55 protein-coding genes and 1 tRNA gene (1 of these 56 only partly in view) are annotated in these 57,078 nt (G+C 71.3%); 35 read left to right on the top strand and 21 right to left on the bottom strand.

All coding sequences use genetic code 11. The annotated features are described in order from the left end of the window. The 3 genes in view from FS532_RS08645 to FS532_RS08635 are tightly spaced (each overlapping or abutting the next) and all read left to right on the top strand, a layout consistent with a single transcriptional unit that may run on beyond the window. A protein-coding gene (locus FS532_RS08645; RefSeq protein ID WP_144752835.1) for an alpha-L-fucosidase crosses the window boundary here: on the top strand, positions 1-769 show its 3' portion. Its footprint begins 557 nt before the window's first position; 769 of the gene's 1,326 nt are visible here — the last part of the coding sequence; the start codon falls outside the window, past its left edge; its stop codon occupies positions 767-769. Beyond that, complete coding sequence (locus FS532_RS08640; protein ID WP_144752832.1) at positions 769-1,095, top strand: L-rhamnose mutarotase; 327 nt, start codon at positions 769-771, stop codon at positions 1,093-1,095. Before FS532_RS08645 ends, FS532_RS08640 begins: the two co-directional genes overlap by 1 nt. Then, a complete protein-coding gene (locus FS532_RS08635; RefSeq protein WP_144752829.1) occupies positions 1,092-2,054 on the top strand; it encodes an aldo/keto reductase in 963 nt (320 codons plus the stop codon). Before FS532_RS08640 ends, FS532_RS08635 begins: the two co-directional genes overlap by 4 nt. An 85-nt stretch (positions 2,055-2,139) precedes the next feature. On the opposite strand, the gene FS532_RS08630 is transcribed toward FS532_RS08635, so the two are convergent. From FS532_RS08630 to FS532_RS08605, 6 genes are all read right to left on the bottom strand, one after another. Beyond that, positions 2,140-2,418: a GlsB/YeaQ/YmgE family stress response membrane protein gene (locus FS532_RS08630; protein WP_079237190.1), complete on the bottom strand. Its 279-nt coding sequence runs from the start codon at positions 2,416-2,418 to the stop codon at positions 2,140-2,142. 90 nt (positions 2,419-2,508) lie between these two features. After that, positions 2,509-3,186, bottom strand: coding sequence for a FadR/GntR family transcriptional regulator (locus FS532_RS08625; protein ID WP_079237189.1), 678 nt, complete (start codon positions 3,184-3,186; stop codon positions 2,509-2,511). 147 nt (positions 3,187-3,333) lie between these two features. Further along, positions 3,334-4,104, bottom strand: a complete 771-nt coding sequence (locus tag FS532_RS08620) for an SDR family NAD(P)-dependent oxidoreductase (protein WP_144752826.1) — start codon at positions 4,102-4,104, stop codon at positions 3,334-3,336. Further along, entirely contained in the window at positions 4,104-4,964 is an 861-nt protein-coding gene (locus FS532_RS08615; RefSeq protein WP_144752823.1) for a fumarylacetoacetate hydrolase family protein, read from the bottom strand. Before FS532_RS08615 ends, FS532_RS08620 begins: the two co-directional genes overlap by 1 nt. 41 nt (positions 4,965-5,005) lie before the next feature. Continuing rightward, positions 5,006-5,833 carry an amidohydrolase family protein gene (locus FS532_RS08610; RefSeq protein WP_222121966.1) on the bottom strand — a complete coding sequence of 276 codons (828 nt, stop codon included), beginning with the start codon at positions 5,831-5,833 and terminating at the stop codon, positions 5,006-5,008. Between the two features lie 257 nt (positions 5,834-6,090). Next, positions 6,091-6,354 (bottom strand): glutaredoxin family protein, encoded by a 264-nt coding sequence (locus tag FS532_RS08605; protein ID WP_144752820.1) that lies wholly within the window; start codon positions 6,352-6,354, stop codon positions 6,091-6,093. Positions 6,355-6,403: 49 nt separating this feature from the next. Between FS532_RS08605 and FS532_RS08600 the strand changes: the two genes are divergently transcribed. From FS532_RS08600 to FS532_RS08590, 3 genes are read left to right on the top strand one after another with little or no spacing between them, the layout of a single operon-like run. Continuing rightward, on the top strand, positions 6,404-8,089 hold the full coding sequence (locus tag FS532_RS08600) for an adenosylhomocysteinase (RefSeq protein WP_186321970.1): 1,686 nt from the start codon (positions 6,404-6,406) through the stop codon (positions 8,087-8,089). Next, positions 8,086-9,495 carry an amidohydrolase family protein gene (locus tag FS532_RS08595; protein ID WP_260852622.1) on the top strand — a complete coding sequence of 470 codons (1,410 nt, stop codon included), beginning with the start codon at positions 8,086-8,088 and terminating at the stop codon, positions 9,493-9,495. Before FS532_RS08600 ends, FS532_RS08595 begins: the two co-directional genes overlap by 4 nt. Continuing rightward, positions 9,492-9,989, top strand: a complete 498-nt coding sequence (locus FS532_RS08590; protein WP_260852621.1) for a cupin domain-containing protein — start codon at positions 9,492-9,494, stop codon at positions 9,987-9,989. Before FS532_RS08595 ends, FS532_RS08590 begins: the two co-directional genes overlap by 4 nt. Before the next feature lie 50 nt (positions 9,990-10,039). On the opposite strand, the gene FS532_RS08585 is transcribed toward FS532_RS08590, so the two are convergent. Continuing rightward, on the bottom strand, positions 10,040-11,767 hold the full coding sequence (locus FS532_RS08585; RefSeq protein ID WP_186321969.1) for a glycosyl hydrolase family 28-related protein: 1,728 nt from the start codon (positions 11,765-11,767) through the stop codon (positions 10,040-10,042). A 300-nt stretch (positions 11,768-12,067) separates the two neighbouring features. Here FS532_RS08585 and FS532_RS08580 point away from each other — a divergent pair, with 300 nt between their 5' ends. The 3 genes from FS532_RS08580 to FS532_RS08570 are packed head-to-tail and all read left to right on the top strand — an operon-like array spanning position 12,068 to position 14,539. Beyond that, positions 12,068-12,889, top strand: coding sequence for an ABC transporter substrate-binding protein (locus FS532_RS08580; RefSeq protein WP_144752812.1), 822 nt, complete (start codon positions 12,068-12,070; stop codon positions 12,887-12,889). A gap of 4 nt (positions 12,890-12,893) precedes the next feature. Further along, complete coding sequence (locus FS532_RS08575) at positions 12,894-13,772, top strand: amino acid ABC transporter permease (RefSeq protein ID WP_144752808.1); 879 nt, start codon at positions 12,894-12,896, stop codon at positions 13,770-13,772. Continuing rightward, positions 13,769-14,539 carry an amino acid ABC transporter ATP-binding protein gene (locus tag FS532_RS08570; protein WP_144752806.1) on the top strand — a complete coding sequence of 257 codons (771 nt, stop codon included), beginning with the start codon at positions 13,769-13,771 and terminating at the stop codon, positions 14,537-14,539. Before FS532_RS08575 ends, FS532_RS08570 begins: the two co-directional genes overlap by 4 nt. A gap of 103 nt (positions 14,540-14,642) precedes the next feature. Here FS532_RS08570 and FS532_RS08565 read toward each other — a convergent pair whose 3' ends face one another. Beyond that, on the bottom strand, positions 14,643-16,085 hold the full coding sequence (locus tag FS532_RS08565) for a DHA2 family efflux MFS transporter permease subunit (protein ID WP_144752803.1): 1,443 nt from the start codon (positions 16,083-16,085) through the stop codon (positions 14,643-14,645). Positions 16,086-16,165: 80 nt separating this feature from the next. Between FS532_RS08565 and FS532_RS08560 the strand changes: the two genes are divergently transcribed. Next, positions 16,166-16,825: a TetR/AcrR family transcriptional regulator gene (locus tag FS532_RS08560; RefSeq protein WP_144752800.1), complete on the top strand. Its 660-nt coding sequence runs from the start codon at positions 16,166-16,168 to the stop codon at positions 16,823-16,825. On the opposite strand, the gene FS532_RS08555 is transcribed toward FS532_RS08560, so the two are convergent. After that, entirely contained in the window at positions 16,822-17,787 is a 966-nt protein-coding gene (locus FS532_RS08555; RefSeq protein ID WP_144752797.1) for an NAD(P)H-quinone oxidoreductase, read from the bottom strand. The two genes, FS532_RS08560 and FS532_RS08555, sit on opposite strands and share 4 nt — an antisense overlap. Before the next feature lie 146 nt (positions 17,788-17,933). Between FS532_RS08555 and FS532_RS08550 the strand changes: the two genes are divergently transcribed. After that, positions 17,934-18,386 (top strand): hypothetical protein, encoded by a 453-nt coding sequence (locus FS532_RS08550; RefSeq protein ID WP_144752794.1) that lies wholly within the window; start codon positions 17,934-17,936, stop codon positions 18,384-18,386. Between the two features lie 75 nt (positions 18,387-18,461). On the opposite strand, the gene FS532_RS08545 is transcribed toward FS532_RS08550, so the two are convergent. From FS532_RS08545 to FS532_RS08530, 4 genes are all read right to left on the bottom strand, one after another. Next, a complete protein-coding gene (locus FS532_RS08545; RefSeq protein ID WP_144752790.1) occupies positions 18,462-19,340 on the bottom strand; it encodes an aldo/keto reductase in 879 nt (292 codons plus the stop codon). Positions 19,341-19,408: 68 nt separating this feature from the next. Next, positions 19,409-20,656: an FAD-dependent oxidoreductase gene (locus tag FS532_RS08540; RefSeq protein WP_144752788.1), complete on the bottom strand. Its 1,248-nt coding sequence runs from the start codon at positions 20,654-20,656 to the stop codon at positions 19,409-19,411. A gap of 237 nt (positions 20,657-20,893) precedes the next feature. Beyond that, complete coding sequence (locus tag FS532_RS08535; protein WP_144752785.1) at positions 20,894-21,364, bottom strand: DUF6264 family protein; 471 nt, start codon at positions 21,362-21,364, stop codon at positions 20,894-20,896. 10 nt (positions 21,365-21,374) lie between these two features. After that, positions 21,375-22,265, bottom strand: a complete 891-nt coding sequence (locus FS532_RS08530; protein WP_260852620.1) for an HpcH/HpaI aldolase/citrate lyase family protein — start codon at positions 22,263-22,265, stop codon at positions 21,375-21,377. A 250-nt stretch (positions 22,266-22,515) separates the two neighbouring features. Here FS532_RS08530 and FS532_RS08525 point away from each other — a divergent pair, with 250 nt between their 5' ends. Further along, positions 22,516-26,241 carry an AAA family ATPase gene (locus FS532_RS08525; protein ID WP_440130711.1) on the top strand — a complete coding sequence of 1,242 codons (3,726 nt, stop codon included), beginning with the start codon at positions 22,516-22,518 and terminating at the stop codon, positions 26,239-26,241. Positions 26,242-26,547: 306 nt separating this feature from the next. Beyond that, on the top strand, positions 26,548-27,141 hold the full coding sequence (locus FS532_RS08515) for a CDP-alcohol phosphatidyltransferase family protein (RefSeq protein ID WP_144752776.1): 594 nt from the start codon (positions 26,548-26,550) through the stop codon (positions 27,139-27,141). A 125-nt stretch (positions 27,142-27,266) separates the two neighbouring features. Here FS532_RS08515 and mscL read toward each other — a convergent pair whose 3' ends face one another. From mscL to FS532_RS08500, 3 genes are read right to left on the bottom strand one after another with little or no spacing between them, the layout of a single operon-like run. After that, a complete protein-coding gene (gene mscL, locus FS532_RS08510) occupies positions 27,267-27,764 on the bottom strand; it encodes a large conductance mechanosensitive channel protein MscL (RefSeq protein WP_144752773.1) in 498 nt (165 codons plus the stop codon). 57 nt (positions 27,765-27,821) lie between these two features. Beyond that, positions 27,822-28,115, bottom strand: coding sequence for an FmdB family zinc ribbon protein (locus tag FS532_RS08505; RefSeq protein WP_144752770.1), 294 nt, complete (start codon positions 28,113-28,115; stop codon positions 27,822-27,824). 1 nt (position 28,116) lies between these two features. After that, positions 28,117-28,701, bottom strand: a complete 585-nt coding sequence (locus tag FS532_RS08500; RefSeq protein WP_079237169.1) for a 5-formyltetrahydrofolate cyclo-ligase — start codon at positions 28,699-28,701, stop codon at positions 28,117-28,119. Between the two features lie 115 nt (positions 28,702-28,816). On the opposite strand from FS532_RS08500, the gene galU reads away from it, so the two are divergent. From galU to FS532_RS08480, 4 genes are all read left to right on the top strand, one after another. Beyond that, complete coding sequence (gene galU / locus FS532_RS08495; RefSeq protein WP_144752767.1) at positions 28,817-29,707, top strand: UTP--glucose-1-phosphate uridylyltransferase GalU; 891 nt, start codon at positions 28,817-28,819, stop codon at positions 29,705-29,707. 69 nt (positions 29,708-29,776) lie between these two features. Then, complete coding sequence (locus FS532_RS08490; RefSeq protein ID WP_144752764.1) at positions 29,777-30,436, top strand: GNAT family N-acetyltransferase; 660 nt, start codon at positions 29,777-29,779, stop codon at positions 30,434-30,436. A gap of 134 nt (positions 30,437-30,570) precedes the next feature. Beyond that, positions 30,571-31,662: a hypothetical protein gene (locus tag FS532_RS08485; protein ID WP_144752761.1), complete on the top strand. Its 1,092-nt coding sequence runs from the start codon at positions 30,571-30,573 to the stop codon at positions 31,660-31,662. 52 nt (positions 31,663-31,714) lie between these two features. Then, a tRNA-Ala gene (locus tag FS532_RS08480) sits at positions 31,715-31,787 on the top strand. A 59-nt stretch (positions 31,788-31,846) separates the two neighbouring features. On the opposite strand, the gene FS532_RS08475 is transcribed toward FS532_RS08480, so the two are convergent. Beyond that, complete coding sequence (locus FS532_RS08475; protein WP_144752758.1) at positions 31,847-32,230, bottom strand: cytochrome c biogenesis protein ResB; 384 nt, start codon at positions 32,228-32,230, stop codon at positions 31,847-31,849. A 71-nt stretch (positions 32,231-32,301) separates the two neighbouring features. Between FS532_RS08475 and FS532_RS08470 the strand changes: the two genes are divergently transcribed. Continuing rightward, a complete protein-coding gene (locus FS532_RS08470; protein WP_186321968.1) occupies positions 32,302-33,342 on the top strand; it encodes an amidase domain-containing protein in 1,041 nt (346 codons plus the stop codon). A 27-nt stretch (positions 33,343-33,369) separates the two neighbouring features. Here the strand turns inward: FS532_RS08470 and FS532_RS08465 are convergent, their stop codons facing one another. Beyond that, positions 33,370-34,569, bottom strand: coding sequence for a hypothetical protein (locus tag FS532_RS08465; protein WP_260852619.1), 1,200 nt, complete (start codon positions 34,567-34,569; stop codon positions 33,370-33,372). A gap of 126 nt (positions 34,570-34,695) precedes the next feature. Here FS532_RS08465 and FS532_RS08460 point away from each other — a divergent pair, with 126 nt between their 5' ends. Further along, positions 34,696-35,544 (top strand): alpha/beta fold hydrolase, encoded by an 849-nt coding sequence (locus tag FS532_RS08460; RefSeq protein ID WP_144752755.1) that lies wholly within the window; start codon positions 34,696-34,698, stop codon positions 35,542-35,544. Between the two features lie 106 nt (positions 35,545-35,650). Here FS532_RS08460 and FS532_RS08455 read toward each other — a convergent pair whose 3' ends face one another. Together FS532_RS08455 and FS532_RS08450 are read right to left on the bottom strand one after the other, a co-directional pair. After that, positions 35,651-37,522 carry a glycoside hydrolase family 2 protein gene (locus FS532_RS08455; RefSeq protein ID WP_144752753.1) on the bottom strand — a complete coding sequence of 624 codons (1,872 nt, stop codon included), beginning with the start codon at positions 37,520-37,522 and terminating at the stop codon, positions 35,651-35,653. Positions 37,523-37,606: 84 nt separating this feature from the next. Then, positions 37,607-38,062 (bottom strand): MaoC/PaaZ C-terminal domain-containing protein, encoded by a 456-nt coding sequence (locus FS532_RS08450; RefSeq protein ID WP_144752750.1) that lies wholly within the window; start codon positions 38,060-38,062, stop codon positions 37,607-37,609. Positions 38,063-38,161: 99 nt separating this feature from the next. Between FS532_RS08450 and FS532_RS08445 the strand changes: the two genes are divergently transcribed. Next, the gene (locus FS532_RS08445) at positions 38,162-39,430 is read left to right on the top strand and encodes a phosphotransferase (RefSeq protein WP_144752747.1); all 1,269 of its coding nucleotides are present in this window, start codon (positions 38,162-38,164) and stop codon (positions 39,428-39,430) included. A 122-nt stretch (positions 39,431-39,552) separates the two neighbouring features. Here the strand turns inward: FS532_RS08445 and FS532_RS08440 are convergent, their stop codons facing one another. Further along, positions 39,553-39,900, bottom strand: coding sequence for a DUF1844 domain-containing protein (locus FS532_RS08440; RefSeq protein WP_144752744.1), 348 nt, complete (start codon positions 39,898-39,900; stop codon positions 39,553-39,555). Between the two features lie 264 nt (positions 39,901-40,164). Here FS532_RS08440 and infC point away from each other — a divergent pair, with 264 nt between their 5' ends. The 15 genes from infC (at position 40,165) to tyrS (ending at position 56,493) form a co-directional block, all read left to right on the top strand. Then, the gene (gene infC / locus FS532_RS08435; RefSeq protein WP_144752741.1) at positions 40,165-40,827 is read left to right on the top strand and encodes a translation initiation factor IF-3; all 663 of its coding nucleotides are present in this window, start codon (positions 40,165-40,167) and stop codon (positions 40,825-40,827) included. Between the two features lie 61 nt (positions 40,828-40,888). Further along, entirely contained in the window at positions 40,889-41,083 is a 195-nt protein-coding gene (gene rpmI / locus FS532_RS08430) for a 50S ribosomal protein L35 (protein ID WP_022903519.1), read from the top strand. Positions 41,084-41,110: 27 nt separating this feature from the next. Continuing rightward, complete coding sequence (rplT, locus tag FS532_RS08425) at positions 41,111-41,494, top strand: 50S ribosomal protein L20 (RefSeq protein WP_022908516.1); 384 nt, start codon at positions 41,111-41,113, stop codon at positions 41,492-41,494. Between the two features lie 66 nt (positions 41,495-41,560). Further along, on the top strand, positions 41,561-42,406 hold the full coding sequence (locus FS532_RS08420; RefSeq protein ID WP_144752738.1) for a TrmH family RNA methyltransferase: 846 nt from the start codon (positions 41,561-41,563) through the stop codon (positions 42,404-42,406). 70 nt (positions 42,407-42,476) lie between these two features. Beyond that, positions 42,477-43,517: a phenylalanine--tRNA ligase subunit alpha gene (gene pheS, locus FS532_RS08415; RefSeq protein ID WP_144752736.1), complete on the top strand. Its 1,041-nt coding sequence runs from the start codon at positions 42,477-42,479 to the stop codon at positions 43,515-43,517. Continuing rightward, positions 43,517-46,009: a phenylalanine--tRNA ligase subunit beta gene (gene pheT, locus FS532_RS08410; protein WP_144752733.1), complete on the top strand. Its 2,493-nt coding sequence runs from the start codon at positions 43,517-43,519 to the stop codon at positions 46,007-46,009. The genes pheS and pheT overlap by 1 nt, the downstream gene beginning before the upstream one ends. 77 nt (positions 46,010-46,086) lie before the next feature. After that, positions 46,087-47,184: an N-acetyl-gamma-glutamyl-phosphate reductase gene (locus FS532_RS08405; RefSeq protein WP_144752730.1), complete on the top strand. Its 1,098-nt coding sequence runs from the start codon at positions 46,087-46,089 to the stop codon at positions 47,182-47,184. Then, complete coding sequence (gene argJ, locus FS532_RS08400) at positions 47,181-48,380, top strand: bifunctional glutamate N-acetyltransferase/amino-acid acetyltransferase ArgJ (RefSeq protein WP_144752727.1); 1,200 nt, start codon at positions 47,181-47,183, stop codon at positions 48,378-48,380. Before FS532_RS08405 ends, argJ begins: the two co-directional genes overlap by 4 nt. Next, positions 48,380-49,417: an acetylglutamate kinase gene (gene argB / locus FS532_RS08395; protein ID WP_144752724.1), complete on the top strand. Its 1,038-nt coding sequence runs from the start codon at positions 48,380-48,382 to the stop codon at positions 49,415-49,417. The genes argJ and argB overlap by 1 nt, the downstream gene beginning before the upstream one ends. Beyond that, positions 49,414-50,682, top strand: a complete 1,269-nt coding sequence (locus tag FS532_RS08390) for an acetylornithine transaminase (RefSeq protein WP_260852618.1) — start codon at positions 49,414-49,416, stop codon at positions 50,680-50,682. The genes argB and FS532_RS08390 overlap by 4 nt, the downstream gene beginning before the upstream one ends. Then, positions 50,679-51,644 (top strand): ornithine carbamoyltransferase, encoded by a 966-nt coding sequence (argF, locus tag FS532_RS08385; RefSeq protein WP_144752721.1) that lies wholly within the window; start codon positions 50,679-50,681, stop codon positions 51,642-51,644. The genes FS532_RS08390 and argF overlap by 4 nt, the downstream gene beginning before the upstream one ends. 15 nt (positions 51,645-51,659) lie before the next feature. Continuing rightward, positions 51,660-52,856 carry an argininosuccinate synthase gene (locus FS532_RS08380; protein WP_144752718.1) on the top strand — a complete coding sequence of 399 codons (1,197 nt, stop codon included), beginning with the start codon at positions 51,660-51,662 and terminating at the stop codon, positions 52,854-52,856. A gap of 71 nt (positions 52,857-52,927) precedes the next feature. Further along, complete coding sequence (gene argH, locus FS532_RS08375; protein WP_144752715.1) at positions 52,928-54,379, top strand: argininosuccinate lyase; 1,452 nt, start codon at positions 52,928-52,930, stop codon at positions 54,377-54,379. Next, the gene (locus FS532_RS08370) at positions 54,376-55,071 is read left to right on the top strand and encodes a DNA-3-methyladenine glycosylase (RefSeq protein ID WP_144752712.1); all 696 of its coding nucleotides are present in this window, start codon (positions 54,376-54,378) and stop codon (positions 55,069-55,071) included. The genes argH and FS532_RS08370 overlap by 4 nt, the downstream gene beginning before the upstream one ends. 108 nt (positions 55,072-55,179) lie before the next feature. Further along, complete coding sequence (gene tyrS, locus FS532_RS08365; protein ID WP_144752709.1) at positions 55,180-56,493, top strand: tyrosine--tRNA ligase; 1,314 nt, start codon at positions 55,180-55,182, stop codon at positions 56,491-56,493. Positions 56,494-57,078 lie beyond the last annotated feature (585 nt).

The following is a 57,078-nucleotide window of genomic DNA, read 5'->3' as shown; positions in this document are numbered from 1 at the left end:
CGACTACGGGCGGATCGACTACCTGTTCTACGACTTCTCGTACCGCGACAACGACCACGAGGACATCTGGGGCGGCAAGGGCCGCGACGACTGGGGGTCCTCGGAGCTGCTCGAGCTGACCAGACGGCTCCAGCCCGGCATCATCGTCAACGACCGGCTCGACCTGCCCGGCGACATCGTCACACCCGAGCAGTACCAGCCCGACAAGCCGATGGAGGTCGACGGCGTCCAGGTGCCGTGGGAGGCCTGCCAGACCCTGAACGGCTCGTGGGGCTACGACCGCGACAACCTGAACGTCAAGAGCACGGACCTGCTCGTCCGGATGCTCGTCGACGGGGTGTCGAACAACGGGAACATGCTCCTCAACGTCGGGCCGACCGGTCGCGGCGAGTTCGACGAGGTCGCTCGGACGGCGCTCGCCGGGATCGGCGACTGGATGCGTCGGCATGACCGGTCCGTCTACGGCGCCGGGCCGTCGACGTTCACCGCGCCGGCCGGCACCGTCTACACGCAGAACGGCAACCGGCTGTACCTGCACCTGTTCACGTGGCCGTTCGAGCACGTGCACCTGGCCGACCTCGCCGGCCGGGTGGAGTACGCGCAGCTGCTGAACGACGCGTCCGAGATCCACTACCGGGAGATCCCGCCGGGGACCCGCGCGCAGAACACCGGGCTCGGCGGGCAGCCCGCCGGGACGCTGACGCTCACGCTGCCGATCGTGCGGCCGGACGTCGCCGTGCCCGTCGTCGAGCTGTTCCTGCGCGACTGATGCAGCGCATCCTCTCGAGGACCCGACTGCGCAGCGGGATGGAGGCGGAGTACGAACGCGTGCACGCCGCCATCCCGCCCGCGCTCGTCGAGCGACTCCGGGCTGCCGGGGTGTCGAACTGGAGCATCTGGCGCGACGGCCAGGACCTCGTCCACCTCATCGAGGTCGAGGACTACCGCGCGATGCGCCGCTCGTTGGCGGACGATCCGGTGAACGCCGCCTGGCAGGACGTCGTCAACCCGCTGCTCGAGGCCGACGACGACTACTCGGGGAACGATGACGGCGTGCCGCTCGTCTGGACCCTGTCGGGGCAGGTCGACCGGTGAACGGCACGACGGTCGACCTCGACCGCGGGCCGTTCTGGTTCGGCGGCGCGGGCATCGGGAACCTGCTGCGGCCGGTGTCCGACGACGACGCGCGGGCCACGGTCGACGCCGCCTGGGACGCCGGTGTCCGCGGGTACGACACCGCACCGCACTACGGCCTCGGACTGTCCGAGCGCCGGCTCGGGGCGGCGCTCGCCGGACGGCCCCGATCGGACTACATCGTGTCGAGCAAGGTCGGGCGCCTGCTCGTCCCCGGTCGTGGCGACGGCGACGACCTGGAACCGGGCGGCTTCGCGGTGCCGAACGACCTCGTCCGACAGTGGGACCCGTCCCCTTCGGGCGTCCGGAGGTCCCTCGACGAGTCGCTCGGTCGGCTCGGACTCGACCACGTCGACATCGCGTACCTGCACGATCCGGACGTGTACTCGCTGCCGGACGGTCTGACCCAGGCGCTGCCCACCCTCGCCGAGCTGCGGGACGAGGGCGTGGTCCGTGCGGTCGGCGTCGGGTCGAACTCGGTGGAGGCCCTCGACGCCGCGGTGTCGACCGGCCTGTGCGACGTCGTGATGCTCGCGGGCCGGTACACGTTGCTCGAACAACCGGCGGCGGCCCTCGTCGCACGGTGCGAGGAGCTCGGCGTCGCGGTGGTGGCGGTCGGCGTCTACAACTCCGGGTTGCTCGGGGTCGACCGGCCCGGAGCCGGGGCGACGTACGACTACGCGACCGCGCCCGGGTCCCTCGTTGAGCGGGCGAACGCGATCGCCGACGTCTGCGAACGGCACGGCGTCACCCTGCCCGAGGCGGCGCTGGCGTTCCCGCGCCGAGCCGCTGCCGTCCGGGCGATCGCCCTCGGTGCCCAGTCCGCCGACCAGGTGCGCTCAAACGTGGCGCGCGCCGCGGCCGTCGTGCCCGAGGCGCTGTGGGACGACCTGCGCGCGGCGGGCCTGCTCGGCGGCTGACGGCACTGCGCCCCCGTACGAACATCGCGCCCCGTCTCAACGGGGCGCGATGTTCGTACGGGGGCGCGGCGGGACGCCGGACGCGTCAGTTCGTGCGCGCCGAACGACCCGCGAAGCGCGTGTAGACGAACAGCACGATGATCGCGCCGATGATCGACCCGATGATCCCCGCTGGCTGGAAGAAGCCGTCCATCGGGTCGTGCTGGAAGATCAGGAAGCCGAGGAAGCCCCCGACGAACGACCCGATGATCCCGAGCAGGATGGTCATGGGGATCGAGATGTGCTGCTTGCCGGGGATGACCAGTCGCGCGATGGCGCCGGCGATGAGTCCGATGATGATCAAGCTGATGATGAGACCGAGCACGGTTTCCTCCTCGTGGGTGCGGTTGCCGCGGCATGGTTGCCGGAGTCAGGGCCGACGTCCGACCCAACACGCCCCTGCCTGGGTGCGTCCTCAGTCGAGGGAACGGCGGAGCCAGCGCTCGACGCCCTCGACGTGCGAAACCACCAGCGCCTGCACGAGCTGCGGGTCCCGGCGGCGGATGGCGTCCACGATCGCCGCGTGCTCGTCGAGGGTGCGCTGCACGGAGCCGTTCTGCGTCAGGCCGCGCCACACCCGCACCCGCACGGTCTTGCTCGACAGCGCGTCGAGCAGCCCGGAGAGGTACTGGTTCCCGCCGATGCCGGCGATCGTGGAGTGGAACAGGAGGTCGTGGGCGACGAGGTCCTCGACGCCGGTGTCCTCGCCGACGGAGTGCATCAGGGTCGCCAGGTCGTCGATCTGCTGCTCCGACGCACGGGCGGTCGCGAGGACGGCGGACGCGGGCTCCAGGATGCGGCGGACCTCGAGCAGGTCGACGAGAGAGCGGTCGTGGTGCATGTCGACGACGAACGACACCGCCTCGAGCAGCACCGACGGCTCGAGCGAGGTGACGTAGGTGCCGTCACCGCGCCGGACGTCGAGCACGCGGATGAGTTCGAGGGCCTTCACCGCTTCGCGCAGGCTGTTCCGTGACAGCCCCAGTGACTCGCTGAGCTCCTTCTCCGGCGGCAGGCGCTGCCCGGGCTGGAGTTCGCCGCTCACGATCATCTGCTGGATGCGCGCGATCGCGTCGTCCGTCAGCGAAGCCACGTCACCACCTCCTGGGACCCGACCACGAGCGGACGGGACACGCTGACGATACCGGCACCGTGCCTCTCCCCACCGGCACGGCCGGTCCGCCGCTGGCGCGTCGGCCCGGAACCGGCGGCGTGGGCCCAGGCCGTCCGATCGGGACCATCAGGCGGGCCGGAGCCGCAGCGCCTGCATCCCGCCGTCGACCGCCAGGTCGACCCCGGTCGTCGACCGGGCGAGGGGACTCGTCAGGTACGCGACCGCCTCGGCGACCTCCTCGGCCGCGACGAGTCGGCCGTGCGGTTGGCGTGCCTCCAGGGCAGCGCGTTCCGCTGCCGGGTCGCCCGCGGTCGAGAGCAGTCGCGCGACCCACGGGGTGTCCGCGGTGCCGGGGTTGACGGCGTTGACGCGGACGCCCTCGCGGAGGTGGTCCGCGGCCATCGCCCGGGTGAGCGCCGCGATGGCGCCCTTCGTCGCGGAGTAGAGCGCGCGCTGGGGGAGTCCGGCGGTGGCCGCGATCGAGCAGGTGTTCACGATGCTGGCGTTGCCCGAGGCCCGCAGGTGCGGCAGTGCGGCGCGGGAGAGCCGCACGGTGCCGAGCACGTTGACCTCGTACACGCGGCGCCACTCGTCGTCGGGGTTGTCCTCGACCGTGCCCTGGGCGCCGATGCCGGCGTTGTTCACCAGGACGTCGAGGCCGCCGAGGTGCTCCACCGCGGCGTCGACGGCGGTGCGCACGGAGTCGTCGTCGCTCACGTCGCACGGGACCGAGAACACACCGGCCGCCGAGGCCTGCAGGTCGAGCACGGCGACCGTCGCCCCGCGCTCCTGCAGCGCCTGGACGATCGCGGCTCCGATGCCCGAGGCGCCGCCCGTCACGATCGCCCGGACGCCGTCGTGGCTCCGCCCGCCGACGGAGCTGCGCACCTCGGCCATCACGCCGCCCCGATCGTCTGACGCTGCGAACCGAGCCCGTCCACCGTCAGCTCGACCACGTCGCCGGGCTGCAGGTACGGTGCACCGCTCCCGAGCGCGACGCCCGCGGGGGTGCCGGTGCTGATCACGTCGCCGGGGTACAGGACCATGAACTGGGACAGGTACCGGACGATCTCGGCGGGCCGGAAGATCATGTCCGCGGTGGTGCCGTCCTGACGCACCTCGCCGTTGACGCTCAGACGGAGCGCGATGGCCGCGGGGTCGACCTCGTCGGGGGTGACCAGCCAGGGCCCGAGCGGGTTGAACGTCTCGCAGGACTTCCCCTTGTCCCAGGTGCCGCCGCGTTCGAGCTGGAACTCCCGCTCGGACACGTCGTGGGCGATGGCGTACCCGGCGATGTGCGTCGCGGCCTCCTCGGCGGAGCCGCAGTACCGAGCCGTGGTGCCGATGACGATCGCGAGCTCGATCTCCCAGTCGGTCTTCGTGCTGCCGCGGGGGACGAGCACGTCGTCGTCGGGACCGATCACCGTCATCGGGTCCTTCATGAACACGATCGGCTCGGTGGGGATCTCGGCGCCGGTCTCGGCCGCGTGGTCGCGGTAGTTCAGGCCGATGCACACGACCTTGCCGGGGCGGGCGACGGGAGCGCCGCGTCGCAGTGCGTCGGCGTCCGCGCGGGGCAGCACCGGGAGGTCGCCGGCCGCCCGGGCGTGACGGACGAGTTCGACCGGGCCCGGGTCGGACGCCAGGAACGGCCCGCTGATGTCGCTCGTGATGCTGCGGAGGTCGAGGACCTCGTCGTCGGTGTCGATGGCCACGGGGATCTCGTTCCCGGCGGGGCCCAGTCGTGCGAACCGCATCGTTCCTCACTCTCCTGCTGCGACGGTGCAGCAAAAACATCCTATGTCTGGCTCGATGCTCCAGCAAGGTACACGCGCTCGGCCGTGCCACGGAACACGGCGTCGCGCTCCGCTGGCGTCAGGCCGGAGAGTGCTTCCTGGGTGGTGCGCAGAACGTCCACGTAGTCGGTCGCGAGGGTCGACACCGGCCAGTCGGAGCCGAACATCGAACGATCCGGCCCGAAGGTCTCGACGGCTTCACGGGCGTACCGGGCGACGGGCTGGTGCTGCCAGTCCGGACCCGCTTCGGTGAGCAACCCGGACACCTTGCAGACGACGTTCGGCCTCGCCGCGAGGTCGCGCATCCGTTCCCGCCACCCGAGATCACCGTGCTCGATCGTCGGCTTCCCCGCGTGGTCGAGCACGAACGACGCCTCCGGTACGGCGTCGACCAGGGCGAGTGCAGCAGCGTGTTCCCGTGCCCGGATGAGCAGGTCGAAGACGATTCCAGCCGTGGCCAGTGCCCGCGCTCCGCGGACGACGTCGGGGCGCGCGAGCCACTCGGGATCGGGTTCGTCCTGCGCCTGGTGCCGGATCCCGACCAGGCGCGGGTGGGCGATGGTGGCCAAGCGGTCCGCGACGTCGGGCGCCGTCAGGTCGACCCAGCCGACGACGCCGGCGACCGGTGCGGGCTGCGCGAGGAGCCACGCTGTCTCGCCGGGATCGTGGACGGCCTGCACGACGATCGTCCGCGTGACGTCGGTGCCCTGCGTCGCGGTGCGGAGGTCGTCCACGTCGAACCGCCGGCGGATCGGGGCGACGGAGTCGTCCATCCACGGGTACGGCCGGTCGGCGGGGTCCCAGAGGTGGTGGTGAGCATCGATGATCACGCGGCCATCATGCCCGATTCATCCGATGTCCGCGCGGATGTGGGTGCGCAGACCCACCACGAACTGGAGGCGCGGTGCACGTCGGGCGCGCACCGCGCCTCCAGACTTGGTCGCGTTCTGACCCATCACGCGCACCCTGGAAAGCGGAATCGCACGTAGGAGGCCAGAAGTTCCTGCCTCCTACGCGCGATTCGACCTCCTACGCGCGGGTCGACTTCCTACGCGCGGATCGGCGCGATTCGGGCGCGCGCACCGCGTCAGACGACGCCGGCGGCCTCGAGCTCCGAGCGCAGCTCGGCGTCGGACGGCTCCACGAAGTGCTTGCCGTTCGGCAGCACCACCACGGGGATGTTCTTGCGGCCGCTGATCTCCTCGGCACGTCCGGCGGCCGACAGGTCCGCCTCGACGTCCACGTACTCGTAGTCGACCCCGAGGGTGTCGAGCAGCGCCTTGGAACGGCGGCAGTCGCGGCACCAGTCCGCACCGAACATCGTGACCTTGTCGAAGGATGCATCGCTCATGTCCAGAGACTACGTCCGGAGGCCCTCCGGCATTCCATACGATTGGACCATGCCGCCAGGACCCGACCCCGACACCCTCGCCTGGGCGTCCGCGGCGGTCCGACGGTTCGCGGCCGCGACGAACATGCTCGTCGCCGCACGCCGCTTCCGGATCGTCGGCGGCGACCCCCGCGACACCGCTGCGCTGCACGGCCTGCTCACCGGGCTGGGTGCCCGTGCCGCCGCCGAGCACGAACCCGTCGACCAGCTGTGGTGCCTCGGCACGCCCGACGAGTCGACGCAGGTCATCGAGCGCGAGGCCGACCGTCCCCGCGGCGCCACCCTCGTCGTGGTCGACGCCGGTCGGCACCTGCCCGCCGTCGACGAGGATGCCTTCGGACCCGTCACGAGCGCCCGCCCGGGGGTCCTCGGCGTCCCGGCGCTGTCCGACGACGTGTTCCTCGTCTCCACGGGTCGCGACCCCGAGGACGATCCGGCCGCCGAGGCCCGCCTGCGCTGGGCACGCCGCTCGATGCCGGTCTCCCGCGCCGTCGCCGCCGAGCTCCGGGACGGCGGGCTCCTCCGCGGCACCCGGATCGGCGTCGCGATGTTCCTCGAACCGAAGACGGCCGTGCTGAGCCTGCTCCTCCGGGACGCCGGTGCCGAGGTCGTCGTCTACGCCCACGCCGACGAGACCGACGACGCCGTCGCCGACGTCCTGCGGCAGGCCGGACTGACCGTGCACGCGAGCAGTACCGCGACGACCGCGGAGCAGAAGACGCTCGCCCTCGCGATGCTCGACACCCGACCGCACATCCTGCTCGACGACGGCTCACACCTGATCCGGCTCGCCCACCAGGAGCGCCCGGACCTGCTGCCGACGATGCTCGGAGCCGCGGAGGAGACGACGAGCGGCCTCCGCCCGCTGCGCGTGATGGCGTCCCGGGGCGCGCTCGGCATCCCCGTGGTCGCCGTGAACGACGCCCGCACGAAGACGTTCTTCGACAACCGGTACGGCACCGGGCAGTCGACGGTGTTCGCGGTGCTCGATCTGATCGACGGGCTCGCCTCCGCCACGCACCGGGTTCGGCCGGGAGGCACGGCGGTCGTCGCCGGGTACGGGCACGTCGGCGAGGGGGTCGCGCTGGTGCTCGCCGCGCTCGGGATCCGGGTGACGGTCGCCGAGACGGACCCCGTCCGCGCCCTGCAGGCGCTCTTCGCCGGACACGCCGTCGCGCCGCTCGCCGACGCCGTGCGCGAGGCCGATCTCGTGATGAGCGCGACGGGGGTACCGGACACCATCGACCTCAGGACGCTGCGGGCCTGCGCGGACGGCGCGGTCGTCGCCGTCGCCGGCGGGGTCGACCAGGAGGTCGCGGTCCACGACGCGCTCGCCGACGGTGCCGCCCGGACGACGATCGGCCGGAAGGTCGAACGCCTCACGTGGGCGGACGGACACCACGTGCTCCTGCTCGACGACGGCGGCTGCATCAACATCACCGCTGCCGAGGGCAACCCCGTCGAGATCATGGATCTGTCCTTCGCCGCGCAGCTCGGTGCCGTGCGGATGCTTCTGGAACGCGGCGACGAACTCGACCGCGCCGTCGTGCCGATCGACCCCGCGGTGGACGACGCGACCGCCCGCGCGGCGCTCGCCGCGTTCGGGAGCCGACCCGTGCCTCCCGTCCATCTCGCCGAGCACCCGGCGGACCGCGAGCCGGACGTCCGCACCCGCCGTTTCGGAGACCCAGCATGACCGCCGCGCACCCCGTCACCGTGCATTCCGCGCGCATCGTGGTCCCGATGACGGCGCCGCCGATCGCGGACGGCGCCGTGGCGGTGCAGGACGGCCGCATCCTGCACGTCGGCGACCGCTCGTGGGTCGTCGACCAGCTCGCCGTGTCCGGCACGCCGTTCACCGAGCGACGGTGGCGAGGTGCCCTGCTCCCCGGACTCGTGAACGCGCACTCACACCTGCAGTACACCGGCATGGCCAGTGTCGGCCGGCGCCAGTACGCAGGTTTCGAGGACTGGGCTGCTGCGTTCAACGAGGACTACGCCGAACCGCACGATTGGCGGGCCGAAGCTGCCGCCGGTGCCGAGGCCTCGATCCTCGCCGGTGTGACGAGCATCGCGGACATCGTCACCGACATCGAGGCGGCGACGGTCCTCGAGGACTCCGGTCTCGGCGGCATCGCCTACTGGGAGGTGATGGACTGGGAGAACGAGGCCTGGCAGACCCACGGCCGCGATCAAGTGCTCGCCGAGCTCGAACGGGTCCCGACCACACCCGGCGCCGGACTCTCCCCCCACGCGCCGTACTCGCTCGACGTCGCGCCCCTGCTCGAGCTGCCCGACATCGTCCGGCAGCGCGGCCTCCGGCTGCACCTGCACCTCGGCGAGGCCGCGTTCGAGGGGGAGCGCATCGCCCTCGGGCCGGTCCCCGGGCTGGACGGCGTCGACGGCTTCGGACACGGCACGGACTGGCACCTGGCGAACGTCCCCTCGTTCCGGGCCATGCGCGCGCTCGGGTTCGGCGCGAGCGCGACGGCCTTCGTCGACCGGCTCGGCGTGCTCGGCCCCGACTGCCACATCGCCCACGGCGTGTACATGACCGCCGCCGATCGGGCACTGCTCCGGGCGCGCGGGACCGCCGTGGCGCTCTGCCCCCGCTCGAACGCCGTGATCGGACTCGACCCGCCGCCCGTCGCCGACTACCTGCGCGAGGGCAGCCCCATCGCGATCGGCACCGACTCGCTGTCGTCCTCGCCGTCCCTCGACCTGATGGCCGACGTCACCGCGCTGCACCGGATCGCCCGCGCACAGGGCTACGGCCACCGCGACCTGCACGAGCGGCTCCTCGCGGCGGCGACCCTCGGCGGCGCGCACGCCATGGGGCTCGCGGTCGGGCCGGACCGGATCGGGCACCTCGCCGTCGGGGCCCGTGCGGACCTCGCCGTGTTCGACGTCGACGCCCGCACCGTGCCCGACGCGATGGCCGAGCTCGTCGAGGGCGGGGCCGGCCGAGCGGTCGCGACCGTCATCCGCGGGGTGGTCCGGGCGACCGCCGGCACCTCGCGCAACCAGGACGTCCCGCGTGACGTCGACGACGCCCATTGCGTCGACGACGTCGCCCGTGGCGTCGACCAGGAGGAATCATGACCGACACCGCACCCCGACCCGGCATGGCCGCCCGACGCACCGTGGACGGCGAGCTCATCGAGTGGCTCGACGTCCCCAAGCGCGCCGTCGCCCTCGGTATGGAGCCGCACCCCGAGGGCGGCTGGTACGTCCGGACGTGGACCTCGCCCGCCACGGTGTCGACGCCCGCGGGGGACCGGCCCGCAGCGACCCTCATCCACTTCCTGCTGCCCCCGGGCGAGGCGTCCGCGTGGCACCGGGTGACGAGCGACGAGATCTGGATGTGGCACGGGCCGGACACGGTCGAACTGCAGCTCGGCGGGGCCGGTGACCAGCCGGAGCCTGGTGCGACGATCACCCTCGGGCCGGATGCGGGGCGCGACCGGGTGAACGACGCGCAGGCGTTCGTCCGGGGTGGTGTCTGGCAGCGGACGCTCCCGGGTGACGGCGAGGTGCTGCTGAGCTGCCTCGTCTCGCCGGGGTTCTCGTTCGAGGACTTCACCCTCGCCGACTGAGCGAGTGCGGCTGCGTCGGCCGAGCGACAGCGCGCGTCAGGTCCGCCGCGTCAGGACGCGGCGGCGCCGATGCCGAGCCCGATGACGTGGTAGCCGAAGACGTAGGTCCCCGCGGCGGCCACGGGCACCTTCTGCGTCGCGTACACCCGGAAGAACCGTCCGGAGCGGTCGATGTCCACCCACAGGCCGATCGCGGCGGCCCGGGCGTTGGACGGCGTCACGGTCACGACGGGCGTCCCGGTGTACGCCCGCTTGAACGTCACCGTGGCGAGCAGCGTGCCGGGGTTCCGCACGCTCGCGGCGCCGAACGACACGTGGCCCGCGATGTCGGTGCCGTTCGTGGCGTACGCCCACGCGGTCGAACTGCCCGTGACGGTCGTCGTCTTCGGAGAACCCGTCGCCGTCGTGTCCGGGGTTGCCCGGTCCTGGTAGGCGATGATCTGGCGGTCGAACCGGACCTGCTCGCCGAACGCCGCCATCTGTGCCGTGGTGACAGCGGTCACCGCCTGGGCGAACCGGGTGCGCCGGTCGACGACTGCGGGGCTGGGCGTCCCGATGCTGCGGACCGTGCACGAGGCGTCGAGGACCGCCGCCGCACCGAAGGTCGACTCCACGGTGACTGCGGGCACCCGGAGTTGGTCGAACTTCGTCGCGACGGCCACGAACTCGCGACCGTGCGTGAGCCGGACGAGGGTGCTCTGCGGCGTCGCGAACCCGTCCGGGGTCCCGCGCTGGCTGATCTCCCCACCGAGGAACTGGACGCCGCCCTCGTTGCCACCCGGGTCGGTCGTGATCACCGTGCCGTCGGACCTCTGGCGCGGCCCGGTCAGCCGGTAGTCGAACTCGACCAGCGGCGATGCCAGGCCGAGCACGAACGCCGCCACGAAGGTCACCTGTCGCGCGTTCCCGATCTGCAGGAGTGCTGCGCTGTTGAACCGCGCTCGTCCGTCGTCGTCCGTCGACTCGAGGTGCAGACCGACGAAGGTCAGGTTCGACGCCCAGTGCCGCACGGGGTCCGAACCCCACGCGATCGCGAGGGCGGTGTTCGCCGAGTGCTGGATCGTGAACTGGTCGAACACGACGAAGTTGGTCGGGGCCCCGTCGTCGCCGGAGTCCATGACGACGGCTGCGACGGTCGCGGTGCCGCATCGGTCGACGAAGACCTCCGACCAGCGGGCGTTGTTGAGTCGCCTGATCTCGATACCGGGGCCGACGAAGCGTTGCACCCGGACCGACTCGAGCCGGGACTCGAAGCCGCCGACCACGGCGACGCCCGTCCGGCTGGAGCCCGTCGCGACGTCGTTCACACCGAGTCGGAACCCGTCCACCGTGACGTGCTCGAGCGTGGCACCCGTCCCGGACAACGTGACGAGGGGTTCCTCGCGCACATCGAACGGGACGATCTCGACGCCGTCGTACCGGCGCCCCGGGTCGCCGGGACGGATCGGGAACTGGCTCGCGGCTGCTCCGATGCCGATGACGCGAACCTGTGCCCGGATCGTCAGCGCACGGACGGCGTACCGACCCGGCGCCATCACGACGGCTCCGTGCGCGGCGTACGCGGTGTCGATCGCCCGCTGGATCGCGTCGGTGTCGTCGGTCTTCCCGTCGCCGAGCGCTCCGGTGGACCGGACGTCGATCCAAGGGAGCGTCTGGTCGGCGGCCGCCGCCGGCTCCGCACGCAAGGACCCGCCGGCGATCCCGACGATCCCCGCGACGGCGCTCCCGGCGAGGAACCCCCGTCGGCTCCGCGCGGCCTGGTCCGTTCTGCTGTCCATGGTGTCCTCCCTGGGGATCGCGCACGGTGGGGGCGTTCCCAGCGCCCCGCACCGTGCGTTGATCGGCAAGGTGCTGCGGCGTCGATCATGCCCGGACAATGCAGCAGGAAATGCATTCCGCGCCTTTCGTGAGCGGATTGAAATTGAATTGCGGGCGATTGTTGTTTGGGTATTTCCTGTGCAGGAATGCGTCATTCCTGCACGTCACATGGCCTGAGCGCGGCGCCCGGAGTCGCGTTGGTATCCCACCGCGAAGTACACTTCGTCCTGCCCCCCCACCCCTCGCACGAAGGCCCGACCGTGACCCGTTCCCTCCGCCTCACCATCGCCGTGGCCACCGCCGCGGTCGCCGCACTCGCGCTGTCCGCCTGCTCTGCCGGCGGTAGCAGCAACGGCGACGGCACCGTCACCGACGGCAAGCTCACGATCGCGACCGGACAGCCCGCGTACTCCCCGTGGGTCGAGGACAACAAGCCGCAGTCCGGCAAGGGCTTCGAGTCCGCCGTGGCCTACGCGGTCGCGAAGGAGATGGGCTACAGCAAGTCCGACGTGGTCTGGAAGCGCAGCACCTTCGACAGCGCGATCGCCCCGGGCCCGAAGGACTGGGACCTCAACGTCCAGCAGTTCTCCATCGACGCCAAGCGCAAGAAGGCCGTCGACATGTCGAGCGCGTACTACACGACGACGCAGGCCGTCGTGACGACCGAGAAGTCGAAGGCCGTCGACCACACCACGATCGACGAGCTGAAGAAGGACGCCATCGGGGTCGCCACCGGTTCGACGTCGATCGCCAGCGTGAAGAGCGTGCTCGGGGTCACCCCGCAGGTCTTCAACTCGAACGACGACGCCGTGCTGGCGCTCAAGTCCGGCCAGATCGACGCGATCGTCACCGACCTGCCGACGGCGTTCTACATGGCGGCCGCGCAGCTCGACGACGGCACGGTGTCGGCGCAGTTCCCGGCGGACGGCAAGGGCGACCAGTTCGGGTTCGTGCTGCCGAAGGACTCGGAGCTGACGAGCAAGGTCGACAAGGCCCTCGCCGCGCTCGACGAGGACGGCACCCTCGAGGACCTGCAGACCAAGTGGCTCTCCTCGGAGACCAACACCCCCGTCCTGAAGTAGTCGCGTGACCGTCCCAGCCGGCGCCGGCACCCCGGTGGTCGCTCCCGCGCCGAGCCAGATCGAGCTGGAGCGCCGTCTCTACCGACGGCAGCGCGGACGTCGCTCGATCGTGGTGTCGATCGCGTCGACGGTGGTCGTCATCGCGGTCGTGTACTTCGGCGTCGTGAACACGCCCGGGTGGGCTGCGGTCCAGCAGTCGTTCTTCGACCCGCAGACGGCGATCGACTCGTTCCCGTCGATCCTCGCGGGCCTGTGGCTCAACGTCCGGATCCTGTTCTTCAGCGCGATCGGTGTCGCCGTGTTCGGCACCCTGCTGGCCGTGGTGCGGGGCCTCCGGAGCCCGGTGTTCTTCCCGCTGCGGATGCTCGCCACCGGGTACACCGACCTGTTCCGCGGCCTGCCGCTCATCATCGTGCTGTACCTGGTGGGCTACGGGATCCCCGGCCTCGGGGTATTCCCGCGCCTGCCCGCCGAGGTCTGGGGCACGATCGCCATCGTGCTGACGTACTCGTCGTACATCGCGGAGGTGCTCCGCGCCGGCATGGAGGCCGTGCACCCCTCCCAGCGCCTCGCAGCCCGGTCGCTCGGGTTGTCGCACGCGAAGACGCTCCGGCTGGTGGTGCTGCCGCAGGCGATCCGCAAGGTCACCCCGGCGCTCATGAACGACTTCGTGTCGATGCAGAAGGACGTCGGCCTGGTGTCGATCCTCGGTGCCGTCGACGCGGTCCGGTCCGCGCAGATCGCGCAGGCGGAGACCTACAACTTCACGCCGTACTTCGTCGCCGGCCTGCTGTTCGTGGTCATCAGCCTGCCGCTGATCCGCGTCACCGACGCGATCGCGCGTCGACAGCAGCGGCGCGAGCAGATCGGGGGTGCCGTATGAGCGGCCTGGAGGCACGGATCACGCCCGACGCGTCGGCCGCGGTCCTCGAGTTGCGCGGCCTTCGCAAGGCCTTCGGCGAGCACGAGGTCCTGCGCGGGATCGACCTGACGGTGCACCGCCACGAGGTCATCTGCGTCATCGGCGCGTCCGGCTCGGGGAAGTCGACGCTGCTCAAGACGGTGAACCTGCTCGAGGGCATCGACGACGGCGAGATCCTGCTGCAGGGGACGGACATCGCCGACCCGCGGATCGACGTCGATGCCACCCGTGCCCGGATCGGCGTCGTCTTCCAGCAGTTCAACCTGTTCCCGCACCTGAGCGTCCTCGACAACGTGACGCTCGCCTCGCGGCAGGTGCACGGCGTCGGGCGGGCCGAAGCCGAGGCAACGGCCCGTCGCCTGCTCGAGCGGATCGGCCTCGCGGGCTTCGCGGGGGCGTACCCGGACCGGCTCTCCGGCGGGCAGCAGCAGCGCGTCGCCATCGTGCGGGCGATCGCGTCCGACCCCGAGCTGCTGCTCCTCGACGAGGTCACGAGTGCGCTCGACCCGCAGCTCGTCGGCGAGGTGCTCGACCTCGTCACCGAGCTGAAGCGGCAGGGTTCGACGATCCTGATGACCACGCACGAGATGCACTTCGCGCGGAACGTGGCCGACCGGATCGTGTTCCTGCACCAGGGCGAGGTGGTCGAGCAGGGCGCCCCGGCGGAGGTCCTCGACGCCCCGAGTCACCCGGCCCTGGTCGAGTTCCTCTCCCGCGTCCACGCCTGACGCCTTCCGACAGCCGAGCATCGCGCCCCCGTGCGGACATCGCGCCCCGGTGTACGGGGGCGCGATGTTCGCAGCGGGGCGCGACGTCGAACCGGCCGACGGTCTACGCGACCGGGGCCGGCGAGGCGGCGGCGAGCTGCGCCTCCAGGCCGTCGTCGGTGACCGTCTCGGGGACGTGCGCCGACCGACCCGCGGGCAGGAACGCCGCGACGATCGCACTGACCGCGACCACGGCCGCCCCGACCATCACGGCGGGCTGTGCCGCGTCGACGTAGCCGGTCGGCGTGAGCTGACCGCCGTTCCCCGTGAAGACGGCCGTCAGGACGGCGATTCCGAGCGCGACCCCGATCTCCCGGAGCGTGGAGTTCGCACCGGACGCCTTCGCGTGGTCGTGCTGCGGCATCCGGGCGAGCACCGCGGTCGAGATCGGACCGAACACCGCGCCCATCCCGACGCCGGCGAGCAGGAAGCCCGGCAGCAGTGTGGGGAACGTGACGTCCGCGGCCATCGTGCCGGCGATCCAGAACAGTCCGGCGGACAGGAACACCATGCCGCCGGTGATGAGCACACGGGTGCCGACCCGGGGCGCGATGATCCCGGCGAGCGGGGCGATGACCATCGGTGCGAGGGTCCAGGGCATCGTCCAGACGCCGGCCTCGAGCGGGGTGCGCCCCTGCACGACCTGCAGGAACTGGATGAGGATGAACACCGCGCCGAACGCGCCGAACGAGAACGTCATCGCGACGATGTTCGCGAGGGCGAAGCTCCGGTCGCGGAAGAACCGCAGGGGCAGCAGCGGCGCGGTGGTGCGGGCCTGCCAGAGCACGAACGCGACCAGCAGAACACCGCCGCCGATCAGCCCGGTGAGCACCTCGCCACTCGTCCAGCCGGCATCGTTGCCGCGGACGACCCCGAAGACGACGCCGAGCACCCCGAGGCCGGCGAGCAGCACGCCCACGACGTCGGCGCGGACACGGGCGCCGCGGGTGTTCGGCAGTGCGAACAGTGCGAGCGGGACGGCGACGATGCCGACCGGGACGTTGAGCCAGAAGATCGCCTCCCAGCTCCAGCCCTCGACGACGGCGCCGCCGATGAGCGGGCCGAGCGCGACGCCGAGGCCGGAGATGCCGCCCCAGACGCCGATGCCGACGGTTCGGAGCCGGTCCGGCACGCTGCCGACGAGCAGGGTGAGGGACAGCGGCATGATCGCGGCGGCGCCGGCGCCCTCGATCGCACGCCAGACGATGAGCGAGGTCGGGTCGGTGCTCATCGCGGCGAACGCGGAGGAGACGGTGAAGACGGTGATGCCGGCGACGAAGAGGTGACGGCGGCCGAGCCGGTCACCGAGACCGACGGCGAGCAGCATGAGCGCCGCGAACGCGAGCGTGTAGGCGTTCGTGATCCACTGCAGCTCCTCGACCGAGGCGCCGAGGTCGGCGTGCACGGCGGGCAGAGCGCTGGTGACGACGAGGTTGTCGAGCGTTGCCATGAACATCGGGAGGGACGCGGCGGCGATGGCCAGCCAGACGGGGATGCGTCGTTCCATGGTGGGGATCCGTTCCGTTTGGTAATCGGATGATTACTTACGAAGGGCGACTGTAGTAATCGACTGATAACCTGTCAACCATGACTCCCTCGGCATCTGCTCCGGCGACGGCCGTCCGCATGCCCGCTGCGCAGCGTCGCGCGATGATCCTGGAGGCAGCACGCGGACTCTTCGGCAGTCAGGGCTACAACGGCACGACGACCGATCAGATCGCGGCGGCCGCCGGCATCAGCCAGCCGTACGTGGTGCGGATGTTCGGCTCGAAGGAGGCCCTCTTCCTCGAGGTCTTCCGCGACACCCTCGACATCCTGCTCGACGCGTGGCGGGAGACCCTCGCGCACCTCGGGCCCGACGACACCGCGGCGCACGTGATCGGCGAGCAGTTCGTCGACCTCGCGGCGCAGCGGGGGCTGCACACCCTGCTGCTCCAGGGCTTCGTGTCCGGGGCCGAGCCGGCGATCGGTGCCGCGGCCCGGGCGGGGTTCCTCGAGATCTACCGGTTCCTCCGCGACGAGGCGGGGATCGCCGACGACCAGGTGCAGGGGTTCCTCGGCAGCGGCATGATCTTCGCGATCATGCTGGCGATCGACATGCCCGCCCGGTTCGACGACGACCCGGACGCCGCCGACCTGCTGCGGGCGACGTTCGGGGCGAAGTGCGGGCAGGTGCTGGACCTGGTCCGGGGCCAGCGGGCCGCGGGCACCGGTGTCACGGGAGCACCCGCGGGCGCGGGCGCCTAGGGCGTCAGCAGCACCTTCCCGATCACCTCGCCGTCCCGGACCCGGCGGTGCGCCTCGGCAGCCTCGGTGAGCGGCAGGACCGCGTCGACCACCGGGCGCACCCGACCGTCCGCGACGAACGGCCAGACGTTGTAGCGGACCGCCTCGACGATCGTGGCCTTCTCGTCGCGCGGCCGTGCGCGCAGCGTGGTGGCGCTGATCGTCGCCCGTTTCCGCATCATCGCGCCGAAGTCGAGCTCGCCCGTGCGTCCGCTGCCCGAGGCGATCACGGCGATGTGCCCGTTCGTCGCCAGGACCTCGAGGTTCCGGCCGAGGTACTCCGGGCCGACGACGTCGAGCACCACGTCGACCCCGCGGCCGTCGGTGAACTCGAGCGTCCGTGCGACGAAGTCCTCGGACCGGTGGTCGATCACGAGGTCGGCGCCGAGCTCCTCGGACGCACGGACCTTCCGCTCGCCGCCCGACGTCGCGATGACCGTCGCGCCGAGCGCCTTCGCCCACAGCACGGCGTGCGACCCCATCCCGCCGGTCCCGCCGTGCACCAGGAGGGTCTGCCCCGGTCGCAGTCCGGCGAGCATGCCGACGTTCGAGTACACCGTGCACGCGGCCTCGGGGAGCCCCGCCGCCTCGACCAAGTCGACGCCGTCCGGCACCGGTAGCACCTGCGTGGCTGGTGCGACGACGAGCGAGGCGTAGCCGCCGCCCGACAGCAGGGCGCAGACCCGGTCACCGACCGCGAAGCCCTCGACGCCGTCGCCGAGCGCGCGGACCGTGCCGGAGACCTCGAGCCCGAGGACCTCCGAGGCCCCCGGCGGCGGCGGGTAGTTGCCGGCGACCTGCTGGAGGTCCGCGTTGTTCACCCCCGCGGCAGCGACCTCGATGAGGACCTCGCCGGCGGCCGGTACCGGGTCGGGGAGGTCGGTGACGTCGAGGGAACCGTTGACCGGGAGGATGGCACGCATGCCCTGGACGCTACGCTGCCGGACCGTCCGGACGGCTGTGTCGGTCCGACGATCGGGCTGCCGGACCTGTGCGTTCCCCATGTACTCTCGATGCGGATCCGTGCCCTGACCGAGGGGCACGGTCAGACCCGGGGGGACCCATCACCATGACGAAGAAGCTCGTCTCGCTCGCCACGGCCGTCGTCGCCGTCGCACTCCTGGCCGGCTGCTCCACCGGCGGTTCCGGCTCCGGTGCCACCACCGCCGCGAAGGAGGACACGACCCAGTCCCAGTCCGCCGCGTGCAAGGCCTTCGAGTCGAAGGTCAAGTCCGCCGCCGAGGGGCTGCAGTCCGAGGTCGCGAAGCTCCAGTCCGACCCACAGGCCGCGGTCGCCAAGCTCAAGGAGTTCGACGCCTCGCTCTCCGACGGCGTCGACGCCGTCACGAACCCGACCGTGAAGCCCAAGGCCGAGGCGTTCCACACGGCCTACGCCGACATGCTCACGCAGATCGAGGCGATCGCGAAGGACCCGCAGTCGGCCGACATCTCGAAGTTCACCGACACGACCACGAAAGTCCAGGAAGCCGGCAACGACTTCCAGAAGGTCTGCACCTCCTGACGCGGACCGACCGACGAACGCACCCCGCGCCTCCGGCGGACGGCTCAGCCGACCCGGAGGCGCGGGGTGCGTCGTCTACGCGGCCGCCGGCTGGGACGCGTCCAGTCGGGCGACGTCCTCCGGACGCAGCTTCACGGTCGCGGCCGTCATGGAGTCGAGGATCGACTGGGGGCGCGATGCGCCCGGGATCGGGACGACGACGTCGCTCTTCTGCAGCTCCCACGCCAACGCGATCACCTGCGGGGTGACCCCGCGGTCCCGCGCGATGTACGCGAAGTCCTCGTAGGCGGTACCGAGTTCCGCGGCGTTCGCGATGCCGCCGAGGGGACTCCACGGCAGGAACGCGATGCCGAGCTCGTCGCAGAGCGTCAGTTCGGGCTCACTCGAGCGGAACTTCGGCGAGAACTGGTTCTGCACCGAGGCCAGACGGCCGTCGAGGACCTCGTTCGCCGTGCGGATCTGGTCGGGGTCGGCGTTCGAGATGCCCGCCATCCGGATGACGCCCTCGTCGAGCAGGTCCGCGAGGGCCCCGACGGAATCGGCGTACGGCACGGCGGGGTCCGGGCGGTGGAACTGGTACAGGCCGATCGTCTCGACGCCGAGGCGCTTCGCGGAGGCCTTCGCCGCCTGCTTCAGGTAGTCAGGGTGCCCGTTCTGCGCCCACGCACCCGCTTCGGGACGGAGGTGTCCGCCCTTCGTCGCGATGAGGACGTCGTCGGCGGGACCGTGGAACTCCCGGACGGCCCGTGCGATGAGCTCTTCGTTGTGTCCCACTTCGTCGTGGGCGGCCAGGTGGTACGCGTCGGCGGTGTCGATGAGCGTGACGCCGGCCTCGAGTGCGGCGTGGATCGTGGCGATCGCCTGCCGCTCGTCCGGTCGTCCCTCGATGGACATGGGCATGCCGCCCAGTCCGATGGCACTGACCGACACGTCTCCGATGACTCGTTGCTTCATGTCCCCAGCATGCGCCGGGACCGCCCTTGCCCGTCCAGGGTCAGCACGGTCCAGGCGCAGCGCCGTCGTCAGCGCCGCGCCCAGGCGGGGGCGTGCTCCGGCAGCGGGCCGAACGCGATGCCGCGGGCGTAGAGCCCGCGCACCGGGGGCACCCACCGCGCGAGCAGGACGGGCAGCTTCGGCGGACCCGACTGCAGCCCGCCCGCGAACGCCCGCTCGAACACCACCCGGTGCAGCACCGCCTGCGCGGTCTGGATCGCCACGGCGGGCGGCGTCCGACGGCGCTGCACCCGTGCGAGGGTGCGGTCGAGCGCCGCCCCGCGCAGCCCTCGCTGCAGCGCCGGAGCGAGCACGGAGGCGGTCGCGACGGCGTCCTGCACCGCGAGGTTGATGCCGACCCCGCCGGCCGGGGACATCGCGTGCGCAGCGTCCCCGATGCAGAGCAGTCCCGAACGCCACCACCGGGGCAGCCGGTCCATCCGGACGTCGAGCACGTGCACGTCGTCCATCGACGCGATCGTGTCCACGCGGCCCGCGAAGTCCGGTCGGAGTCGGGCGACCCGCGCGCGGAAGGCCCCGAGCCCCTCGGCTCGGAGCGCGGCGTCGGAACCCTTCGGCGCGAAGTACGCGACCTGGTGGTAGTCCGGTCGCGGGAAGCTCAGCAGGACGTCGGTGCCGGAGAACGCCGGGACGAGCGCGGTCGTGGCGTCGCCGGGCTCGCGGGGGAGCCGGAACCACCACGTGTCGAACGGCACCGGGAACGATCGGGGGCGCAGTCCCGCCGCGGTGCGCAGCACGGAGTCGCGGCCGTCGCAGGCGATGACGACGTCTGCGCGGAGTTCCTCGGTTTCGCCGTCCCCGCGGTACGGGCGGAGGTGGACACCGGTGACGACGCCGTTCTCCACGATGGTCCCGGTCGCCGCGAGGCCCATCGAGATGTCGAACGAGGGTTCCTGCCGGGCGGCGGTGACGAGCAGGTCGAGCAGGTCCCACTGGGGCACCATCGCGACGTGGTCGTACGGCGGCCGCAGGCGCGAGAAGTCGCCGAGCAGCAGCCGGGAGCCGTCCGGCATCGGCAGCGAGAAGTCGTCCAGCCGTGACTGCGGCAGGGCGGCGAACCGATCCCCGAGCCCGAGTTCGTCGAGCAGCCGGATGGTCGAGGCGTGCACCGTGTCCCCGCGGAAGTCCCGGTTGAAGTCGTCGTGCTTCTCGACGACCCGTACGGCGATGCCCGCCCGGGCCAGCAGCAGGCCGAGGACGACCCCGGCGGGGCCGCCACCGACCACCGCGACCGTCGTGCGCGAGACCGTCACCATGCCTTGGACGCTACCCCGGTGCGGACGGGAGGCACGGTGCGGGCCCGCCCCGCGCCTTCCGTCCGCCGTGCGGTCGCGTCCACCGCCGCGATGCGACAACGTCGATGTCGCACGACGACCACGATGTCGTCCCGCCGCGCGCGCAACTGTTGCGGACGCGGGCCAGCGACGACTCCGATGTCGTACGACGTCGGAGATGTCGTTCGGAGTCGGCGCGCCCCACGCCGAACCCGCGCGTCAGGCGGTGGTGCCGACCGAGCTCGAGGCCGTGCCGGAGTCGGCCGCCCCCGCGAAGACGACGCCGCCCCACGTGATGACCGCAATCGCGAGCACGAAGCCCACCGCGGCGATCCACCACGACGACCGCCGACGGATCCAGGCACCGATCGCGAGGACCACCGTGGCGACCCCGATCACGAACGCGCCGCCGACCGCGATCGCCGTGCCGCCGATGTACGACCCCGGTGAGCACCCCGCCGAGGCATCGCACGTCGCCGTCGCCGAGATCACCGCGATGATGCCGACGACCGCGGTGACGATCGTCATCACGGCACCGAACGCCAGCAGCAGCACGGTCGAGATCCGGTCGGCGAGCTTGGCAGGCGGGAACAGCGTCGTGCCACCGCGCTCCCACGCCGCGCGCTGCGGGTCGCCGGAACCGGGGGGAGTGGACTGCGGCGGACCGCCGGGGACGTTCGACCAGGTCATGGGTGCAGTCCTACCGTGCCTCGACGCCGAACGCCTGTGCGAGGCGCTGGATCTTCTGCGCGCGACCGAGTCGCGGCAGGTCGGAACCGTCGCGGATGACCTTCCCGCGGGCCTCGAAGTCGTCGAGGAAGTCCTGTGCCCAGGCGACGTCGGTCGGCGTGGGGGAGATCACCTCGTTGATGACCGGCAGCTGCTCGGTGTCGAGGCACAACTTGCCGGTGAGGCCGAGCGACACCGCGACCTGCGACTGCTCGCGGAGGATCGGGTGCGACGAACCGACCGTCGGGCCGTCGATCGGGCCGGGCAGGTCGCCCACGCGGGACGCGACGACGAGCTTGGACCGCGGGTACGCCATCGCGAGCGTGTCCGCGCTCGTGCCGGTGTCTCGGCGGTAGTCGCCGGAACCGAAGGCCAGCCGGAACGCGCCCTGGGCCTTCGCGATCGACACCGACTCCTCGATGCCGACCGCCGACTCGACGAGGGCGATCACGGGGGTCTGTCCGCCGAGGCGGTGCCAGGTGTCGGTGACCTGCGCGGGCGACTCGGTCTTCGCGAGCATCACGCCCTGCAGCCCGGGCAGGCCACGGAGCTCCTCGACGTCGTCCGCCCAGAAGTCGGTCGTGACGTCGTTGATCCGCACCCAGGCCTCGCCGCCGCCGGCCAACCAGGACGCCACGGTGTTCCGCGCGCCGGGCTTCGCGGCCGGGTCAACAGCGTCCTCGATGTCGAGGATGATCTGGTCGGCCCGGGAGCGCTGGGCCTTCTCGAAGCGATCGGCGGCCGTCCCGGCGACGAGGAGCCACGAGCGCGAGATCTCCGCCGGGACCGATCGGCGCCGGTTCGGCACGGAGGTGGACTCCGGCGCGGGGGTGGACGGAGCAGTGCGGTCGTCGATGGCCATGCCCCGTTGGTACCACATCGGGTCCGCGGGGATCGCATCGTCGGTGCCCGGAAACCCCGAAACCTCGGTTCATTGCCAGAGTGCCAGCCCGCTTCCGCCTACAGTGTCGGATGTGTGGCGAGCGGACAGGGTGACCGACGGTGAGGACGACGTGAACGACGACGTCCCCGTCGAGGGCGCCGACGCGCCCGCAGACGGACAGCAGGACCAGCAGGGGGAGCAGGAGCAGCGGGGGCAGCAGGAAGAGGCCGTGGTGACGGACGAACCCGACCGCACCCTGCGTCCGGAGCTGCAGCTCACGAGTCCGCAGGCGATCAGCCTGGGTGATCCGCGCCTCCAGGCCGGCAACGCCGCGGAACCGGTCTGGGACGTCTGGCGCAAGCAGCTGACCGGTGTCGGCGGGACGAGTCCGCTCACCCACTTCGCCGACCACCCGCGCGCGCGCATCGAACTCTCGACGACGCACCCGGGCGGCCTGGCCCAGTTCATCACCGGCAAGACGACGCTCCTGTCGAGCCTGATCCGCGACGAGGTGGCGCTCCGCGCCGCCCGGATCGCCGCCGGACACGTCGAGGCGAAGGGCACCGAGCTCGCCACGGTGCGCGGCATCGACGCCGTGAAGCTCGGCATCGGCATGGCCGACTGGCAGCACGGCGACGAGCAGTTCCGCGGCCCGGTGCTCCTCCGACCGCTCGCGATCCGTCGCCACGGCCGCGACTTCGAGGTCCGCCTGCTCGGCGAACCCGTGCTGAACCCGGGCCTCGCCGACGCGCTGCACGAGCAGTTCGGCGTCATCCTCGACGCCCAGTCGTTCGTCGCCCTGGCGCAGCAGGACGGCTCGTTCACGCCGAACCCCGTGATCGACCGGCTCCGCGGCCTGACCGCGCACATCCCCGGCTTCTCGGTGCACGCACGACTCGTCGTGTCCACCTTCGCCGAGGTCGCGTCCGGCATGGTCGAGGACACCCACGAGCTCTCCCACCCGGTGCTGGACGCCCTCGCCGGGAACCCGAGCGCCAAGTGGCAGGTCGAGCAGTCGTACCACCCGGTCGAGCAGACCCCGTCGGACGAGCGCAGCCCGGAGACGGACACGCTCCTGCTCGACGCCGACGACGAGCAGGAGAACGTGATCGCGCAGATCACGGCCGGCAACTCGATCGTCGTGAAGACCCTCCCGGGAACGGGCGGCACGCAGACGATCGTGAACGCGCTCGGTGGCCTCGTCGCCGCGAACAAGCGCGTGCTCGTCGTGAGCCCGCGCCGTGCGACCCTCCGTGGCATCGCCGCCCGGTTCGCCGAGGTGCAGCTGCCCGGTGTCGCCGTGACCCCGTCGACGCTCCGGCGCGACGTCGTCCGCGCGATCGCCCGGAACGAGAAGGCCTCCCGTCCGAACCTGCGCGAGGTCGACGACGCCCTGGTCCGGCTCCGCAAGGTGCTCAAGGACTACCGCGGGTCGCTGAGCCGCGTCGACCCGGACTTCCGCGTCTCGGTGCTGGACTGCCTCGTCGAGCTCTCGCGGCTGTCCCTGCTGCCGGTCCCGCCGTCGACCACGGCGCGGCTGTCGAAGACGAGCGTGACGAGCATGGTCGAGGGGCGCTCCCGCGTCGCCGAGACGATGGTCAGCGCGGCGAACCTCGGCGAGTTCCGCTACGGCCCGGACGACTCGCCCTGGTACGGCGCGAAGTTCTCGTCGAGCGACGGTGCGCAGCGCGCCCACAAGATCGCCAAGGACCTCGACGCCGACGCCCTGCCGACGCTGCTCCGCCGCGCGCACGACCTCGTGGCGACGACGCACATGCGGCAGTTCACGACGATCAACGAGCTCGGCATCTACCTGCGCCTGCTCACCGAGATCCGGGACACGCTCGACCGCTTCCTGCCCGTCGTCTTCGACCGCTCGGTCTCCGAGCTCGTGGCCGCGACCGCCCCCCGCGGCGAGGGCGCACCGATGTCGAGCACCAACCGACGCCGCCTCAAGAAGCTGGCGCGGGAGTACGTCCGGCCGGGCGTGCACGTGTCCGACCTGCACGAGGCCCTCACCCGCGTGCAGCAGCAGCGCGTCCTGTGGCAGCGCTACGTCGCCGCCGGCGTGAACCCCGAGGTGCCCACCGGCATCGCGGACGTTCAGGTGCTGTTCTCGAACGTCGTGCAGGACCTCGCGCGCCTCGACGAGCCGTTGGGCCGCACCGCCCGTGAGACCCAGCTGGCGAACGTCCCGGTCGACGAGCTCGTGCCGACGATCGCGCGCCTGGCCGAGGAGTCCGACGTCCTGCACAACCTGCAGGAGCGGACCGAGCTCATGCAGACGCTGCGCGACCTCCAGCTCGAGCCGCTCATCACCGACCTGGCGAACCGGCACGTGCCGGACACGCACGTCCCCGCGGAGCTGGAACTCGCGTGGTGGCAGTCCGCCCTCGAGACGATGCTCGAGTCCGACCGGGCCCTGCTCGGTGCGAACACCGACATGCTCGACCGGGTCGAGGCCGACTTCCGCCTCGTCGACGACGCGCACGCGGCCGGCGTGTCCCAGGGTCTCGCGTGGCAGCTCGCCGAGAACTGGAAGGTCGGTCTCGTCGACTGGCCGGAGGAGTCCACCGCCCTCAAGACGCAGCTGAAGGAGGGCGCGATCACCTCGCGCCTCCTGCAGGACTCCGCACCGCACCTGTCGCGATCCATCGCCCCGGTCTGGCTGGCAAGCCCGTACGAGGTCGCCCAGATCGCCGACACGATGCCGTTCGACACCGTGATCCTCGTCGACGCCGGTGCCGTGACGATCGCCGAGACCGTCGGTGCCGTGCGTCGTGCCCGCCAGACCGTCGTGTTCGGCGATCCGGTGACGCAGACGCCGTCGCCGTTCCGGATCGCCGTCGACCCCGCGCACCGCGCCCTGCAGGTCGACGAGGAGACGCTCGACGCCTTCCACGCCGACTCCGCGCTCGCGAAGTTGTCGACCCTGCTGCCGACGCTCTCGCTCACGCGCTCGTACCGCGCCGGCGGCGAGGACCTCGCCGAACTCGTGAACCGTCGCTTCTACGGCGGCCGGATCGAGTCGCTCCCGTGGGCCGGGTCGTTCCTCGGACACGGCTCCATCGCGCTCGACTACGTCAGCGACGGCAAGGCCGTGCCGGACCCGGAGTCCGGTGCCGTCGAGAGCGTGGACGCCGAGGTGGACCGCGTTGTCCGGCTCGTCATGGACCACGCCCGCACCCGGCCGACCGAGTCGCTCATGGTCATCACCGCGTCGGCGAAGCACGCCGTCCGGGTCGGGCAAGCCGTGCTCACCGCGGCGCAGGGGCACAAGGACCTCACCGAGTTCGTCATCGGCGACCGGGCCGAACCGTTCATCGTCGCGACGCTCGAGCAGTCCGTCGCCCAGAGCCGCGACCGCGTCGTGTTCTCGATCGGCTACGGCCGGACGCCGCACGGTCGTGTCCTGCGTGACTTCGGTCCGCTCGGCAAGCCCGGCGGAGAGCGCCTGCTCGCCGTCGCGATGACGCGTGCGCGTCGCTCGATGGTGATCGTCACGTGCTTCCAGCCCTCCGACATCGAGGCCGAGCGGATGGGCCACGGCACCGTCGCGCTGGCCGAGATCCTCGCCGAGGTCCGTGCCCGCACGACCGCCGAGTACGTGCCGGACGACTCCGACCCGCTGCTCGTCGACCTGGCGCGCCGCCTCGAGATGCGCGGCATCCCGGTCGCCCTCGGGCACCGCGGGAAGCTCGGCCTGGTCGCCGCGCACGGCGGGGTCTGCGTGACGATCGAGACCGACGCCTCGCTCGTGAAGGGCTCGCTGCGTGAATCGCTGCGGCTCCGCCCCGAGGTGCTCCGCCGACTCGGCTGGCACTACGTGCGCGTGCACGCGTTCCAGCTGTTCTCGGACCCGGACCGCGTCGCGAACACGGTCGCGTCGGTGCTCGGCGTCGACCGCGGTGCCACGCAGGAGATCAGCATCCCGCCGATCCCGGCACGCCGATGACCCGGCGGGCACACCGGTCCGCGGGGCCGGTGACGCCCGAGACGGACCAGCTGGTGGGCACGTGGACGCGGGCCGACGACGCGTCGTCAGCCGCGCCTCCCGTCCGTCCCGCGGCCCCCGTCCGCGGCGAGTCGGACGACCGCCCTGGAGGCACGGGTCGCCGCCGCAGACGCGTCACCACCCAGCCGGTGCCGGGCTACGACCCCGCCGCGCCCGCCGAGCCGGCGCGGCACCGCGACGGTGAGAACGACGACCAGCTCCGGCGGGACGTCCCCCCACATTGGTGACCAGGTAGCATTTCCGGCGATGACTGACACCGTGCGGGAGCGCCCCGACTGGCAGACCTGGCCGAACCTGATCTCGCTGTTCCGGCTGCTGCTGATCCCGGTCTTCGTGTGGCTCGTCGTCGCTGGACACCCCGGGTGGGCGCTCGTCGCCCTCGTCGTCATCGGGGTGAGCGACTGGGCGGACGGCTTCATCGCCCGGAAGTTCGACCAGGGCTCGAAGCTCGGCAAGGCGATCGACCCCGTTGCCGACCGACTGGCGATCATCGCGATCGTGCTGTCACTCGTCCTCACCGGGCTGCTGCCGTGGTGGGTCGTCGCGGTCGTGGTGCTCGTCGACCTCGTGCTCGTCGTGCTCTCGAGCGTGCTGTTCCACGGCAACCCGGACCTCGACGTGACCTGGACGGGCAAGATCCGCTCGGCGCTGCTGTTCGTCGGGCTCCCGGTGCTGCTGTTCTCCGCGGTGCACACGGTCGACGAGAACGCCCCGTGGGTCCGCGTCGTCGCCCTGGTGTTCGTCTACCTCGGCACGGCCGGCCACGTGCTCGCCGGTGTCCAGTACGCGATGGCGATGTTCGCCAAGCGCCGTGCGGTCGGCGCTCCCGCCGCCCGCTGACGTTTCGCGCGCGATTGCGCCCCCGGTGCGCGCGATTGCGCCCCCGAACGAACATCGCGCCCCGCAGAGACGGGGCGCGATGTTCGTTGCGGGGCGCGATCGCCCCACCGTGGTTCGGAGTGCGCCTAGAGCTTGGTCGTGCCGCCGATGCCGGGACCCTCGGGAGCGGTCGACGGAGCCACGTGCGCGCCGGACCCCGTCGATGCGGGCACACCGTTCTGCGACCGGAGCAGGTCGCGGATCTCGAGCAGCACCTCGACGTCGGTCGGCGGGACGTCCTGCGGCGTCTGCTCCTCGTCGTTCTTGACCCGCTCGAACGCGACCTTCTTGAGGTGGTTCACGGGGAGGACCAGCGCGAAGTACACCACGGCCGCCACGATGACGAACTGGATCACCGCACCGACCACGGCGCCGAACTTGATCTCGGCATCGCCGTTGAGACCCGGGATCGTCCAGATCCACGTGTCGTCGAGGCTCGACGCGTTGAAGATCGCGCCGATGAGCGGGTTGATCACCGCGTTGACGATGGCGGTGACGATGGCGGTGAACGCAGCACCGATGACGACTGCGACGGCCAGGTCGATGACGTTGCCGCGGAGCAGGAACTCCTTGAAGCCCTTCACGCGGGCCTCCTTCCGGGTCGGGGAAACCCCAAACCTACCGAGGAGGACGCGTCACGGTCACGACGCTGCAGGCTTCGGCGTGGCTGCCTTCGTCTCGGTCTTGGCGGGCGTGGGCGTCGACGACGACCCGGACGAGTCCGACGATCCGGACGAGCCGCTCTCCGCCTTGGGGGTGGCCCGCGAGTCGGTGCGGTAGAAGCCGCCACCGTTGAACGTCACCCCGACCGGCGAGAAGACCTTGCGCAGCGCGCCCCCGCACGCCGGGCACTCGGTGAGCGTGGCGTCGGAGAACGACTGCTTGATGTCGAAGGCGTTGCCGCACTCGGTGCAGCGGTACGAGTAGGTGGGCACCCTAGCTCCGGAAGGTGATGATGCGCGACGGCGTGATGATGCCGTCGACGGGTTCGTCGTGGGGTTCGCGCGGGACCTCGTCGAGGTACTCCGCGTCGAAGATCACAGCATAGACGGGCGGGCGGTTCGCCATCGACCCGAGCGTCTTGTCGTAGTAGCCGCGGCCCCAACCCATCCGGACGCCGTCGTGCCCGACCGCCGCAGCGGGGGTGAGGATAGCGTCGACGTCGTTGATCGCCAGGGGGGAGAGCACCTCGCCGACGACCTCGGGCATGCCGGCCAGACCCTCGGTCTCCGAGGTCCCGTCGCCGACCGCCCAGTCGAGCAGTCCGTCCTCGCGGGTGATCGGCAGCAGGACGCGCACACCGCGTGAGTAGGCCCAGTTCAGGAACGGACGGACGTTCGGTTCCTCCGGCGCGGAGAGGTACAGCGCGATCGACTCGACCTGCCGTTCCTCGGCGAAGCGCTGGAGGGTCGCGGTGAGCGCCTCCGTGTCGGCGTCGCGTTCAGTCGTGGTCCGGGTGCGCCGCCGCTGCCGGAGGTCGGCTCGCAGGGCACGTTTCTCGTTCCCGAGATCGGCGATCATGCGCAGGAGTCTACCGAGGGTGTCCGTTGCGGCTTCCCGCCGCCGGTCGCGCGAAGCCGTGTCCTCCGTAGCGACGACATGCCCCGTCCAGGGGTCATCCGATACCTTCACAGGCATGGGCTTCCAGATTTCGAAAGCCGTGATCCCCGCCGCAGGCCTGGGCACGCGCTTCCTCCCCGCCACCAAGGCGATGCCGAAGGAGATGCTCCCCGTCGTCGACAAGCCGGCCATCCAGTACGTGGTGGAAGAGGCAGTCGGCGCGGGCCTCACCGACGTGCTCATGATCACGGGGCGCAACAAGAACGCGCTCGAGAACCACTTCGACCACGTGTCCGAGCTCGAGGAGACCCTCAAGAAGAAGGGCGACCACGAGAAGCTGCAGAAGGTGAACCAGTCCACGGACCTCGCCGACATGCACTACGTCCGTCAGGGTGACCCGCTCGGCCTCGGCCACGCGGTGCTCCGCGCCAAGATGCACGTCGGCCGCGAGCCGTTCGCCGTGCTCCTCGGTGACGACATCATCGACGCCCGCGACCCGCTGCTCCAGCGCATGATCGAGGTCCAGGGCGAGAAGAACGCCACGGTCGTCGCCCTGCTCGAGGTCCCCGAGTCGCAGACCCACCTCTACGGCATCGCGACCGTCGAGCCGACCGACACCGACGACGTCGTGAAGATCACGGGCCTCGTCGAGAAGCCCCCGCAGGGCGAGGCGCCCTCGAACCTGGCCATCATCGGCCGCTACGTCATCCGCCCCGAGGTCTTCGACGTCCTCGAGAAGCAGGAGCCGGGCAAGGGCGGCGAGATCCAGCTGACCGACGCGCTCATGAAGATGGCGAACGCCGAGGAGTGGACCGGCGGCGTGTACGGCGTCGTGTTCCGTGGACGCCGGTACGACACCGGTGACAAACTCGACTACATCAAGGCGATCGTCCAGCTCGCCTCGGACCGCGAGGACCTCGGCCCCGACCTCAAGTCGTGGCTCAAGGAGTTCAACGCGGGCGAATAGTCGACCCGTCGCCGAACGGGTCCGGGGAACGCCCCGGGCCCGTTCGACGCCCCCGGAGGAACCAGCGCGATGACGACGATCCCGACCCTGTCCCACGGGCGGGTCACCATCCGGCCCCTCCGGCTGCGCGACAGCCGTGACCTCGACGTCGCGCTCGCCAGCAACCGGTCGTGGCTCCGGACGTGGGAGGCCACCAACCCCTCCGGACACGTCTCCACCGATGTCCGCGGCAGCATCCGTGCGCTCCAGGCCAACGCCCGCGCGGGGCTCGGGCTCCCCTTCGCGATGGAGCTCGACGGCCGGTTCGTCGGCCAGCTGAACGTCTCCGGCATCACCTACGGCTCGCTCGCCAGCGCGTCGATCGGCTACTGGGTGGTCGAGGACGCCGCCGGTCACAACGTCACGCCGATCGCCGTCGCGATGGCGGTCGACCACTGCTTCCGCGTCGTCGGCATCCACCGCATCGAGATCTGCATCCGTCCGGAGAACGCACCGTCGCTCCGGGTGGTCGAGAAGCTCGGCTTCCGGTACGAGGGCCTCCGTCGCCGGTACATCCACATCAACGGCGACTGGCGCGACCACTTCTGCTTCGCCCTCGTCGCCGAGGAGGTCCGCGAGGGCGTCCTCGAACGCTGGGTCCGCGGGCAGGTCCCGCCGGGTGTCGGCAGCGTGCCGCTCGCCGCGCGCGACGAGGCGGCGTTGCCGCTGCACACGACGCCCCGCGTCTGACCCGTCGGTCCCGTCCGCCTCGTCCCACCGAGCGGACTGGAGGCGCGGCTCGCCTCCCGTGATTTCGTCACGACACGCGCAACACGCGTCCGGCAATCACCTGCCAGGGGAACGCCCGCCCCTACCGTGTTCGCATGGCAGGTATCGGCTCCTGGGGCGGCGGCATCGTCCTGCTCATCGCGGCCGTGCTCTGGCTCGTCTACCTCATGCCGTCCTGGGCGGCCCGGCGGCAGTACCTCGCCACTGAACGGAACGCGATCCGCCTGCAGCAGACCCTCCGCATCCTCGCGCAGACGGCCGAGCTGCCGGACGAGGTCCGCGTCGAGATGAACGCCAAGTCCCTCGCCGAGGCGCAGCGCGTCGCGAAGTCGGAGGAGGCGAAGCGCACCGCGATCGTCCGCGCCCACGAGGCCGCTCGCCAGCGGGAGATCACCCGTCGGCTCGCCGAACAGGCCCCCGTCCTCGAGCGTGCGTCCTCCGTGCCCGCGCTCACCGCGATGCGGATGCGGCGTTCCCGGCTCGGGGCGACCCTGCTCGGGACGCTCGGCATCGTCGTCGCGATCGTCGTCTTCGTCGCGGCGCCCGCCGCCTGGCTGGTCGGTGTCGCCGGCCTCGTCGCCGCGGGCGGGTCCGCAGCGGTCCTCGCCCAGCTGCACCAGGTCGCGACGGCGCGGAAGGCGCGGACCGCGACGGCCGTGCCGGAGGCGAGCCGTGCCTCCAGGCCGACGACCGCGTGGACGGACCCGGCGCCGCCGCTGCCCACCGAGCAGCCCGCCGAACCCGCGCGTGACCGGAGCTGGACCCCCAACCGCGTCCCGAAGCCCCTGTACGTCGAACGCCCGGCCGCTCCGGCGGCCTCGCCGGAGTCCGCTGCCGAGCTGGCCGCGCGACTGAAGGAGCGCGTCGCCGAGGCCAAGGCGCAGGCCGAGGCCGAAGCGGCCGCGATCCGCGCGGCCGAGACCGACCCGTCGCTCGCCCGGGTGTCGCAGATGCGGCCCGACGTCGAGGAAGCCGTCGCGTCCCTGTCGGCGCACGACCAGGGTCGGCTCGCGGAGCGGCTGGGGCTGCGAGCGCCCGCCGTTCCCGCTGCTCCGGCGCCGGAGTCCGCTGCGCCCACCGAGCCTCCCGAGCCCCCGAGCAAGTGGGCCGGCATGGGGGTCCTCGGCGACGACGCGTACGAGCAGGCGGACCTCGACGCGATCATGCGCCGCCGCCGCGCCGTGTGATCGGCTCGATTTCGGATCGAGCCGAGGCGGGTGCTAGTGTGGTCGAGTCCTTGGGGCTATGGCGCAGTTGGTAGCGCGTCTCGTTCGCAATGAGAAGGTCAGGGGTTCGAATCCCCTTAGCTCCACTCCAAGACAGAAGGCCACCCGATCGGGTGGCCTTCTCTCGTTCCGGGGTGTGTCGGCGTCAGCCGGGCACGCTCTCCGTCAGCACGCCCGCCTGCGCCAGGTCGGTGTGGATCGCGTTGGCGGCCTGCTCGAACGCGCGGTTGCCGCGGGAGATCCCGAGCGCCCCGCCCTTGATCGCGGACTTCCCCGAGCCGCGGAGCAGCCGGGCGACGGTCCGGCCGTCGGGCGTGACCATGACCTGCACGTCGAGGCGGGTGTGGAAGGTGCGGTCGTTGGCCATGCCGCCGATGAGCAGCGTCAGGCCGAGGCTGCCGCGAGTGGCGCGCAGGGCTCCCTGCTCGCCGTCCTCGACGGTGTAGCCCTCGCGGACGAGGGCGCCGCGGACTCGGGCACGGACGGTTTCGGGGTCGGCTGCGACGAAGAAGTCGTGGCTCTCGGGCATCGGGTCTGATCCTCTCGACGGTGGTTCCTGCCAGAGATCATGCCGTGTCGTCGCCTACCCTGGGAAGCACCATGACTGCTTCGTTCACGCGCCGTTCCCTGCTGTCCCTCGCCGGGGCGACCGGGATCGGGCTCGCCGTGGCCGCGTGCTCGTCGGGCAACGGCGGCGGCAAGGGCGCGGGCAAGGGGTCAGGGGCGGACGGCGGCGGCTCCTCCACGCCGACCGCGAAGCCCGTCGCGAAGTCGGTCAGCCCCGCGCAGGTCCCGCTCGCCGGCGGTGTGACGATCACGGTCGCCGGCACCGGGCTGGCGGCGGTCAAGGGCGTCACGGTCGGTGGGGTCGCAGCACGGGACGTCACGGCCACGGCGACGAAGGTGACCTTCACGGCGCCGCACCAGGCGATGTACACGGCGGGCTCTGCGGACGTGGCGCTCTTCACGTCGGCGATCGAGCCGAGTCCGTCGGCGAACCAGTCATCGGACGGCAACGGCAGCGCGGCGAACGACGGGCAGACCGGGGCGACGCAGGACTCCGCGACCGCGACGCCCACGCCGACCACCGCACCCGTGCCGGACGCCGCGACGGCGGTGGCGACCTCGACCCTGGCCTACGCCGCACTGACCGACGTCGACCGGCAGCTCCAGTACGCGATGGCGCACTGGAAGGACTACAACCTGGCCGAGTACGGCACCATGAACCCGATCGGCGGCGACTGCGCGAACTACGTGTCGCAGACCCTGATCGCCCGCGGGTGGGAGCAGCGCTCCGATTGGTACAACCGCTCTGCGGGGGCGGAGCACACGGCGACGTGGACGTACTGCCCGACGATGGACCCGTGGCTGACGACCAACGCTGCGGAGTTCGGGCTCACCCGGCGGTCCCTCGACGAGCGTGACAAGGTCAAGGTCGGCGACATCGTGTTCTACGACTGGAACGACAACGACTCGCCGGACCACACGACCATCGTGTCCGAGGTCTTCACCGAGCCCGACGGCACCATCCGCATCAAGTCGGCGAGCCACAACCAGGACGGCCCGTACCGCGACCTCGACGAGATGATCACGGTGCAGCACCCGGGCGGCACCGCCTGGTTCCACACGTTCGACGCGTAGCCGGCCCGCCCGACCGGGCGGCCCGCGTCACGGGTACCCGAGGAACCAGATCAGCACGATCGCCACGGGCTGCAGGCACACCCCGACCACGAGCCACGTGACCGCCCGCCGCCGCGTCCGCACGAACACGTCCGACCCGAGCAGCGGCGCCATCGGCATGAGCAGCCGCGGCAGGCTCTGCTGCGGCAGGAACACCGCGACGAGGTACAGCCCGTACGACGCCGTGAACGCCCACACGTCGACCCCGAGCGCCCGGACGTCGCGCCGCCACCAGAACCAGACCGCACCCGCCAGCACAGCGACCACGAGCACGACCCCGAGCGGCCCGAGCCACGTCCCCGCCATCGTGAACCACGGCGTCAGCGGCGCGAAGTGCTGCCGCCCGACGAACCCCACCCACCACGACAGCTCGGTGTCGAGGTACGCGTTCGGGCGACCGGTCACCGCGGAGGCGATCACCGGCCACGCCAGCCCCGCCGCTGCCACGACCAGCCCCGACACGACGATGGCCACCGCGTCCCGGACGGGCAGCGCCCGACGCTCCTGCACCCACCGCACGACGAGGTGCACGGCGAGCGCGACGGCCAGCGCGAGCACGCCCGGCTTCGTGAACGCCGCGACGAGCCCGAGCGGCGCCACGAGCCAGTACCGACGACGCACCAGGGCGAGCAGCGCCCCGAAGAGCAGCAGCAGGAAGGTGCTCTCCGCGTAGGCGACCTGCAGCAGGAATCCGGTCGGGGCGAACGCGAACAGCGCGGTCGCCCAGCGTGCCCGGTGCGAGCAGCCCACCGCCAGGACGAGCCGGTACAGCAGCACGCACGCCCCCGCCCCGGCGAGCGCCGACACCAGGACGCCGGCGACCCAGAAGGACCCGCCCGTCAGCGGCATGACCGCGCGTACGAGCGCGGGGAACACGGGCAGGAACGCCCACGCGTTCGGAGCGACGTGGCCGGCGTCGTCGAGCGGCAGGGTCGTCGGGTACCCGTGCTCCGCGATGATCCGGTAGAACGACGCGTCCCACGAACCCGAGAACGTGAAGAACGACGGGTCACGACGGTACGAGGCGAAGGTCCAGCCGTTCGCGGTCGCCACGACGTAGACGGTCGCGAGCAGCGCCGTGCTGACGACGCGGGACGCCAGCCACAGCAACAGGGGAGTGGTCCACGTGCTGTGGGGCGCGTCCGGGGCCGGCCTGGAGGCGCGGGTCGTCTCCGCAGCGCTGGTCACCCGAGCGATCCTCCCACGTCCACGGCGTGCGGCTGCTGTCCGCAAGGCGTACGGACTCACCGTCGGCCCAAGCTCCGGGGCGTTTCATCGGAACCGTTCCCTGGACGAGCAACCACAGGAGGCAGCATGCCGTTCATCACCGTCGGAGCCGAGAACGGGCACGACATCGATCTGCACTACGACGACTTCGGTTCGGGCGACCCGGTCGTCCTCATCCACGGCTGGCCGTTGTCCGGCCGTTCGTGGGAAGGCCAGGTCCCGGCGCTCGTCGCGGCCGGCCACCGGGTCATCGCGTACGACCGCCGCGGGTTCGGCCAGTCGTCGCAGCCGTGGGGCGGGTACGACTACGACACGTTCGCCGCGGACCTCGACACGCTCATCACCGAGCTCGGGCTGACGAACGTCACCCTGATCGGGTTCTCGATGGGCGGCGGCGAACTGGCGCGCTACGTGTCGACGTACGGCACGGCCAAGGTCGCGAAGCTCGTCTTCGCGAGTGCCGTCCCGCCGTACCTGTGGAAGTCGGACGACAACCCGGACGGCGGAGTCGACCAGGACCTCGCGGATTGGTTCTCGAACGGCATCACCGGGGATCGCCCGGCGTTCCTGCACGAGTTCGTCGACCTGTTCTACACGGCCGGGAAGCCGTCGCTCGTGAACAAGCCCCTCGTGTCCGGCGACCAGCGTGCCTACGACCTGGCGATCGCCGAGCTGGCCTCGCCGAAGGGCACCCTCGACTGCACGGCGGCGTTCGCGACCACCGACTTCCGCGACGACCTGACGAAGGTCGACGTCCCGACGCTGGTCATCCACGGCGACTCCGACGGCATCGTGCCGTTCGAGGTCTCCGGGCAGCGCACCGCGGCGGCGATCCCGAACGCGCAGACGCACGTGATCGAGGGCGGGCCGCACGGGGTGCTCGCCTCGCACAAGGACGAGTGGAACGAGGCGGTCCTGCGCTTCCTCGACTCCTGACCGCGCGCCGATCTGCGCGTCGACTGAGCAGCAATGGTCGGGTCCGTTCGTCGGACCCGACCATTGCTGCTCAACGGAGGCGCGCCTCCCGGCTGTCTGCGTCGCGTCAGCGACCCGTGATGGCCCGCCGGATCTGCTCGATCGGCACCTTCGGGGTGCGGTCGGCGTTCAGCAGACCGTTCGTCTCCTGCATCGTGTCCGTCAGCTGCGTGTAGCAGGACCCCGCGAGGAACGAGCTCGCACGGATCGCGTCGTACAGCGCGGTGATCCGGGCGATCCAGTCGTCGCCGTCCGTGGCGGAGGTGTAGCCCCACCCGTCCTCGCGCTGCGCTCCCGGCTGGTAGTTCACCCCGCCGAACTCGGTCAGCATGACCGGCTGCCCGTGGTCCGTCGCACCGCCGACCAGCACCCACCGGTCGGACGGACCCATCCCGTGGAACAGTTCCGACCGTGCCGTGTCGTCGGCGTACGTCTTCGCCAGGCTCTCGCCCACGCCGTCGTAGTCGTGGATGGTGATGATGTCCGAGTTCGTGTGCTCCCACCCGTCGTTGGAGATCACCGGACGCGTCGGGTCGATCGCCCGCGTGACGTCCGCCAACGACCGGGCGTAGGCCTGCTGCGCCGGGTCCGTGGCGATGTGCTGCACGCCCCAGCTCTCGTTCGCCGGTACCCAGGTGACGATCGACGGGTGCGAGGCGTCGCGCTCGACGGCGTCCATCCACTCGCGCATGAGCCGCTGCACCGCGCGCGGGGAGAACGCGTACGCCCCGGGCGCCTCACCCCACACCAGGATGCCGAGCCGGTCCGCCCAGTACAGGAAGCGCGGGTCCTCGATCTTCTGGTGGTTGCGGGCCGCGTTGAAGCCGAGTTCCTTGATGAGCTCGACCTCGCGGCGGAGTGCCTCACGGGAGGGCGCGGCGATGTGCGAGTCCGGCCAGTACCCCTGGTTCAGGACGCTCCGGACGTCGTAGCTCCGGCCGTTCAGCAGGAAAGCGCCGCCGTCGACGCCGACCGTGCGGACGCCGAAGTACGACGCGACGGCGTCGACCGGGTGTCCCGCGCGGTCCAGCAGGGTGACGGTGGTGTCGACGAGCCGTGGCGCCTCGGGGGTCCAGTGCAGTTCGTCCTCGGCCTGGCCGTTCGTCTGTCGGGCGATCGGGACCACGACGTCGAACTCGTCGGACGTGTCGCCGAGCGTGGACTCGATCGTGGCGAGGTGCTCGTCGCGCTCGTCCCAGCGGGCCTCGACCCGGAGGCGCTCGCGGCCGGTGCGCTCGCCGCGGAGCCGGACGGTCAGGCGGACGGTCCCGTGGTCGACGTTCGTCCAGCGCAGGTACTCGATCGACGCGGTCGGCACGGCCTCGAGCCACACCGTCTGCCAGATCCCGGTCGTCCGGCGGTACCAGATCGCGTGCGGGTCCTCGTGCCAGTCCTGCTTGCCGCGGGGCTGGGTGAGGTCGTGCGGGTCGTCCTCCGCGCGGACCACGAGGGTGTGGACGGCATCGGGGTCGGTGCTGGTCCCGCCCGCCAGCGCTTCCGTCACGTCGAAGGAGAACGGGGTGTGCCCGCCCTCGTGCTCGCCGATGAACTGGCCGTCGATCCAGACGCGGGCGCGGTGGTCGACGGCACCGAAGTGCAGCACGAGTCGGGGCGCCTCGGCGGTGTGTCCGGCAGCCAGCAGGTCCGCACGGGTGATCGTCCGGGAGTACCAGACGACCGGGTGGAAGCCGGGCTCGTCGATGCCGGACGCCACGGACTCCGGGGGGAACGGGACGACGATGTCCCGCGCGTCGGGGAAGCCCGCGCGCCATGCGGCATCGTCCCCGTCGTTCCGGAACGACCACGTGCCGTCGAGGTCCGCCCAGTCGGCGCGGAGCATCTGGGGGCGGGGGTACGAGCCGTCCTGCCGCGAGGCGAGCGGGAGGGCCGGCGGGAGGGCGGTGTCTGGTGCGGCGACGGTGCCGTCGAGCGTGCTCATGCGTCCATGCTGGCGCGGCTGTACATCGTTGTAAAGAGTGCGGCAACGATTGCACGCGGCGCCGACCGAGGGTCGTCTGCTCGGTCAGCCGATCGCAGCCGCGCGCGTGAGGACCATGACGTCCATCCGCCCCTGCTGCACGACCTCGCCGCGCTGGTTCCGGAGCGACACCGTCCGCTCGACGATGCCCGTCTTGCCGGAGCTCGTCAGCCGCGTCGACAGGATCTCGACCTCGCACGTCAGGGTGTCCCCGATGAACACCGGCGCCGTGAACCGCCACTGGTCGATGCCGAGCAGTGCCACCGCCGACCCTTCGAACACCCCGGTGCGGGCGATGAGGCCGAGGCAGAGTGACGTACCGAGCAGCCCGTGCACGATCCGCTGGCCGTACCGGGTCTTCGCGGCGAACTCGACGTCGGTGTGGACCTGGTTGTTGTCGTTCGTCCACGACGCGAACGAGACCACGTCGGCCTCGGTGATGGTCCGACCCGGGGTCGTGAAGGTCTGTCCGGCGGCGAGGTCCTCGAGGTAGTGCGGCACCGTGTCATCCTCCCAGACGCTCGCACCTCGCACGGTGCGAGGTCCGGCCGGCGCAGCTCCCCCGAACCGGTCCAGCCGCCGCCGCGTACGGTTCGCTGCATGAGCGACGAGGCACTCGAGCACCGCACCGCCGAGCCCACCGACCGTACGCTCGAGGGCTGGATCGCCCACCAGCGCTGGTACACGGCGAAGGGCGGGGTCCCACGGCTCCGCACGATCGCCGAGCACGACGGCACCCGGCTCGTCCTCGACGACGCCCCCACCGGGCCGGTCCTCTACCAAGCGCCCGTCCGCACGACCGACGGCGAGGCGCTGCGGGACGCCACCACCGATCCCGAGTGGATCCGCGCACTCGCCGCCCGCATCGACGCCGACCCGGAGAGCCTCCGCCCGATCGGCACGGTGTCGTCCTCCCGCGTCCTCAGCGGCGAGCAGTCGAACACCTCGGTCATCTGCGACACGGACTCCGGCGAGCAGGTCATCGTGAAGGTCTTCCGGGTCCTGCACCATGGCGACAACCCGGACGTCACGACCCAGCTCGCCCTCTCGGCGGCGGGCAGCACCAGGGTCCCGCGCGTCTACGGTGCCCTGCGCAGCTCCTGGCCCGACACCGGTCGCGCCGAGGGATCGGCCACGGGGCACCTCGCCTTCGCCCAGGAGTTCCTGCCCGGACTCGAGGACGCCTGGCGCGTCGCCCTCCGCGACGCCCGGCAGGGCACTTCGTTCGCGACCGACGCGGACCACCTCGGCGCCGCGCTCGCCGAGGTGCACGGCACGCTCGCCTCGGCGCTGCCGACCGAGCCCGCGGACGATTCCCGGCGGGCCACGGCGATCGCGACGATGCACGCCCGGCTCGACGCAGCCGCCCGCGAGGCCCCGGCCGTCGCCGAACACGTCGACGCCGTCCGTGCGGTCTACGCCCGCGCGGAGCAGGTCGCGTGGCCGGACCTGCAGCGCATCCACGGCGACCTGCACCTCGGGCAGGTCCTCGCCGCCCCGGAGCCGCGTGGGTGGGTCTTCCTCGACTTCGAGGGCGAACCGCTCCGACCGCTGACCGACCGCTCCCTGCCGGACGTCACGCTCCGGGACGTCGCGGGCATGCTCCGCTCGTTCGACTACGTCGCCGGCGCCCTGGCACAGGACGACGACCCGGTCGACGCGGGGGAGTGGGCGAGCGCCGCACGATCAGCGTTCCTGGACGGCTACCAGCGCGGCACAGGGACGGAGCTCCGCGCCCACCGCGAACTGCTCGACGCGTTCGAGCTCGACAAGGCCGTCTACGAGGTCGTCTACGAGACCCGGAACCGACCCGCCTGGGTGGGCATCCCGCTCGCCGCCGTCACGCGGCTCGCGACGGCGACCGCATGACGGACGGGCGCGCCCCGCTCAGCGGTGACGCGCCAGCGTCACGCGGGGCGCGCCGACCGAGCCTGCGAGGGAGGACGGTGCCAGCTGGCACCGTGCCTCCAGTCCGCATCTGGTCACGTCGGTCAGTTGACGGGACCCGTGAACTTCTCGCCCGGTCCGGCGCCCGGCGCGTCCGGGATCGCCGACGCCTCGCGGAAGGCGAGCTGCACGGAGCGGAGCCCGTCGCGCAGCGGCCGGGCGTGCTGGTCGCCGATCTCGGTCGCGGCCGCGGTCACGAGGCCGGCGAGCGCGGTGATGAGCTTCCGGCCCTCGTCGAGGTCGGTCTGCGTCTCGGGGTCGTCGGCGAGCCCGACCTTCACCGCGGCGGCGCTCAGCAGGTGCACGGCGACCGTGTTGATGAGTTCGACGGCGGGGACCTCCGAGATGTCGCGAGCTTCCTCGGCGGCGTCGTTGGGCGGGGTGTCGGTCACGGTGCTCCTCTGCTAGACTCTGTCGCGGCAGATGCTTCCGTGCGCCTCCGGGCGGCGAACAGCATCGTGAAAGAGGAGTCTCTCCCACCCGCGGCCGTGCACCATCAGGCTACCGGGTCCCAACCGCTCCACCGGCGTCCGCGTCGGTCGGCCGTCCCGCAGGGGTCGGCGTCGGGCGGCTGCCGAACGGGTCACGATCCGTGCGTCAGATCTCCTCTCTCGTGCCGTCGCCCAGGGCAAACGCCCCGGACGGCCACCACCTGATTGAAGGAGCTCCGCATTCCCGATCCCCGTACCAACGACCGAATCCGCGTCCCCGAGGTCCGTCTTGTCGGACCCCAGGGCGAGCAGGTCGGCGTTGTCCCCATCGCCGTCGCACTGCGCCTCGCGCAGGAAGCCGAGCTGGATCTGGTCGAGGTCGCGCCGAACTCGAAGCCGCCCGTGGCCAAGATCATGGACTACGGCAAGTTCAAGTACGAGGCCGCTCAGAAGGCCAAGGAAGCCCGTCGCAACCAGGTGAACACGGACCTCAAGGAAGTCCGTTTCCGCCTGAAGATCGACGTGCACGACTACGAGACGAAGCGCAAGCGTGCCGAGGGCTTCCTCCTCGGTGGCGACAAGGTGAAGGCGATGATCCTCTTCCGTGGCCGCGAGCAGTCGCGTCCGGAGCAGGGTGTCCGTCTCCTCCAGAAGTTCGCCGAGGAGATCGCCGAGTTCGGCGTCGTCGAGTCGCGTCCGACCCAGGACGGCCGCAACATGACGATGATCATCGCCCCGCTCAAGAACAAGTCCGACGTCAAGGGCGAGCAGAACGCCAAGCGCGCTGCCGAGAAGGCCGAGCGTCGTGCGTCGGAGCACGCTGCGAAGGGCAAGGGCGACGCTGAGGCGCCGGCCCAGTCCGAGCAAGCCGAAGCTCCCGCCGAATAGGTCCCACCGACCGACCCCGCAACGACGCGGCTCCCCATCCATCCCACGGAAAGGCACCACCATGCCCAAGCAGAAGACCCACTCCGGGTCGAAGAAGCGCTTCAAGGTCACCGGCAGCGGCAAGATCATGAAGCAGCAGGCCGGTATGCGTCACAACCTCGAGGTCAAGTCTGCCAAGCGCAAGGCCCGCCTCAACGAGGACCAGGTCCTCGCCAAGGCTGACGCGAAGAACGTCAAGAAGCTCCTCGGCCACTGAGCCCCCGGAACGTAAAGGAATAGATCAATGGCACGAGTAAAGAGAGCGGTCAACGCCGCCAAGAAGCGCCGCGTCATCCTCGAGCGCGCCGAGGGCTACCGCGGCCAGCGTTCGCGTCTGTACCGCAAGGCCAAGGAGCAGGTCACCCACTCCCTCGTCTACGCGTACCGTGACCGTCACGCGAAGAAGGGCGAGTTCCGTCGCCTCTGGATCCAGCGCATCAACGCTGCGTCGCGTGCGAACGGCCTGACCTACAACCGCCTCATCCAGGGCCTCGGCCTTGCCGGCGTCGAGGTCGACCGTCGCATCCTCGCGGACCTCGCGGTGAACAACCCCGAGACGTTCGCGGCGCTCGTCGAGACCGCCAAGAAGGCACTCCCGGCCGACACCTCGGCCCCGAAGGCTGCGTAGTCAGTTCTTCTGCTCGCGAAACCCCCGCCGGTCCGGCGGGGGTTTCGTCGTTCCTAGACTTGTCCCGTGAGCGATCTCCTCGAGAACCCCAAGGCCGGCCGTGTCCGTGCCGTCGCAGCGCTGTCGAAGAAGGACGTGCGCGCCGAGACGGGCCTGTTCCTGCTCGAAGGGCCGCAGGCGGTGCGCGAGGCGATCGAGTACCGCCCGGAGCTCCTCCGCGAGCTCTACGTCACCCCGACGGCGGCCGCACGCTACGCGCTCGACGACGCGCCGGTCGACACCTGGTTCGTGACGGAGCAGGTCCTCGACGCGATGGCCGACACGGTGACGCCGCAGGGCGTCGTCGCGGTGTGCCAGCAGTTCCCGACGTCGGTCAAGGACGTCTTCCCGGACGCTGGTGCCGGCCTGGAGGCGCGTGGCGGCCTGCCGGGGATCGTCGCGATCCTGGAAGAGGTGCGTGATCCCGGCAACGCCGGCACCATCATCCGCGCGGCCGACGCCGCGGGTGCCGACGCCGTGGTCCTCACCGGTCGGAGCGTCGACCCGTACAACCCCAAGGTCGTGCGGTCGACCACGGGGTCGCTGTTCCACGTCCCGGTGTCGGTCGGCGTCACGCTCGCCGACGCGGTGTCCCGTGCCCGGGGTCTCGGGTACACGATCCTGGCCGCCGACGTCTCGGGCGACGACCTGCCCGAGGTCCGAGCGGACGGCATGCTCGACGGCCCGACCGCGTGGGTCTTCGGCAACGAGGCCCGTGGGCTCACCGCGGAGGACCTCGCGCTCGTCGACCGCGCCGTGAAGGTGCCGATCTACGGCAGGGCGGAGTCGATGAACCTCGCGACCGCGGCGTCCGTCTGCCTGTACGAGTCGGCGTTCGCGCAGCGCACGGCCAACCCCTCCACAGGCGACTGACCGCGTCCGTCGTCCCCAGTCCACCCGGTACAGGACGGCGGTATCCCAGGGGCCGGTAGGCTTGGGCCTCGTGTCAGAACCTCTCGAGATCAGCGAATCGGCCGTCGCCGACGCCGTGGACCGGGCCCTCGCTGCGGTCCGTGCCACGACGACCGTCGCCGAGCTGAAGCAGGCCAGGGCCGAGCACACCGGCGAGCAGTCCGCGCTGGCGCGGATGAACGCGTCGATGCGCAGCGTGCCGCCGGAGCAGAAGGCCGCAGCGGGCAAGCTCGTCGGCCAGGCCCGTGGGCAGGTGAACAAGGCCGTCGCCGAGCAGGAGTCCGTGCTCGCCGAGGCCGAGGAACGCGCACGGCTCGACGCCGAGCGCGTCGACGTCACCGCGCTCCCGGTCCGCCGTGCGCACGGCTCCCGTCACCCGCTCTCGCTCCTCAACGAGACCGTGGCCGACATCTTCGTCGGCATGGGGTGGGAAGTGGCGGAGGGCCCCGAGCTCGAGCACGAGTGGTTCAACTTCGACGCGTTGAACTTCGACCCGGACCACCCCGCCCGGGCGATGGCCGACACGATCTTCGTCGAGCCGGTCGAGCGGCACCTCGTCATGCGCACCCACACGTCGCCGGTGCAGGTGCGCTCGCTGCTCTCCCGTGACCTCCCGCTCTACGTCATCGCCCCTGGTCGCGTGTACCGCGCCGACGAGCTCGACGCCACGCACCTGCCGGTCTTCACCCAGGTCGAGGGCATCGCGATCGACAAGGGCCTGACGATGGCGCACCTGCGCGGAACGCTGGAGCACTTCGCCCGCCAGATGTTCGGTGCCGAGGCCCAGATCCGCCTCCGCCCGAACTACTTCCCGTTCACCGAGCCCAGCGCCGAGATGGACGTCTGGCAGCCCAACGCCAAGGGCGGCGCGCGGTGGGTCGAGTGGGGTGGCTGCGGCATGGTCAACCCCAACGTCCTGCGTTCGGCCGGCATCGACCCGGACGAGTACCAGGGCTTCGCGTTCGGCATGGGCATCGAGCGGACGCTGCAGTTCCGCAACGGCCTGAACGACATGCGTGACTTCCTCGAGGGCGACATCCGCTTCTCGCAGCAGTTCGGAACGGTGGTCTGATGCGCGTCCCACTCCGTTGGCTCGGCGAGTCCGTCGACCTCCCCGACGACGTCACCCTCGAGCACGTCCACGCGGCGCTCGTGTCGGTGGGCTTCGAGGAAGAGGACGTCCACACCTACGACCTCACCGGTCCGATCGTCGTCGGCCGCGTGCTCGAGCGCGACCCCGAGCCGCAGAAGAACGGCAAGACGATCAACTGGTGCCAGGTCGACGTCGGCGAGCCCGAACCCCGTGGCATCGTGTGCGGTGCGCACAACTTCGACGTGGGCGACCTCGTCGTCGTGACGCTGCCCGGCGCGGTGCTCCCCGGGCCGTTCCCGATCGCCGCCCGCAGGACCTACGGGCACGTGTCCGACGGCATGATCGCCTCGGCGCGCGAGCTCGGCCTCGGTGACGAGCACGACGGCATCCTCCGTTTCGCCGACCTCGGCATGGAGCCCGAGGTCGGCCAGGACGCCATCGCGCTCCTCGGCCTGGACGACGCCGCGGTCGAGATCAACGTCACGCCGGACCGCGGCTACGTGCTGAGCATGCGCGGGGTCGCCCGCGAGTACGCGCACGCCACCGGTGCGAGCTTCCACGACCCCGTCGACCGCGTCACGCCCCGCGGCGCCGAGGGATTCGCCGTCACGATCGACGACCGCGCCCCGATCCGTGGCCGTGTCGGTGCGACGACGTTCGTCACCCGTGTCGTCCGCGGCATCGACCCGACGGTGAAGACACCGGCGTGGATGGTGTCCCGCCTCGCCCTCGCGGGCGTGCGCTCGATCTCGCTCCCCGTCGACATCACGAACTACGTCATGTTCGAGCTCGGTCAGCCCCTGCACGGGTACGACCTGGCGAAGGTCCAGGGCGGCCTCGGGGTCCGCCGTGCCGCAGCGGGCGAGACCCTGACGACCCTCGACGACGTGACGCGGACGCTCGACCCGGAGGACCTCGTCATCACCGACGACCAGGGTCCCGTGGGACTCGCCGGCGTCATGGGTGGCGCCCGCACCGAGATCTCCGACGGCACGACCGACGTCCTGATCGAGGCAGCCGGCTTCGACCAGGTCTCGATCGCCCGCACGGCCCGTCGTCACAAGCTCCCGAGCGAGGCGTCCCGTCGCTTCGAGCGTGGCGTCGACCCGCTCGTCGCCGAGGCCGCCGCGAACCGTGCCGTCGAGCTCCTCGTCGAGCTCGCGGGCGGCACGGCCGACGCGCTCGGCTCGACGCTCGTCGACACCACGTCGCGACCGGCCGTGTCCATGCGGCTGTCGCGCCCGGCCGAGATGATCGGCGTCGAGTACACCGACGCCGAGGTCATCGACACCCTCCGCGCGATCGGCGCGACGGTCGACGTCGACGGAGCGCTCCTCGCCGTGACCCCGCCGACCTGGCGTCAGGACCTCACCGACGACACCACCCTCGTCGAGGAAGTCGCGCGCATCGTCGGCTACGACCGCATCCCGAGCGTCCTGCCGGTCGCCCCGCCCGGCCGCGGTCTGACCGGGCACCAGCAGGCACGCCGCCGCGTCGCCGCCGCGCTGGCCGCGGACGGACTCGTCGAGGCCGTGACCGCGCCGTTCGTCTCGCAGACAACGCAGGACGCCTACCCGGGGATCGACCCGGACGGCGGTCCGAGCGTGGTGCTCGCGAACGCCCTCGACAGCGAGCAGAGCCTGCTCCGCCGCAGCGGCCTCCCGGCGCTGGTGGACGCTGCTCGGCGGAACGTGTCGCGCGGGCTCGTCGACGTCGCGCTCTACGAGACCTCGCGGGTGTTCCTGCCGGTGCAGGGCGTCACGCTCGGCACGGACACGGTCCCGGCCGGTGGCACCCTGCCGGACCGCGAGACCCTTGCTGCGCTCGACGCCGCCCTGCCGCCGCAGCCGTTCCACGTGTCCGCACTGCTCACCGGCAACCGCGTCGTGAGGCAGCCCGGCGTCCAGCCGGAGCCGTACGGCATCGCGGACGCGCTCGACGTGGCCCGCACCGTCGCCTGGGCGGTCGGCGTCGAGCTGACCGTGGCGCAGACGACGCACCCGTCCCTGCACCCGGGGCGCGCGGCGTCGCTCCTCGTGGGCGACACGGTCGTCGGCGTCGCGGGCGAACTGCTGCCCGAGCTGACCGAGGCCGCAGTCCTGCCGCGCGTGGTCGCCGTCGTCGAACTCGACCTCGACGCCCTCGTGGCCGCGGCACCGGAGCTGGTGTCGGTGGCACCGATCGTGTCCTATCCGGCGGCGACGCAGGACCTCTCCCTCGTGGTGGGTTCCGACGTACCGGCGGGCGAAGTACTGGATGCGGTCCGGGCTGGTGCCGGAGACCTCTTGGAGTATGCTCGGCTCGTGGACGACTACCGGGGCACGGGCGTGGACGAGGGACAGAAGTCCCTGACGTTCGCCCTGCGCTTCCGTGCCACGGACCGCACGCTGACCGCTGCCGAGGCCTCCGAGGCCCGTGACGGCGCCGTCCGACGTGCCGGCGAGCGATTCGGGGCGACCCTGCGCGACTGATCCCATCGGGACCAGCACCGCCCGGGGCCGCCGCCTCCGACTCTCTCGACGACCAGTCCGACCAAAGGTGGAATCCCATGTCCGTATCCGTCGCCGTGGCGGGAGCCTCCGGCTACGCGGGCGGTGAGCTCCTGCGCGTGCTCTCCGCCCATCCCGAGTTCGACGTCAGGACGGTGACGGCGTTCTCGAACGCCGGACAGCCGTTGATCGCGACGCAGCCGCACCTCCGTTCGCTGTCGCACCTGACCCTCGAGAAGACGACGGCGGAGACCCTGCGCGGACACGACGTGGTCTTCCTCGCGCTGCCGCACGGGCAGTCCGGGGCGATCACCGCGGAGCTCGGCGACGACACGCTCGTCGTGGACTGCGGCGCGGACCACCGGCTGACGGACCCGGCTGCGTGGGAAGCGTTCTACGGCGGCGACTACCACGTCGCGTGGACCTACGGCCTCCCCGAACTCCTGCTCGCCGCACCCACCCCGGGGTCGGCGGACGAGTGGCGTGACGTCGACGACATCCAGGCGCAGAGTCGGCAGCGCTCGGCGCTGGTCGGCACGAAGCGGATCGCCGTCCCCGGGTGCAACGTGACCGCGGTGACGCTCGGCATCCAGCCGGGCATCCAGGCCGGACTGGTCGAGTCGGACGACATCGTGGCCGTGCTGAGCGTCGGCCCGAGCGGCGCCGGCAAGAAGCTCGCGAACACCTACCTGGCGTCCGAGATCATGGGCTCCGCGAGCGCGTACGCGGTGGGCGGCAAGCACCGGCACATCCCGGAGATCCAGCAGAACCTCGTCGTCGCCGGTGCGTCCGACGTGACGATCTCGTTCACGCCGGTCCTCGTCCCGATGTCCCGCGGCATCCTCGCGACGACGACGGCGAAGCTCGCCCCCGGTGTGAGCGCCCGCGACGTCCGGCTCGCCTGGGAGCAGGCCTACGCCGACGAACCCTTCGTGCACCTGCTGCCCGAGGGCGAGTTCCCCCGGGTCGCCGACACCATCGGTGCGAACACGGCCCTGGTCGGCGTCGCGGTCGACGAGGCTGCCGGCCGCGTCGTCGCGGTGAGCGCCCTCGACAACCTGGCCAAGGGCACCGCCGGTGCCGCGGTCCAGTCGACGAACATCGCCCTGGGCTTCCCGGAGACCCTCGGCCTCAGCGTGGACGGAGTCGCCCCGTGACCGACGCAAGCCAGACCACCCAGAGCGAGTCGGGCCTCCAGGGCGTCACCGCGGCAGCGGGGTTCCGCGCAGCCGGCGTGACCGCCGGACTCAAGACGAGCGGCAAGCCCGACGTGGCCCTCGTGGTGAACGACGGACCCGACGCCGCCGTGGCGGCGGTCTTCACCAGCAACCGTGCACAGGCACACCCCGTCATCTGGTCGCGTCAGGCCGTCGGTGACGGCGTGGCCCGTGCGGTCGTCCTGAACTCCGGCGGTGCGAACTGCTTCACCGGTCCGTTCGGGTTCCAGACCACGCACATGACGGCCGAGGCGGTCGGTGAGGCGCTCGGCATCGGCGCCGGCGACGTCGTCGTCTGCTCGACCGGCCTCATCGGTGTCGGTGACCAGGCGTTCCGCGACAACGTGCTCAAGGGTGTCGACCTCGCGAGTGCGGCGCTGTCGGCCGACGGCGGTCCGGACGCTGCGACCGCGATCATGACCACCGACACGAAGCCGAAGCAGTCCGTCGTGACCGAGGACGGCTGGACCGTCGGCGGGATGGCGAAGGGCGCGGGCATGCTCGCCCCCGGACTCGCGACGATGCTCGTGGTGATCACCACGGACGCCGTGGTCGGCTCGGACGAGCTCGACCAGGCACTCCGCGCCGCCACCCGTGTCACCTTCGACCGGGTCGACTCGGACGGCTGCATGTCGACGAACGACACGGTGGTGCTGCTGTCCTCCGGCGCGAGCGGCGTCACACCGGAGGTCGGTGACTTCCAGGAAGCCCTGACCGCCGTCTGCGCGGACCTCGCTCGGCAGCTGCAGCAGGACGCCGAGGGTGCCAGCCACGACATCGCGATCCACGTCGTGAACGCCGCGACCGAGGACGACGCCGTGACGGTCGGCCGCAGCGTCGCCCGCAACAACCTGTTCAAGGCCGCGGTCTTCGGCAACGACCCCAACTGGGGCCGGGTGCTCGCCGCGATCGGCACCACGGACGCCGACTTCGACCCGTACGCGGTCGACGTCTCGATGAACGGGGTCCGCGTCTGCCACGCCGGGGCGCCGGACCAGCCGAGCGACAGCGTCGACCTGACACCGCGTGACACCGACGTGCTCATCGACCTCGGGGTCGGACCGTTCTCGGCGACGATCCTGACGAACGACCTCACGCACGACTACGTCCACGAGAACAGCGCGTACTCCAGCTGATGGCCGACGACAGCATCCTCTCGAAGGAAGAAGAGCACGAGCTCGCGACCGTCAAGGCCGCGACCCTCATCGAGTCCCTGCCGTGGCTGAAGCGGTTCTCGGGCAAGATCGTCGTCATCAAGTTCGGCGGCAACGCCATGGTGAACGAGGACCTCAAGCGCGCGTTCGCCGAGGACATGGTCTACCTCCGGTACGCCGGCCTGCACCCCGTGGTCGTGCACGGTGGTGGCCCGCAGATCTCGGCGGCGCTGAAGGAACAGGGCATCGCGTCCGAGTTCCGCGGCGGCTACCGCGTGACCACGACCGAGGCGATCACGGTCGTCCGCGACGTGCTCGCCGGCGAGGTCAACCGCGAGATCGTCGACCTGATGAACGAGCACGGCGACGGCCTGGCGGTCGGGGTGTTCGGGGACGGCGGCTCGCTGTTCACCGGCGAGAAGAAGGGCGTCGTCGTCGACGGCGAGCACTTCGACCTCGGTCACGTCGGCGACATCACGCACGTCGACCCCTCCGGCGTACTCGCCGCGATCGAGGCCGGCCGCATCCCGGTGGTGTCGAGCATCGCCATCGACGACGCCCACCCGGACCAGGCACTCAACGTGAACGCCGACGCGGCCGCCGGGGCGCTCGCGATCGCGCTCAAGGCGTCGAAGCTCATGATGCTCACCGACGTCCCCGGGCTGTACCGGAACTGGCCGGACCGCGACTCCATCGTCGACCTCATCGCCGTCGAGGAACTCCGCGCCCTGCTGCCGTCGCTCGAGTCGGGGATGATCCCGAAGATGACCGCGTGCCTCGACGCCGTGGTCGGTGGGGTCGGCGGCGCGACGATCATCGACGGTCGGATCCCGCACTCGATCCTCCTCGAGGTCTTCACCCTGCGCGGCGCGGGCACCGAGGTGATCCCGGACCCGAGCCGACGAACCGAGAACCAGATGACGCACGCCGAGATCGGCCGACGCGTCGCAGCACCGTCGACGACCAGCACCACCGGCCAACACGTGGCCAGCACGACCGAGAAGGGACAGCAGCAGTGAGCACCGAGACGCAGACCGAGACCTGGAACGACCGGTTCGGGGCGTCGCTCATGCGATCCCTGACCCCGCCGAAGATCATGCTCGAGCGCGGGCAGGGCTGCCGCGTCTGGGACGTCGACGGCAACGAGTACCTCGACTTCCTCGCCGGCATCGCCGTCAACTCCCTCGGTCACGCGCACCCCGCGTTGGTCGAGGCGATCAGCGACCAGGCCGCGAAGCTCGTGCACGTGTCGAACTACTTCGCGACGCCGCCGCAGCTCGAGCTCGCCGAACGCCTCAAGCGCATCACGGGTGCGGGCGAGGCCGGCCGCGTCTACTTCGGCAACTCCGGAGCAGAGGCGAACGAGGCCGCCTTCAAGCTCTCGCGGCTCAACCGCGGTGCCGACGGTCGGAAGACCCGGATCCTCGCGTTGAAGCAGGGCTTCCACGGGCGCACGATGGGCGCGCTCGCGCTCACCGGCAAGCCCGCGCTGCAGGAGGACTTCCTGCCGATGGTCCCGGGCGTCGAGCACATCGACTCCACGGTCGACGCGCTCGAAGGCGCGATCGACGACACCGTCGCCGCGCTCATCGTCGAGCCGATCAAGGGCGAGGCCGGCGTCGTCGACCTGCCCGAGGGGTTCCTGCTGGCCGCCCGTCGCCTCACGGAGGAGCACGGTGCGCTCCTGATCCTCGACGAGATCCAGACGGGTGTCGGCCGGACCGGCAACTGGTTCACGTACCAGGGGCACGGGTTCACGCCGGACGCCATCACCATCGCCAAGGGCATCGCCGGCGGCTTCCCGATCGGCGCACTCGTCACGTTCGGCTGGGCGTCCGACCTGTTCTCAGCCGGACAGCACGGGTCCACCTTCGGCGGCAACCCGCTCGGCACCCGTGTGGCGAACGCCGTGCTCGCCGAGATCGAGCGTGCCGACCTCGTCGCCGGAGCCGTCACCAAGGGCGAGCGTATCCGTGCGGGCATCGCCGGGATCGCGTCGCCGCTGGTGGAGGAGGTCCGCGGCACCGGCCTGCTCATCGGTGTCGGCCTGGCCGGCCCGATCGGCGCGGCCGTCAACGCGGCCGCACTCGAGCGCGGCCTCATCATCAACGCCCCGAACGAGTCGAGCCTGCGCATCGCGCCCCCGCTCATCGTGTCCGACGCCGAGATCGACGAGTTCGTATCGATCCTCGCCGAGAGCCTCGCCGCGGTCGCTGCCGAGCACGCCGCTGCCGAGCACGCAGCCGACGACCAGGGCACCGCCACTCAGGAGACCTCCGCATGACCCGCCACTTCCTCCGGGACGACGACCTGAGCCAGGCCGAGCAGTCCGCGATCCTCGACATCGCCGAGCAGATGAAGGCCGACCGCTGGGGAGCGAAGCCCCTCGCCGGCCCGCAGAGCGTCGCGGTGATCTTCGACAAGTCGTCGACCCGCACGCGGGTGTCGTTCCACGTCGGGATCTCCGACCTCGGCGGCAGCCCGCTGATCATCTCGACGGCGAACAGCCAGCTCGGCGGCAAGGAGACCCCGTCCGACACCGCCCGCGTGCTCGAGCGCATGGTGTCCGCGATCGTCTGGCGCACCTACGGCCAGGCCGGGCTCGAGGAGATGGCCGCGAACACGTCGGTCCCCGTGGTGAACGCGCTGTCGGACGACTTCCACCCGTGCCAGCTGCTCGCCGACCTCCTCACGATCCGCGAACACCGCGGCGCCCTCGCCGGCCAGACGGTCGCGTTCATCGGCGACGGTGCGAGCAACATGGCGCAGTCGTACCTGCTCGCCGGAGCGACGGCGGGCATGCACGTCCGCGTCGCCGCTCCCGCCGAGTTCTCCCCGGCCGCCGCCGTGGTGGCGGACGCCGAGCGCCGCGCTGCCGAGACCGGCGGTTCGGTCCTCGTCGTGACCGACCCGGTCGCCGCGGTCGCCGGTGCGGACGTCGTCGTCACCGACACGTGGGTGTCGATGGGCAAGGAGGACGAGAAGCAGGCGCGGCTCGACACCTTCAACGGCTACCGCGTGGACGACGCCCTGATGGCGCACGCCGCGGACGACGCCGTGTTCATGCACTGCCTGCCCGCCGACCGGGGTTTCGAGGTGACCGCCGAGGTCATCGACGGCCCGCGGAGCATCATCTGGGACGAGGCGGAGAACCGTCTGCACGCCCAGAAGGCCCTGCTCGCCTGGCTCCTGGCCGCGAACACCGCTGGCGTTGCACCGACGCCGGTCGCAACGGCCACCGTCTGACCGAGGGAGACCGAAGTGGCTGACCGCGTCGTCCTGGCGTACTCCGGCGGACTCGACACGTCCGTCGGCATCGGCTGGCTGCGTGACGCCACCGGCAAGGACGTCGTCGCCCTCGCGGTCGACGTCGGCCAGGGCGGCGAGGACCTCGACGCCATCCGGCAGCGTGCGCTCGACTGCGGCGCGGTCGAGTCGATCGTCGTGGACGCGAAGGACGAGTTCGCCGACGACTACCTCGTGCCGGCGCTCAAGGCGAACTCGCTGTACCAGAAGCGGTACCCGCTGGTGTCCGCGTTGAGCCGGCCGCTCATCGCGAAGCACCTCGCCCTGACCGCCAAGCAGCTCGGCGCCGACAGCGTGGCGCACGGCTGCACCGGCAAGGGCAACGACCAGGTGCGGTTCGAGGCCGCGGTCGCTGCGATCGCGCCGGACCTGGCGAGCGTCGCTCCGGTGCGGGACCTCGCACTGACCCGTGACAAGGCGATCGCCTACGCCCGGCAGCACGACCTCCCGATCGAGCAGAGCGCGGGGTCGCCGTACTCGATCGACCAGAACGTGTGGGGTCGCGCGGTGGAGACGGGGTTCCTCGAGGACCCGTGGAACGCCCCGGCGGAGGACCTCTACGCCTACACGCAGGACCCCACGGTCCCGCGTGACCCGGACGAGGTCACGATCACCTTCGAGCAGGGCGTCCCGGTGGCGATCGACGGGCAGCGCTTCAGCATGCTGCGCGTGGTGCAGGAGCTGAACGCCCTCGCCGGCAAGCACGGCGTGGGCCGCATCGACGTCGTGGAGGACCGCCTCGTCGGCATCAAGTCACGTGAGGTCTACGAGGCACCGGCCGCCGTCGCGCTCATCGCCGCACACGAGGAACTCGAGAGCCTCACCCTCGAACGCGACGTGAACCGCTACAAGCGGGGTGTCGAGGCGGAGTGGGCGGACCTGGTCTACGACGGCCTGTGGTTCGGCGGTCTGAAGCGGAGCCTCGATGCCTTCGTCGACCACACCCAGCTGCACGTGACGGGCGACATCCGGTTGCAGCTGCACGGCGGCCGAGCGGTCGTCACCGGTCGACGGTCGAGCCAGAGTCTCTACGACTTCGAGCTCGCGACGTACGACACCGGCGACGCGTTCGACCAGTCGCAGGCCAGGGGTTTCATCGACATCTGGTCCATGCCGAGCAAGATCGCCGCCAGACGCGACCAAGCGAACTGACCGAGCCCGACCACGCACGACGCGACCACGCAGTACACACCAGCGCGAACCACCACCGAACGGAACCAGACGTGACCGACGCGAACCAGCCCGCCGCCAAGACCGACGCCACCAACACGGGCGCCCTCTGGGGCGGCCGCTTCGCCGACGGCCCGAGCGCCGAGCTCGCCGCGCTGTCCCGCTCGACCCAGTTCGACTGGCAGCTCGCACCGTACGACATCGCCGGCTCCCGGGCGCACGCCCGAGCGCTGCACACCGCCGGGTACCTGTCGGCCGACGAGCTCGACCGCATGCTCGCGGGCCTCGACCGTCTGCTCGAGCAGCACGCCACCGGTGCGCTCCGCCCGGACGACGGCGACGAGGACGTCCACGGCGCCCTCGAGCGGCTGCTCATCGCCGACCTCGGCCCCGAGCTCGGCGGCAAGCTCCGTGCCGGCCGCAGCCGGAACGACCAGATCGCCACGCTCGGCCGGATGCACATGCTCGACCACGGCCGCCGCATCGGGCACCTGGTGATCGACCTCGTCGACGCGATCTCCCAGCAGGCGAACGAGCACCCCGCCGCGATCATGCCGGGGCGCACGCACCTGCAGCACGCGCAACCCGTCCTCCTCGCCCACCACCTGCTGGCGCACGCGTGGCCGCTCGTCCGCGACCTCGAGCGTCTCCGCGACTGGGCCGACCGTGCGAGCGTGAGCCCGTACGGCGCCGGTGCGCTGGCGGGCAGCTCGCTCGGCCTCGACCCGTCGGCGATCGCGCAGGAGCTCGGGTTCGCCCGTCCGGCGGACAACTCGATCGACGCGACCGCTGCCCGTGACGTGGTGGCCGAGTTCGCGTTCGTCCTCGCGCAGATCGGCATCGACGTCTCCCGCCTGGCCGAGGAGATCATCCTCTGGAACACGAAGGAGTTCGGCTTCGTCCGTCTCCACGATGCGTTCTCGACCGGGTCGAGCATCATGCCGCAGAAGAAGAACCCCGACATCGCCGAACTCGCACGCGGCAAGTCCGGTCGGCTGATCGGCAACCTGACCGGCCTGCTCGCGACGCTCAAGGGCCTCCCGCTGGCGTACAACCGCGACCTGCAGGAGGACAAGGAGCCCGTCTTCGACTCGATCGCCCAGCTCGAGGTCCTGCTCCCCGCGTTCACCGGGATGGTCGCGACGCTCGCGTTCGACACCGACCGGATGGCGGAGCTGGCGCCGCAGGGCTTCTCGCTCGCGACCGACGTGGCCGAGTGGCTCGTCCGGCAGGGGGTCCCGTTCCGCGATGCGCACGAGATCTCCGGCGCGCTGGTCCGGTATTGCGAGCAACGGGGCATCGAGCTCGACGACCCGACCGACGCCGAGTACCTGACCGTCTCGGAGCACCTCACCTCCGAGGTCCGTGCCGTCCTCACGATCGAGGGCAGCGTCGCATCGCGCGCCGGCACCGGCGGCACCGCACCGGACCGCGTCGCGGAACAGCTCGCGTCGCTCACCCGACGCGTCCACGACCTCGCCGAGGGCGTGCCCTTCACGCGATGACCGACCCGACGCTCGCGCTCCTGTCCGAGCCCGCACCGGTGTCCGCACCGGCGCTGCTCGGCGCGACGATCGCGGGCAAGGGCGTGGTCCTGCGCATCACCGAGGTCGAGGCCTACTTCGGCCCGACCGACCCCGGATCCCACGGACACCGCGGTCCGACACCGCGCAACCGCCACCTGTTCGGACCGCCCGGCACGCTGTACGCGTACCGCTCGTACGGCATCCACACGTGCGTCAACGTCGTGAGCGCACCCGCCGGCACGTCCTCGGGATCGCTGCTCCGGGGAGCCGAGGTCGTCGCCGGCATCGAGACGGCCCGCGGACGGCGCGGCCCCGCGGTCAGCGACGTCGCGTTGGCGAGGGGGCCCGGCAACCTCGGCGGCGCACTCGGCGCCGTCCTCGGCGAGGACGACGGCACCGCCCTCCTCGACGGTTCCGGTCCGTACGTGCTCACCCTGGCTCCCGGCCTGGAGGCGCGGCTCGCCTCCGACGGGCCGACCCGCGTCGTCGAGGAACTCCTGTCCGAGACCCTCCCCGGGCCGGCGGGGACCGGTCCGGTCCCACGGATCGCGCGGGGGCCGCGGACCGGCGTCGGCGGCATCGCCGGCGGTGCGCGGTTCCCCTGGCGCTTCTGGCTCACGGGCGACCCGACGGTGTCGACGTACCGGCGTCACAAGGGTGCCGTCGACTGATCCCCACCGGCACGGCCGGCCCGCCGCTGGCGCGTCGCGCCGGAACCGGCGGCGTGGGCCCAGACCGCACCGCGCCTCCAGGCCCTCGCTCGCCGCTACGATGGCTGGGTGTCCAGTGAATCCGCTCACGATGTCCTGACGCGCCAGCAGAACGACCCGACCTTCGCCTCGGTCTGGGACGAACTGCGCTGGCGCGATCTGGTGCACGTCTCCACCGACGAGACGGCACTCAAGGAGGCCCTCGACGGCGAGCCGATCACGTACTACTGCGGCTTCGACCCGACGGCTGCGTCCCTGCACTGTGGCAACCTGCTGCAGCTGCTCACGATGCGCCGCATCCAGCTGGCCGGACACAAGCCGCTCGCCCTGGTCGGCGGGTCCACAGGACTCATCGGAGATCCGCGACCGACGGCGGAACGCACGCTGAACACCCGCGAGACCGTGGGGGAGTGGGTGACGCGCCTGCAGGGGCAGGTGTCCCGGTTCCTCAGTCCCGACGGCGAGAACGGCGTCCGGCTCGTGAACAACCTCGACTGGACTGCACCGCTGTCCGCGATCGACTTCCTGCGCGACATCGGCAAGTACTTCCGGGTGAACTCGATGCTGAAGAAGGACGCCGTCGCCGCACGGCTGAACTCCGACGCAGGGATCAGCTACACCGAGTTCAGCTACCAGATCCTGCAGGGCCTGGACTACCGCGAACTGTTCCTGCAGTACGGGTGCACCCTGCAGACCGGCGGGTCCGACCAGTGGGGGAACCTGACCTCGGGAACGGAGCTCATCCGGCGCACCGAGGGGTCCACGGTGCACGCGCTCGGGACGCCACTCATCACGAACTCAGACGGCACGAAGTTCGGCAAGAGCGAGGGCAACGCGATCTGGCTCGACCCGGACATGACCTCGCCGTACGCGTTCTACCAGTTCTGGCTCAACACGGCGGACGCCGACGTGATCGCCCGACTGCGGCAGTTCACGTTCCTGTCACGCGCCGAGATCGAACGCCTCGAGCAGGCCGTCGCCGACGAGCCGTTCCGACGCGAGGCGCAGCGGACCCTCGCGTTCGAGGTGACCGCGGTCGTGCACGGACCCGAGGCGACTCAGGCGGCGATCGATGCCTCGGCGGCCCTGTTCGGCAACGGTGACCTCGGTGCGTTGGACGCCGACACCCTCCGATCGGCGATCGCCGAGCTCCCGGGGTCCGTGGCGTTGCCCGGCGATGCCGACGTCGCCCGCGCGCTCGTCGACACCGAACTCGTGAAGTCCCTCGGTGAGGCCCGACGGGCGATCGACCAGGGCGGGGTCTACGTGAACAACGCCCGCGCCGAGGACCCGACCGCACCGCTGGCCGACCTTGCCCTGCCCGGGGGAGTGCTCGTGCTCCGTCGTGGCAAGAAGACCCTCGCCGGCGTGACGCTCTCCTGATCGTCGCCGCTCGTCGATGCCCGGTTCCCCAGGTGGGAGCCGGGCATCGCTGCGTTCGGGCGGCACGTGTTGCACAAGGCGACACGCCCGGGATGTGGCCCGTCTTGGCGCACCCGCCGAACGCTGCGTATAGTTCTTACTCGTCACCCCAAAGGTGCGGCGGAGCGGCTGGAGCGAAAGCCCAGAGCACGCCGGCCCTCAAGCGGGACCATCCTCCACTGAAGTTCAGATCTGGCCTTGCGCTGGATCGCTTCGACGCCTAGGATGACTACTCCACCGGTTCTCTCCTACGGGATGAGCCACTGGACTTCACGGTCCGACGACACACCGGTGGTCACAACCAAGAACGAAAGCCTCTCTGGCGGAACCTCTTTCGGGGTCGAGTGGGGAGTGCGTCTGGTCCTTGAGAACTCAACAGCGTGCACATTGTCAATGCCAATTTATTGACCCCGTGACTCATCAGTTTTGCTGGTGGGTTCGGAGACAATTCCTTTTGGATTGAAGATTGTCAGTAGACAGTCAACAGTCAGAATCAACTCGCTGATGCTCTTCGGAGTGTTGGTTGTAATTTTTTTACGGAGAGTT

Source organism: Curtobacterium pusillum (assembly GCF_007673235.1).
GTDB classification, from domain to species: domain Bacteria; phylum Actinomycetota; class Actinomycetes; order Actinomycetales; family Microbacteriaceae; genus Curtobacterium; species Curtobacterium pusillum_C.
The sequence above is the reverse complement of the archived record's forward strand: the minus strand, read 5'-3'. Positions and strand labels throughout refer to the sequence as shown.

Bases quoted from the DNA above. Each gene is read 5' to 3' on its own strand.
- FS532_RS08640 (WP_144752832.1), top strand. From the start codon at position 769: ATGCAGCGCATCCTCTCGAGGACCCGACTGCGCAGCGGGATGGAGGCG.
- FS532_RS08620 (WP_144752826.1), bottom strand. From the start codon at position 4,104: ATGGCCGAGGTGCGCAGCTCCGTCGGCGGGCGGAGCCACGACGGCGTC.
- FS532_RS08615 (WP_144752823.1), bottom strand. From the start codon at position 4,964: ATGCGGTTCGCACGACTGGGCCCCGCCGGGAACGAGATCCCCGTGGCC.
- FS532_RS08605 (WP_144752820.1), bottom strand. From the start codon at position 6,354: ATGAGCGATGCATCCTTCGACAAGGTCACGATGTTCGGTGCGGACTGG.
- FS532_RS08600 (WP_186321970.1), top strand. From the start codon at position 6,404: ATGCCGCCAGGACCCGACCCCGACACCCTCGCCTGGGCGTCCGCGGCG.
- FS532_RS08595 (WP_260852622.1), top strand. From the start codon at position 8,086: ATGACCGCCGCGCACCCCGTCACCGTGCATTCCGCGCGCATCGTGGTC.
- FS532_RS08590 (WP_260852621.1), top strand. From the start codon at position 9,492: ATGACCGACACCGCACCCCGACCCGGCATGGCCGCCCGACGCACCGTG.
- FS532_RS08585 (WP_186321969.1), bottom strand. From the start codon at position 11,767: ATGGACAGCAGAACGGACCAGGCCGCGCGGAGCCGACGGGGGTTCCTC.
- FS532_RS08570 (WP_144752806.1), top strand. From the start codon at position 13,769: ATGAGCGGCCTGGAGGCACGGATCACGCCCGACGCGTCGGCCGCGGTC.
- FS532_RS08565 (WP_144752803.1), bottom strand. From the start codon at position 16,085: ATGGAACGACGCATCCCCGTCTGGCTGGCCATCGCCGCCGCGTCCCTC.
- FS532_RS08560 (WP_144752800.1), top strand. From the start codon at position 16,166: ATGACTCCCTCGGCATCTGCTCCGGCGACGGCCGTCCGCATGCCCGCT.
- FS532_RS08555 (WP_144752797.1), bottom strand. From the start codon at position 17,787: ATGCGTGCCATCCTCCCGGTCAACGGTTCCCTCGACGTCACCGACCTC.
- FS532_RS08550 (WP_144752794.1), top strand. From the start codon at position 17,934: ATGACGAAGAAGCTCGTCTCGCTCGCCACGGCCGTCGTCGCCGTCGCA.
- FS532_RS08545 (WP_144752790.1), bottom strand. From the start codon at position 19,340: ATGAAGCAACGAGTCATCGGAGACGTGTCGGTCAGTGCCATCGGACTG.
- FS532_RS08540 (WP_144752788.1), bottom strand. From the start codon at position 20,656: ATGGTGACGGTCTCGCGCACGACGGTCGCGGTGGTCGGTGGCGGCCCC.
- FS532_RS08535 (WP_144752785.1), bottom strand. From the start codon at position 21,364: ATGACCTGGTCGAACGTCCCCGGCGGTCCGCCGCAGTCCACTCCCCCC.
- FS532_RS08530 (WP_260852620.1), bottom strand. From the start codon at position 22,265: ATGGCCATCGACGACCGCACTGCTCCGTCCACCCCCGCGCCGGAGTCC.
- FS532_RS08515 (WP_144752776.1), top strand. From the start codon at position 26,548: ATGACTGACACCGTGCGGGAGCGCCCCGACTGGCAGACCTGGCCGAAC.
- FS532_RS08500 (WP_079237169.1), bottom strand. From the start codon at position 28,701: ATGATCGCCGATCTCGGGAACGAGAAACGTGCCCTGCGAGCCGACCTC.
- galU (WP_144752767.1), top strand. From the start codon at position 28,817: ATGGGCTTCCAGATTTCGAAAGCCGTGATCCCCGCCGCAGGCCTGGGC.
- FS532_RS08490 (WP_144752764.1), top strand. From the start codon at position 29,777: ATGACGACGATCCCGACCCTGTCCCACGGGCGGGTCACCATCCGGCCC.
- FS532_RS08485 (WP_144752761.1), top strand. From the start codon at position 30,571: ATGGCAGGTATCGGCTCCTGGGGCGGCGGCATCGTCCTGCTCATCGCG.
- FS532_RS08475 (WP_144752758.1), bottom strand. From the start codon at position 32,230: ATGCCCGAGAGCCACGACTTCTTCGTCGCAGCCGACCCCGAAACCGTC.
- FS532_RS08470 (WP_186321968.1), top strand. From the start codon at position 32,302: ATGACTGCTTCGTTCACGCGCCGTTCCCTGCTGTCCCTCGCCGGGGCG.
- FS532_RS08460 (WP_144752755.1), top strand. From the start codon at position 34,696: ATGCCGTTCATCACCGTCGGAGCCGAGAACGGGCACGACATCGATCTG.
- FS532_RS08455 (WP_144752753.1), bottom strand. From the start codon at position 37,522: ATGAGCACGCTCGACGGCACCGTCGCCGCACCAGACACCGCCCTCCCG.
- FS532_RS08445 (WP_144752747.1), top strand. From the start codon at position 38,162: ATGAGCGACGAGGCACTCGAGCACCGCACCGCCGAGCCCACCGACCGT.
- rpmI (WP_022903519.1), top strand. From the start codon at position 40,889: ATGCCCAAGCAGAAGACCCACTCCGGGTCGAAGAAGCGCTTCAAGGTC.
- rplT (WP_022908516.1), top strand. From the start codon at position 41,111: ATGGCACGAGTAAAGAGAGCGGTCAACGCCGCCAAGAAGCGCCGCGTC.
- pheT (WP_144752733.1), top strand. From the start codon at position 43,517: ATGCGCGTCCCACTCCGTTGGCTCGGCGAGTCCGTCGACCTCCCCGAC.
- FS532_RS08405 (WP_144752730.1), top strand. From the start codon at position 46,087: ATGTCCGTATCCGTCGCCGTGGCGGGAGCCTCCGGCTACGCGGGCGGT.
- argB (WP_144752724.1), top strand. From the start codon at position 48,380: ATGGCCGACGACAGCATCCTCTCGAAGGAAGAAGAGCACGAGCTCGCG.
- argF (WP_144752721.1), top strand. From the start codon at position 50,679: ATGACCCGCCACTTCCTCCGGGACGACGACCTGAGCCAGGCCGAGCAG.
- FS532_RS08370 (WP_144752712.1), top strand. From the start codon at position 54,376: ATGACCGACCCGACGCTCGCGCTCCTGTCCGAGCCCGCACCGGTGTCC.